We start from the raw sequence: 55,976 nt of genomic DNA, 5'->3' as shown, positions 1-55,976 counted from the left end.
ACGACCCATACCGGGCCGCCCAGTTGTTCAGCAGCCTTCAGGGCCTCTTCGACCGAGAACGCGGGGATGCCGCGCGGAACCGGCACATTGTATTTGCGCAGGATTTCCTTGCCTTGGTACTCATGGATATTCATGCGTGTTTCCTTTCGGGTAGGCGTAAAAGTGTGGAGATGGAATCTCGGCGGACTGCAGGCCGGCCTGGCTTAGCCAGAAGTGCCGGTTGACCTGCGCGACATGGCGCCGCCGGCGGGGGCGGCGAGCGCCTCCGCTGGCTGCGCCGCCGGGGTCGATGACCCTTCGGTCTTGATCCTCGGTTTTGGCTGGTGACCATACCAGCGGGGGTAAAACTGGCGTACGACCTCGCCTTCGAAATGCAGGGCATGGCAGCCGTGCAACTGGTAAGGCGGTTCGGTACTGGTGTCTTCGGCACCGCCGTCGCGAATGTTGAACACATCGCCGGCGAATGCCTGGATCGCGGTGGTCGGCAGTATGCCGGCCAGCTCGGTCAGATGGGTGCATCCGGCCACGCCCGACAGGCGCTCTTTCACCGACTTGCGGAAACCCTTCATCAGGTTCAGGCCGATCAGCTTGCGGTAGGCCGGGCCGATGGTGTCGCACTGGCCGGGATAAGGCACCCAGTCGGAACAGGCATCGGCGTCCACGACGTTCATGCGCAGGTCGATGGTGACGCGCAGCCACAGATCGTGCAGCGGCTCGCCCACCGGGCGTATGCCGCCGCCGGCCAGCGGAATCTCGCGCGGCTTGGTGTCGGTCAGGCGCGCCTCGATATCCCATAGGCCGTCGTCCCTAAGATAGGCCTCCGCCGTGATGGCACGACGGTGACGCAGGGCGCGATTGACGGGCGGGGAAAGCGGCATAACACCAGGCAGGAGCGGGAGAAATGGACGGCTGGGCCGGAAAACCGCAGGATTTTAACATGCCGGACAACGCTCGCCGGGAACAAACTGCGCGCGGCGCTGTTGTCGGGGATTGTCGAGCGACGGGCAAGTCCCGCGCATGCGGAAAAATCGCGGCATTGCGGGGGAAACGGCGTAAGGATCAAGGCGTGAGCAAGGCGCGAAGATTCGGAATACGCCTACTGGCAAAGCAGGTATGCGCCCGAAACCGGTGCAGGACATGGCAGTAACATCACCGCGGCATCACTGCGGCATCACTTGAACTTGAGGCGGCCACGTCGGCGGACGTCAGTCACTGCCATCCAGCCACGCATCCGCCCCTTTGATCACCTGGCTCACCACCGAGCGGGAAAAGCCGCGGGCGACCATGAAGCGGATCTGCCTGGCCTTGTCTTCGGGCGTGGCGGGCGGCGTGCCAAAACGCTTTTGCCAGACCGCGCGGCCGCGCTCCAGCTCCGACCCGCGCAGGCGATCCTGCAGGTCGGCGAGCTGATCGCCGCCGAGCTGATGGGTGCGGGCTTCCTGCATCACGCGGGCGGCGCCATAGCGGGCCGCGCGCCGGTGCACCAGGCTGTCGACAAAGCGCGCGTTGGACAGCCAGTTCTCGCGCTCCAGCGCATCCAGCAGTTGCTCGAGGGCCTCGGGAGACTCGGCGTGCGGGGCCAGCTTGCGCGCCAGCTCAGCCCGGCTGTGCTCGCGCCGCGACAGGTAGCCGACGGCGCGGGCTTTCAGGGAGAGAGGTGGACGGGTAGCCATGGGGAAGGCGCGCTTGAACACCGCGCTTTATCGATGCGTTATATAGACGCGTTTTATAGACGCGTTATATAGACGCGTTTATGGATGCACTTCAAAAATGCAAACCGGGGCGGCGCGCGTCGCTGCGCGTGCCGCCCCGGGGCAGGGATCGCGGCCGGGAATACCCCGGCCAGCGAAGCTCAGTCTTCGGCGGTGACCACGGCGCCGGCGGTGGCCGGCGTGGCGTTCATCAGGACCACGCCCAGCGACTCGCGCACCCTGTTCTCGATCTCGCCGGCGATGTCGGGATTTTCGCGCAGGTATTCACGCGCGTTGTCCTTCCCCTGGCCGATCTTCTCGCCCTTGTAGCTGTACCAAGCGCCCGACTTCTCGACGACCTTGGCGTCCACGCCGAGGTCGATGATTTCGCCCTGGCGCGAGATGCCCTGGCCGTAGAGGATGTCGAAGAAGGCTTCGCGGAACGGCGGCGATACCTTGTTCTTGACTACCTTGACCTTGGTTTCGTTGCCGATCACCTCATCGCCCTTCTTGATCGAGCCGATGCGGCGGATGTCCAGGCGCACCGAGGCGTAGAACTTCAGCGCATTGCCGCCGGTGGTGGTTTCGGGCGAACCGAACATCACGCCGATCTTCATGCGGATCTGGTTGATGAAGATCACCAGGCAGTTGGTGCGCTTGATGGTGCCGGTCAGCTTGCGCAGCGCCTGGCTCATCAGGCGGGCCTGCAGGCCCGGCAGCGAATCGCCCATCTCGCCTTCGATTTCGGCCTTGGGCACCAGGGCCGCCACCGAGTCGATCACGATCAGGTCGACCGAGCCCGAGCGCACCAGCGCGTCGGTGATTTCCAGTGCCTGCTCGCCGGTGTCGGGCTGGGAGATCAGCAGGTCGCCCACGGACACGCCGAGCTTGCCGGCATAGTTGACGTCGAGCGCGTGCTCGGCATCGATAAAGGCGCAGGTGCCGCCCAGTTTTTGCATTTCGGCCACGACCTGCAGCGTCAGCGTGGTCTTGCCCGAGGATTCCGGACCGTAGATTTCGACCACGCGGCCGCGCGGCAGGCCGCCGACGCCCAGCGCGATGTCCAGGCCCAGCGAGCCGGTGGACACGACCTGGATATCCTGGTCGATGTCGGCCTCGCCCAGTTTCATGATCGAGCCCTTGCCGAACTGCTTCTCGATCTGGGCCAGCGCGGCCGCCAGCGCCTTCTGCTTTTCGGCGCTTACGCCAGCACCCGCCTTCTTGCCGTCATCCATGGTCGTCCTTCCGTCAATGGTGTATAAATAGGCCGCATGTGGCGCGCTGCCTGCTTTTGCGGGTAACCGCCCGACCCGCGCCGCGCTGCGAACTCCTGATGACAATGAACCTGGCAGCAGGGGCAAGCATTGGGCAAACGTCGGTAATACGTGCGTTGCTAAAGTGCGTCGCTGAATTCAGTACGATCCGGCCCGCTCACTGCGCGACCGGATCAAGCGGGTACTGTATAAAAAAACAGTATGCTTGGCAAGTCCCGCACGCGTCATTTGATGTAAAGCGACGACTAAGCCGGCCAGGGTGGAGACAACCATGCGTATTCTGATCGCGGAAGATGACGACGTGCTGGCAGATGGCCTGACACGCTCATTACGTCACTCCGGCTATGCCGTCGACCATGTCGCCAGTGGGGTTGAAGCCGACTCGGCGCTCTCGACCCAGGCCTTCGACCTCCTGATCCTCGATCTCGGCCTGCCCCGCATGCCCGGGCTGGAGGTGCTCAAGCGCCTGCGCACGCGCGGCGCCATGCTGCCGGTGCTGATCCTGACCGCGGCCGACGGCGTCGATGAGCGCGTCAAGGGCTTGGACCTGGGCGCCGATGACTACATGGCCAAGCCCTTCGCCCTGTCCGAGCTGGAAGCCCGCGTGCGTGCGCTGGTGCGGCGCGGCGCCGGCGGTGGCGCCACGCTCACGCACCATGGCCCGCTGGCCTTCGACCAGGTTGGCCGCATCGCCTACCTGAACGAGCAGATGCTGGATCTCTCCGCGCGCGAAGTCGGGCTGCTGGAGATCCTGCTCACCCGCACCGGGCGGCTGGTATCGAAGGAGCAACTGGTCGACCACCTGTGCGAATGGGGCGAAGAGGTCAGCAACAATGCCATCGAAGTCTATGTACACCGGCTGCGCAAGAAGATCGAGGTGGGCGGGATCCGCATTGCCACGGTTCGCGGGCTGGGCTACTGCCTGGAGAAATTCCAGGCCGCCGTGGCGCACGACTAGAAAGCGCCATTAGAATCAGAACCGGCATCGGCGCCGCTTCCCTTTGACCGCATGCCGGCGACGCGCCAGGACCTGCCCCACCGCCACCTCCTCCTCCCCATGAGCCTGCTGCGACTGCCCCGGCGGCGCGCGCGGGCCGCACGGCCCGCGCGCGCGCCCTCCCCGCCCGATGAGATCGTCAGCGACGAAACGCTGGCCGAGGCCCTGCCGCACCTTGAAGACAGCGCGGGCCATCCATCGCCGCGCTCGCTGTTCGGCGAAATCCTGGACTGGATGCTGGCGCCGCTGCTGCTGCTGTGGCCAATGAGCATTGCCGTGACCTACCTGGTGGCAAAGTCTATTGCCAACGGGCCCTTCGACCGCTCGCTGGAGGCCAGCGCCATCGTGCTGTCGCAGCAGGTGCGCGAGGTCAACGGGCGCGTCACGCTGCAGTTGCCCCTGTCCGCGCGCGAAATCCTGCGGGCCGATGAAACCGACAACATCTACTACCAGGTGGTGGGCACGCACGGCGAGTTCGTCGCCGGGGACAACGACATGCCGCTGCCCGGCGAGGACGATCGCGGCCACGCCGGGCTGGTCTCGCTGCGCGACGACCGCATCGCGGGCAACGACGTGCGCGTGGCCTACACCTACGTCGATCTGAAGCAGGCGGGCGACGCGCAGCCGGTGCTGGTGCAGGTTGGCGAGACGCTCGACAAGCGCGCTCGGCTGGCCAATGAAATCATCAAGGGCGTGATCCTGCCGCAGTTCGTGATCCTGCCGCTGGCGGTGGTGCTGGTGTGGTTCGGCCTCACGCGCGGGCTGGCCCCGCTGACTTCGATCCAGCAGCGCATCCGCGCACGCAACCCCGGCGACACCAGCCCCATCGACGAGCGCGCCGCGCCGCAGGAAATCACGCCGCTGGTGGCCTCGTTCAACGACCTGCTGGCGCGGCTCGACGTGTCCGTGCAGACGCAGAAACGCTTTATCGCCGATGCCGCCCACCAGATGAAGACGCCGCTGGCCGGGCTGCGCATGCAGGCGGAACTGGCGCAGCGCGAGCAATCGCCCGAGGAGCTGCGCAAGTCGCTGGCGCAGATCGCCGGCAGCTCGGAGCGCGCGGCCCACCTGGTGACGCAGTTGCTGTCGCTGGCGCGCATGGAGAACCTGGCCGGCGCCGGCAGCATGGCGCCGCTGGACCTGGCCGCGCTCGCGCGCGAGGTGGTCAAGGACTGGCTGCCGCAGGCGTGGGCGCGCCGCATCGACCTCGGCGTGGATGCCGACGACCATCCGGTGATGGTGCAAGGCAATCGGTTGATGCTCACCGAGATGCTCAACAACCTGATCGACAACGCCATCCGCTACACGCCGGCCGATGGCCACGCCACCGTGCGCGTCAGCGCGGATGCCTTCGAGCCCTTCGCGTATCTCGAGGTGGAAGACACCGGCTGCGGCATCCCGGTGGCCGAGCGCGAGCGCGTGATGGAACGGTTCTACCGCGTGCTCGGCACCAAGACCCAGGGCAGCGGCCTGGGCCTGGCCATCGTGCGCGAGATCGTGCAGCAGCACGGCGGCGATGTCACCATTCTCGACCACGTCTACCAGACGGAGCCGCGCCTGGCCGGCGCGTGCTTTCGCATCACGCTGCGCCGGCCATCCCCACTGGAGCCTGCATGACCAACCCCAACCAGGCGCGCGGCGGGCGCGACCAGGCCGATCAGTCCGAGCGCCGCGCGTGGCATCGCAACCTGCGCTGGATTGCCGTGCTGCTATCGATCTGGTTCGTTGTCACCTTCGTGGTCGCCTGGTATGCCCGCGAGTTGCGCTTCGATTTCTTCGGCTGGCCCTTCTCGTTCTGGGTCGGTGCGCAGGGCGCGCTGATCGTCTACGTCCTGATGGCGGCAATCTATGCCTGGCGCATGAACCGCGATGAAGACGATGACGCCGGCGAGCTGCCCGCGCCCGCCCGCCAGCACGACGATGCTGCATAGCAAGAATCCCGGCGCCGCCACGCATCACAGGCTGACACAGGCCCGCCTGACGCCCTTCGCAGCGCGGCGCAGCACCGCCGGGCCTGCTTTTCGCCTAGCGTATACCCCGAGCGTTTAGTGGCGAACCCGGCCGAAATTGTCAGAACGCAGTAAGGTTCGCCTCCCACAATCCATTGCAACTTCGGAGGTTGTCGCGCGTCCGCCAGAGAGCGAGAGCGTGCCGGCCGCCAGCCCGAAAGATTCCGATCACAAACGGAGGAGACGATGGCCAACGCACAAAACGTGGCGATACCCGGGGGCAACGCCCAGAACTCGGCAATGACCGCCGAAGAGAGGAAGGTGATCTTTGCCTCCTCGCTCGGGACGGTGTTCGAGTGGTACGACTTTTATCTTTACGGTTCGCTGGCGGCCATCATCGCCAAGCAGTTCTTCTCCGGCCTCGATCCAACCGCCGCCTTCATTTTCGCCCTGCTGGCATTTGCCGCCGGCTTCATCGTGCGGCCGTTCGGCGCGCTGGTGTTCGGCCGCCTGGGCGACATGATCGGGCGCAAGTACACCTTCCTGGTGACCATCCTGATCATGGGGGCCTCGACCTTCATCGTGGGCCTGTTGCCGGGATTCGCCAGCATCGGCTGGGCCGCCCCGATCATCCTGATCGGGCTGCGCATGCTGCAGGGCCTGGCGCTCGGCGGCGAGTACGGCGGCGCCGCCACCTACGTGGCCGAGCACGCGCCGCACGGCAAGCGTGGTGCCTATACCGCCTGGATCCAGACCACCGCCACGCTCGGCCTGTTCCTGTCGCTGATCGTGATCCTGGTGTGCCGCAACATGACGGGCGCCAACTTTGAAGTCTGGGGCTGGCGCATTCCGTTCCTGGTCTCGATCCTGCTGCTGGGCGTGTCGGTCTACATCCGCCTGTCGATGAGCGAATCGCCCGCCTTCCAGAAGATGAAGGCCGAAGGCAAGACCTCCAAGGCCCCGCTGACCGAAGCGTTCGGCCAATGGCGCAACCTGAAGATCGTGATCCTGGCGCTGATCGGCCTGACCGCCGGCCAGGCCGTGGTCTGGTACACCGGCCAGTTCTACTCGCTGTTCTTCCTGACCCAGGTGCTCAAGGTCGACGCCACCACCGCCAACCTGCTGATCGCGGGCGCCCTGGTGGTCGGCACGCCCTTCTTCATCTTCTTTGGCTCGCTGTCGGACAAGGTCGGGCGCAAGTGGATCATCATGGCCGGCTGCGCGCTGGCGATGCTGACCTACTTCCCGCTGTTCAAGGCCCTGACCCACTACGCCAACCCGGCCCTGGAGCGCGCGCAGCAAAGCGCCCAGATCGTGGTGACCGCGGATCCGAAGCAATGCTCCTTCCAGGGCAGCCCGATCGCCCGCGAAATCGATTTCCGCAGCTCCTGCGACATCGTCAAGCGGACCCTGGCACAGGCTTCGGCCAGCTATGAAGTGGTGGAAGCTCCGGCCGGCACCGTGGCCTCGGTGAAGATCGGCGACAAGGAGATCGCTTCGTTCAACGCCTCGCTGGTACCGGCGGGCCACAGCTTCGACGATGCGAGCAAGAAGCAGATCGCTGCGTTCAAGAAGCAGGTGGGCGAGTCGATGGCCTCGGCCGGCTACCCGACCAAGGCGGACCCCGCGCAGATGAACACCATCATGGTGCTGGTGGTCCTCGTCATCCTGGTGATCTACGTGACCATGGTGTACGGCCCGATCGCGGCCATGCTGGTGGAGATGTTCCCGACCCGGATCCGCTACACGTCCATGTCGCTGCCGTATCACATCGGCAATGGCTGGTTCGGCGGCCTGCTGCCCACCATCTCCTTCGCGCTGGTGGCGCAGAACGGCAACATCTACTACGGCCTCTGGTACCCGATCATCATCGCGGGCGTCACCCTGGTTCTCGGCTCGCTGTTCATCCGCGAAACCAAGGACGTGGATATCTACGCCAACGACTGAAGGCGCGTGAGCCGGCCCGTGGTCCAGGGCAACAGTCTCATGCACGACTGATCCGGTAGTCAGTCGCTCCACCGGCGGGCCGCAAGGTCCGCCGTTTTTTTTGCAGGCTGCAGGGTGCATGCCGTGCCATTCGACGCCCTCAAAACTTTTTGAAGAAGTGGTGTTGACAGCCTCAAAATGCCATGTATAATCTCGGTCTTGTTCGGCGAATTAGCTCAGTTGGTTAGAGCGACGGAATCATAATCCGCAGGTCCGGGGTTCGAGTCCCTGATTCGCCACCATATTCGTTGAAGCCTGGAAACGGGCTACAACAAAAACCCCTCCCGATCGCAAGATCGGGAGGGGTTTTGCTTTTGGGGCTTCTGTTTCTCGCCAGATCCACGCTCCACCTTCAGGGCATCCCGCCGCAGAGAATCCCGCTTGCCTGCCGCGACGATGCCGACCTAAGCTGCATGCAGTGGATGCCATGCGCGGGGTCGCGCACAAAGCACCGCACCGGCTCCTTTCACTGAGATGTGAGAGTGATTCTGGAATGACACAGCACTGACTATGCATCGCCCGTCCGTGGCCTGCCGCACGTCATGATGACCATTGCCCATCCGTATCAACAGGTGCAGGAGCGAGGAACGCTGAAGTGTTTCCTGCTGGCTCTGTTCATGCATCTGCTGCTGGGCTTGATGCTTTACTACGGGGTGCATTGGCAGAGCCGCACGCCGGCCGGCGTGGAGGCGGAGTTGTGGGACACCGTGCCCGAGATTGCGCAGCCCCAGCCGGTGGTCCAGCCGACACCCGTGGAACCGCAGCCTGTCTTGAAGCCGGAGCCGGACGACAACGCCGACATCGCCCTGCAGACTCAAAAGCGCAAGCAGGCGGCCGAGCAAGCCAGGCAGGCCGACCAGCGCGAGCGCAATGCGCGGGAGGCGGAGCGCCAGGCGGCCTTGAAGCAGCAGCGCCAGAGCGAACTGGCACGCCTGCAGGCCATGGCCAACAGCGCGCCCACCACAGGTGGCGCAGGCAACCGCGCGGGCACCGGCGCCGGTGCTGGCGGCAACGCCTCGCCCGGCTACGCGGACCGCGTGCGGCGCCGCGTGAAGCCGAACATCATCTTTACCGAAGAGATCGCTGGCAACCCGGCCGCGGTGGTCGCGGTGCGCATGGCGCCGGATGGCTCGCTGCTGTCGGTGCGGCTGGCCAAGTCCAGCGGCAATGCCGGCTGGGACAACGCCGTGCTGCGCGCGGTGGAGCGATCCGACCCGCTGCCGCGCGACGAGAACGGCGTGGCGCCCCCCGGCGTCAACATCACGTTCATGCCACGGGAATAGCGGCCGGCCACAAACAAAAAGCCCCTTCGGACCTTGCGATCCGAAAGGGCTTGTCTGCCAGGCCTGCGCAACCGGGACGGCGCAATGTCCATGGCCACCTGCCCGATCAGAACGACGGCACCATGGCCCCCTTGAACTCGTTCTTCATGAACTGCCGTACCTCTTCCGACTGGTAAGCGGCAACCAGCTTCTTCACCCACGGCTTGTCCTTGTCCTGGGTGCGCACGGCGATGATGTTGGCGTACGGGCTGTGGATGTCTTCCAGCGCGATGGCGTTGCGGGTCGGCTGCAGGCCAGCGGCAAGCGCGTAGTTGGTGTTGATCACCGCCGCGGCCACGTCGGGCAGCGAGCGCGCCAGCTGCGCGGCGTCGAGCTCGACGAGCTTCAGCTTCTTCGGGTTGTCGCTCACATCCAGCGGCGTGGCGTTGACGCCGTTGGCACCAACGCCACGCTTGAGCTTGATCACGCCTTGCGCGGCCAGCAGGAGCAGCGCGCGGTTCTCGTTGGAGGGATCGTTGGGCACGGCGACCTTGGCGCCTTGCGGCAGGTCCTTGGGCGACTTCAGCTTCTGCGAGTAGATGCCCAGCGGAGAGATATACGTGTAGCCCGCGCTGACCATCTTGTAGCCGCGCTGCTTCACCTGGCTGTCCAGGTAAGGCTGATGCTGGAAGCTGTTGGCGTCGAGGTCGCCCGCGTCGAGCGCGGCGTTGGGCTGCACATAGTCGTTGAACTCGACGACCTTGATGTTGAGCCCTTCGCGCTTGGCGACCTTCTGCACGACCTGCCAGACTTGCGCGTCCGGGCCGCTGACGGTGCCGACGCGCAGGGTCTGCTCCTGCGCCATCGCGGCGCCCGATGCCACGATGCCCAGCGTGGCGACCGCGACGGACAGCGCTTGCCGGAGGGAGGGATAAGAGAAACCGGAAATCCCGGAAAAACCAGAGAAGTTGGACATGCTGCTTGTGCTCCTTTGCGCCATGCAAGCCAGCTTGCATGGCTTTAACCATGATGACAGCCGAGCGCGCGTCCGGTGCTCGTTCAGTGCGCCTGCTCGCTCATCGTGCGCGACTCGACCTTGGGCGCATTTTGCCATCCGCCGCCCAGCGCAAGGAAGAGATTGATCTGGTCCAGCGCGACCTGGCTTTCCGACGCCGCCAGTGACGCTTCGGTGCTGGCCAGCGTGCGGTCGGCATCCAGGCTGGACAGGTACGGCGAGCGGCCGGCCTGGTATAGCTGGCGGTTCTGCCGCGCGACTTCGTTGGCCTTGTCGCGGGCATCGCGCAGCGCCTGGGTGCGCTCCAGCTCCCGCGTGTAGCTGCTCAGCGCTGACTGCGTTTCGCGCAGCGCCTTGAGCACCACGCCGTCGAAGTGGGCGAGCGCCGCTTCGGCACCGGCTTCGGTGCCGTGGACGCGGGCGCGCGTGCCGCTGGTCGGGATGTTCCAGGTGATCAGCGGGCCATAGCCCCAGTGCGCGGTCGGTGCCTGGCCGAGGTGGTCGAGGATGCCGGTGAAGCCGGCGGAGGCGCCGATGCGGATGGACGGGTACAGATCCGCCGTGGCAACACCGATCTTGGCCGTGGCCGAGGCGAGTTCACGCTCGGCCTGGCGCACGTCGGGGCGGCGCTTGAGCAGTGCGGCGCCGTCGCCCACGGGCAGCGCCTGGCGCAGCCTGGGTTCTTCGTGGCAGGCGTACTCCGCCTGCGAGGTGGCGCTGGGCGGCTTGCCCAGCATCACCGCCAGCCGGTAGGCCGCGCCCTCTTGCTCGGCCTTGAAGCGCGGCAAGGCCGCGCGCAGTACGTCGGCCTGCGCCTGTGCGCGCAGCAGGTCCAGCGGCTGCCCGCGCCCGGCATCGACCATCTTGCGGGCCAGCTCGACGCCGCGGCTCTGCAACGCCAGCTGATGCTCGGCCACGGTCAGTTCATGCGTGGCAGCGCAGCCCTGCACGTAAGCGCGCACGGTCTCGGCCACCACGCCAATACGGGCCTGGTCGAGTGCCGCCTGGCTGGCTTGCGCGCCGGCCAGCGCCGCTTCATCCGCGCGCGCCAGCTTGCCGAAGAAGTCGATCAGGTAGGAAACCTTGAAGCCGACATCGCCAAAGTTCATCACCGGGATCTTCTCTTCCTTGAGCAGCGGCTCGCCGGCGATCTGCCCGCGCTCCGCGCCGGCGGAGAGCCTGGCTTCCGGCAGGTTCTCCGCCTCCACCTCGTGGTAGACCGCGATGGCGCGCTTCAGGTTGGCCGCGGCCACGCGCAGATCGGTATTGGCGACAAGCGCCTGCTGCACCAGCTGGTCGAGCTTCGGATCGTCGTACAGGCGCCACCAGCCATCGGGCACCTCGGCAATCGATACGGCGGGGTTGTTCGTGCCGAGCAGCGGGCCGTTGGCCGCTTGCGCCTTCACGGCGGCGTTGTCCGGCACATGGTAGTCGGGCCCGACCGTGGTGCAGGCGGCAAACAGCAGCGGCACCAGCGCCGGCAGCAGGGCTTTGCGCAACGTGTTCACTGCGCGCCTCCCTGGCTGGCGGCTCCCTTGGCGGCCAGCGCGAGCTTGTCCTTCTGATCCTTCTGGCCTTCAGGCCCGGCCTGCGCCTTGTCCCGGGCCGAGGGCTCGCGCACCGACACGGTGGCGGTACGGCCTGCGACCATGCGCAAGTCGGCGGGCGGTTCGTCCAGCGCGATGCGCACCGGGATGCGTTGCGCGAGGCGGACCCAGTTGAACGTCGGATTCACATTCGGCAGCAGGTTGGAGCCGTTGGTGCGGTCGCGGTCCTCGATGCCGGCGGCAATGCTCTGCACGTGGCCATGCAGCACGCGGGATTCGCCCATGATGCGGATGTCCACCGGATTGCCGATATGGATGCCGTGCAGCTTGGTTTCTTCGAAGTAGCCTTCCACGTGGAAGGAATTCGCATCCACCATCGACAGCACGGGGCGGCCGGTGTTGACGTAGTCGCCCAGGCGCGGCAGCCGGTCGTTCAGGTAGCCGTCGACCGGGCTGAGCACGCTGGTGCGCTCCAGGTTGAGCTTGGCGAGGTTGACCGCGGCCTGTGCCTGCGCCAGTGCGGCTTCGCCTTGCTGGACCTTGGCCAAGCCTTCTTCCACCACTTCCTTGGAGACGACCTCGGACAGGGTCTGGCTGCGGCGGGCTTCACGGCGCGCCTGCGCGAGCATGGCGCTTTGCGCCGCCACCGTGGCCTGCGCCTGCTGCAAGGCCAGCGCGAAGCGGTCGCGGTCGATCTCGAACAACGGCTGTCCGCGCTGCACGCGCTGGTTGTCCTTGACGAGGACCTTGGTCACCAGCCCGGACACGTCCGGCGCGATCTGCACCACGTCCGCGCGGATATGGCCGTCGCGGGTCCATGGCGCCACCGTGTAGTAATCCCACAGGTGCTTGACGACAACGACCGCGACCGCGGTGACGACAAGGGTAAGGACGATGGGTCCAAGCGTACGAAGATTCAGTTTCATGACTGCAGCCGATAGGCCAGGTAGACGATGCCACCCAGGACGATCACATATAACGCCAGATTGAACAGGGACCGGTGCCAGACCAGCCGATAAAAACCCACATGCGCCAGCACGGCACGCGCGCAGGCGGTGATCAGGAACGCCACCAGCATCCACGCCAGCAGGCTCGGGACAAACACACCATAGACGTCGACTTCACCGCTCATTGCTTGTTGCTCGCTTGCTTGCTCATTGGGTCTGCCGCCTGGCCCGCGGGCAAGGCACCGGCCGCGCTCATCGCCACCGGTGCCGCCGAAAACAGCGCGACATGCATTTCCACCAGCGCGGCAAAGGCCTCGCGCGAAGCCTGGTCGGCGCGCGAGGCAACCTTGCGGATCGCCTTGGCCAGCCGGTCGCGCAGCACTTGCGGCGGCGCCTCGGCACGGGCGTCCAGGCGCGCCTGGTAGTAGCTGGCAACGCCCTGCAGCACACGCCGTACCGAGTGCTGGTGCTCCGGCGCCAACGCGGACAGTTCGCGCTGCAGCGCCAGCGTGCTGAGCTCCACGCGCACTTCGGTAAAGCCGTCGCCGGTGGTTTCATCCTCGCTGGCCGCCAGCCGCGGCACCAGTTGCGCCAGGCGGTCCAGCATGCGGGCACGCAGATGCGCGTGTTCGCCCGGCTCGCGCCCGGTGGCGTTGCGGGCGATATCGCCCCAGCTGGCGCGCACCAGCCTGCGCACCGCGGCCCTGGTGCCGAAGGGGCGGGCCACCAGGGTCCACACCAGCGCGAACAGAATGCCCGCGATGCCGGCCACGTTGCCGTTGAAGAAGGCGTTGAAGTCGGCGTTGTAGGCGCCCTGGATACCGATATCGTTGGCCGTGACCACGGCCAGCGGCATGGCGATCAGCGCGAGCCTGGGCTGCGCCATCATCACGCCGATGATCAGGTAGGGCACCGCGAACATCAGTACCAGCATCTCGAAATCGTGCGCGTTCGGCAGAACCACGAACAGGTAGATGGTGGCGAGCACCAGGCAGACCACGTTCCAGCGGAAGAACGAGCGGATCATGGGCGCCGGCTCGTCCATCGCGGCAAAGAAGCAGCACGATACCGCGCCCAGCGCGACCGCGCCCGCGCCATCCGCCCAGCCTGTCCAGATCCACACCATGCCCATGCTGAAGATCGCCAGCGCGGTCGTGGCGGTGGAGAACAGCAGCATGCCGTGATCGTAGTGGCGCGCAGCGCCCACGCCCCAGCGCCGGAACACCGGCGCCCAGTCGCCCTGCGGTGCGGCCTCGCCGATACGGCGCTGCAGCGATACGCAGTCCTGCCACAACTCCATCAGCTCGCGCAGACGGCCTTCGGCCGTGGCGGCGAGCGCCGCGTGCCAGTCTGGCCCGGCACTGCCCGGCTCCAGGCCGGCGTCGTCGATCGGCGCGTCCTGGGAAAGCTGCAACGCCGGCAGCGGCGCCTGCGCGCCCGCGCTGATCCATGCCGACACCAGCGCCATGTTGTGAGACAGGCGTTGCGGAATGCCCGCAGCGTGCTGGTGCAAGGCGTCCACCACGCTAGCCAGCGACGACAGCACGGGCAGCAGCATGGTCATGCGGCCACGCAACTCCTGCGCGTGCTTCACGCGCGCGGCACTTTCGGCGTCGTAGGAGAGATGGCTGATCAACTGGTCGAGCGCGAGGATGTCGGCGGCCAGGCGATGGCGGCTGTGATGGCGCGACACCTTCGCGGCCGGATGCGCCGAGAGCATATCGGTGGCCCATAGCGCGGCGTCCGCCAGCCACTGGGCGGATTTCTGGCCGAGCACCGTGGCCACCTTGGCGGGGAAGATGGTCGAGCCGACGATGCTCGCGCACACGATGCCCAGGCAGATTTCCTCGGCCCGCGCCACGGCGATGTCGAACACGCCCGAGGGATCGCTCACCGAGGGTAAAGCCACCATCGGCAGCGTATAGGCAGCCAGCATGAACACATAGCTGCGCGGCGTGCGGTGCAGCAGCGCGACATAGAGCAGGATGCCGGTCCATAGCGCCACCGCTGCCATCAGCAGCACTGGCGCATTGACCAGCGGCGGCACGATGGCGACGGACGCTGCCGCGCCAAGCAGCGTGCCAAGCACGCGATACAGTGCCTTGGAGCGCGTCGCGCCGGTGAGCGGATGCGCCACGATATACACGGAGGCCATGGCCCAGTACGGGCGCGGCAAGCCGAGGTACAGGGCGATGAACAGCGCCAGCATGGCCGCTGCAAAGGCTTTGAGGGAGAAGATCCAGTCCCGTCCGGTGGGCCAGCTGACCATGTTCTTACGACCCGAAAGCAGTGGTGGGCGCGGACTCGGCCGCTTGGGCGAGCGCGTTGAGCACGCGCATGGCGCCCTCGAAGTCCTGCTCGCTGACGCCAGCGAAGACGCTGGCGCGGAGCTGCTTGAGCTCGACCTCGATTTTTTCGGCGAGCGCCTCGCCGGCGTCGGTGAGCCAGAGCGCGTTGGCCCGCCGATCGTTCGCATCCACTTCCCGGCGCACAAGGCCGGCGGCGGAGAGCTGGTCAACCAGACGGACCAGCGATGCCCCTTCCAGCCCGACATAGTCGGCCAGGGTGACCTGGCGCACGCCGCCGCCAAGGCGGCGGATAAACAGCAAGGGCCCCGCTGCGGCGGCGGAAATCCCGTAGGCGGTGACGGCGCCCTGCGAAATGTGGCGCCACTGGCGCCCGGCCAGCATGAGCTGGCCGGTAAAGGCGAAACGGAGGGCGTCGATGGAAGACATGGACGGAATGATAGCAGCCATATAGTTAGGATGCAAATTATCACACTACAAAGCAATCCCCGTTGATACGAGCCGATGCAGGGCGATGCGGGAAGCACATGAAAGTCGCATCGCCAGTTGAACCTGCCTTGCGCATCCAGGCTCGCGGCGACGCCAAACAGCGCTGGCGCCGATATATGCGGGATATCGGCATCGCCGAAATGAATATTGGACACCCGAGGGCACGGTCCCTTAGCCTTTTGGACAAGCGATTGTCGGCGGCGCCGCGCCGGCCGTCCCGAGCCAAGGCGACGACGACGACGACGACGACGACAACGACAACGACAACGACAACAACAACGACCGGAGACCGGCATGACAAGCTTCCTGCGCTACGAGCAGCAGGGCCACATCGTGACCTTGACCATGAACGAGCCGCAGCGGCGCAACCCCCTCACCGGCAACACCGCCGTGGCCGACTTCCTGGAGGCCATCGACCGCATCCACCGCGACGCCAGCGTGCGCGCGGTGATCATCACCGGCGCCGGCACCGCGTTCTCCTCAGGTGGCAATATCCGCGACATGGAACGCCAGGCTTCGGGCCAGGTCCCCGGCATGGAGATTCGCCAGGACTATCGCCTGGGCATCCAGCGCCTGCCGCTGGCGCTGTTCAACCTGGAGGTACCGGTGATTGCCGCCGTCAACGGCGCGGCCATGGGTGCGGGCCTAGACCTGGCCTGCATGTGCGACATGCGCATTGCGTCCGAGCAGGCGCAGTTTGCCGAGAGCTTCGTCAAGCTGGGGATCATTCCGGGCGATGGCGGCGCCTGGCTGCTGCCGCGCGTAATCGGCCTTGCGCGCGCCGCCGAGCTGACCTTCACCGGACAGGTCATCGATGCGCGCCAGGCGCTGGAGTGGAACCTGGTCTCGCGCGTGGTGCCGCCGGACCAGCTACTACCCACCGCCAATGAACTGGCCGAACGCATTGCCGCCAATCCGCCGCATGCGGTGCGGCTGGCCAAGCGCCTGCTGCGCGAGGCCTTGCATACCCGGCTGGATACGCTGCTGGAGTTGTCGGCCGGCTTCCAGGCGCTGTCGCACCAGACCTCGGATCACCGCGAGGCGGTGTCGGCCTTCCTGGACAAGCGCAAGCCCGAGTTCACCGGCAGCTGATCCAACGTCGTTCCCATTTCCATCAAGAGTCATTGGAGACCCGCCATGCAGCAAGCCGTCATCGTCGACGCCATCCGTTCGCCCATGGGCCGCGCCAAGCCCGGCTCGGCCTTCACCGAACTCCATCCCACGGAGCTGCTGGCGCAGGTGCTGGCGGGGCTGGTCGAGCGCAACCAGCTGGACCCCGGGCTGGTGGAAGACGTCATCACCGGATGCGTGAGCCAAGTGGGTGAGCAATCCGCCACGCCCGGCCGCGTGGCCTGGCTGGCGGCGGGATTCCCGGAGCATGTGCCCTCCACCACCATCGACCGCAAATGCGGCTCCAGCCAGCAGGCCGTGCACTTTGCCGCGCAAGGCATCATGGCGGGGGCCTACGACATCGTGATTGCCTGCGGCATCGAATCCATGAGCCGCGTGCCGATGGGCTCGGGGCGCATTGGGCAGAATCCGTACGGCCCGTCGTTCGAGGCGCGCTATGCGCCCGGGCTGGTGTCGCAAGGGGTCGCGGCGGAGCTGGTCGCGGCGCAGTGGGAACTGTCACGCGGCGATCTCGATCAGTACGCCGCGCAATCGCACCAGCGCGCGCACCAGGCGCGCGAGGCCGGCGCCTTCCACCGCGAGATCCTGCCGATCCGTACCGCCGCGGGTCTCGTCGCGCACGATGAGACCATCCGCCCCGCCACCACCGCCGAACGCCTGGCCACGCTGGCGCCGTCCTTCCGCGACGAGTCGCTCGGCCAGCGCTTCCCGCAGATCGGCTGGCATGTGACCGCCGGCAATGCCTCGCAGATCAGCGACGGCGCCGCCGCCATCTTGCTGATGAGCGAGCGCGCCGCCTCCCGCCTGGGCCTGAACGCCCGCGCGCGCTTCGTCGCCTTCGATGCCTGCGGCGACAGCCCTCTGACCATGCTGACCGCGCCGATCCCATCGAGCAGGCGCGCACTGGCGAAGAGCGGCCTTGCGCTCGATGCGATTGCACACTACGAGATCAACGAGGCCTTTGCCTGCGTGCCGCTCGCGTGGCAGCGCGCGCTGGGCGCCGACCCGGCACGCCTGAACCCGCGTGGCGGCGCGATCGCGCTCGGCCACCCGCTGGGCGCTTCGGGCGCGCGGCTGATGACCACCATGCTGCACGCGCTGGAAGACAGCGGCGGGCGCTACGGCCTGCAATCGATGTGCGAAGCCGGTGGCATGGCCAACGCCACCATCATCGAACGGCTCTGAGCCGGCACGCACCCATATCCAGAACGAGAACGAGGAGATACCAGATGAAGCTTGCCAACCTGTCCGCCGTCGTCACCGGGGGCGCCTCCGGGCTGGGCCTCGCCTGCGCGCGCCGCCTCGCTGAACGCGGCGTCGCCGTGGTGATCGCCGACCTGTCCGAAGAGAACGGTGCGGCCGCCGTGCAAGAGCTCGGCGCGCTCGCCCGCTTTGTCCAGGCCGATGTCTGCGACACCGCACAGATGACCCGCGTGTTCGACACGGCCGACACGCTCGGCACCATGCGCGCGCTGATCCATTGCGCTGGCGTGGGCGGCCCGGTGCGCCTGGTGGAGAAGGACGGCCAGCCCGGCTCGCTGGAAAAATACGAATCGATCGTGCGCATCAATCTCGTCGGCACCTTCAACACGCTGCGCCTGGCCGCCGCGCGCATGGCCCGCAACGAGCTGGTCGACGGCGAGCGCGGCGCGTGCGTGCTGACGGCGTCGGTGGCGGCCTATGAAGGGCAGATCGGGCAGATCCCCTATGCGTCCGCCAAGGCCGGCATCGTCGGCATGACGCTGGTAGCGGCGCGCGACCTGGCCCAGCGCATGATCCGCGTGTGCACCATTGCCCCGGGGCTGTTCGATACACCCCTGCTGGCACGCCTGCCGGAAAACGTGCGCGCCTCGCTGGGCGCCTCGGTGCCGCATCCGGCAAGGCTCGGCATGCCGGATGAATTCGCCTCGACAGCGCTGCATATCCTGGAGAACGCCATGCTCAACGGGGAGACCATCCGGCTCGACGGCGCGATCCGCATGGCGCCGCGCTAAAGGCACAGCCGTCGCAACGGGGATGCGGCGGCCGTTGCCGCATCCCCGCCATCACCTTCGAGCCGGACTGCCGGCCGCCACGCTCGCAGGTGGGCAATCATGCCTACCGGAGGAGACACCCCCATGCGCATCCAGCTGTTCGGCAGGTTTTCCGCCGTCGCCCTGCGCGCGGCCACTCTTACCCTGTATGCGGCCGCGATACTGCCAGCCGCCGGCACGGCCCTGGCCAAGCCGGCATGGCCCGAACGCCCTGTCACGATCATCGTGCCGGGCGCGCCGGGCGGCACCGCCGACATCCCGACCCGGCTGGTGGCGCAAAAGCTCAGCGCCATGCTGGGCCAGCCGGTCATCGTCGACAACCGCCCCGGCAGCGGCGGCATCATCGGCACGCAGGCCCTGCTGCGCGCACCGGAGGATGGCTACACCTTGCTGGTCGGCAACACCGGCTCCCACGCCATCAACTACAGTGCCTACAAGCACCTGAGCTACCGGCCTCAGGACTTCGTGCCGATCACCGACATGATCTCGTTTCCCAACGTGCTGGTGGTCAACGCGCAATCGCCCATCAAGACCGTGGCCGACCTGCGCGCGGAACTGAAGAAACAACCCGGCCAGCTCTCCTATGGCTCCGCCGGCATTGGGCAGACCACGCACCTCACCGCCGAGCTGTTCCGCATGCGTACCGCAACCGAGGTCATCCACGTGCCCTACCGTGGCTCGACCCCGGCCACCACCGCGCTGCTGTCCGGGGAAATCACCTTCATGTTCGACAACCTGACGCAGGCGCTGCCGCACGTCCGCGCGGGCAAGCTGCGCGCACTGGCGCTCACCAGCGCCGAGCGCCTGCCCGGCCTGCCGGACGTGCCAACCATGGCGCAGGCAGGCGTGAACGATTTCGTGGTGATGGGCTGGCTGGGCATATTCGCCGCGGCGCGCACGCCGCCCGCGGTGGTCGCCAAGCTCCAGGCCAGCCTCGCGAATGTCATGCGCGACCCCGAGGTGGCGGCCAGGTTCAAGGAGATGGGGGGACTGGCCGGCGGACAGCCGCAGGCGAGTTTCGCCATGTTCGTCGCCAGCGAGCAAAGACGTTGGGGGGAAACCATCCGCGCCTCGAACCTGAACCTGGACTGAAGAGCGCCCCCGAGCCATCCGGCATCGAATCTGGTTATCATGCTCCGGTCACCGCCACCGCACGCACGAACGCCGCCCCTCCCATGCGAAACCGGATCAACGAAGAAATCACCTTGCGCAAGCTCGAAGTCCTGCTCGCCTATATGGAGACCGGCAACCTCGCCAAGGCCGCCGAGGCGCTGGATGTGAGCACGGTCAGCGTGCACCGCGCACTGCACTCGCTGGAGGAAGGCATGCGCTGCGCGCTGTTCCGCCACGAAGGGCGCAACCTGCTGCCGACCGAAGCCGCGCACGTGCTGGCGGATGTGGCCACCGATGTCATCAAGGCCATGGCCGACGGCATCCGCGCCACGCGCCAGGCCGCCGGGTATTCGGCCGATCACATGAAGATCGGCTCGCTCTATTCGCTGACCATCCGCACGGTGCCCGACGTGGTGATCGGCATCAAGGTCAGGCGGCCCGAACTACAGGCCGAACTGGTGCTCGGCTCCAACGCCGACCTGCTCTTCAAGCTCAAGCAAGGCGCCATCGACGCCGCGTTGATGGCCATGCCCGAGCCGGACCCCGAGATCGAATCCATTGCGCTGTTCGAAGACGAAATCTACTTCGCCGCACCGGCGGATTCGCCTTATGCGCGGCAAGCCTCCATCGACCTGCGGCAATGCCGGGACGAGCCCTTCGTCACGCTCAGCGAAGGCTTCATCACCTACCAGGGCTTCATGGACGCCTTTCGCATCGCCGACTTCACCCCCAATGTGGTGATGAAGGTCGGCGACATCTTCTCGCTGATGAACCTGGTCAGCGGCGGCGTGGGCTACGCGCTGCTGCCCGGGCGCGTGCGCGACGTGTTTGCGCACAAGGTGACGCTGGTTCCGCTGTCCTCGCAGTACCGGCTGCGCCAGACCATTGGCCTGAGCTTCTTGCGGCGGCGCGAGCGGGATCCGAACTTGCTGGCGCTGGCGGCGGTTTGCCGGCTGGCGATGCGGGTGCCGAGCTAAGTAATTTCCGACAACGACATCTGCGCCAACGCTTGTGGGGTACGTGTTGGTGACACCTCCGGCGTCCCATAGGGCGCCGCACAGGCGCTTCCACCTGACAGCCATTCGAACGGGTTCTGCACTCGCACTCAGTGCGAACCCGTGGGCACGTTTATGCAATAGCCTCTCTGCACTTTGCCACGCACACCTGACGAAGAGCCGCAGTTGCACCGAATCCTCGGCCAAGCCCTTGTAGCGAACCCAATGTGGGCGTCAGGCACGCATCCGGAAATGACATGGCGGAAAGTAGAAATTTCCGCATGCAAATGCAGACCTTTCCACTCTCTTACTGCGTTACGCTGCCACAGCGGCACCAATTGGTGCACGTATTTGAATCAAAAATGGAGAAGCCATGGGAGCGCGCAAGCCATTCTTTGAAAAACGCACCGAGAGGCTGGGAAAGTGATCATCCTGATACGGTACTTTGTTCGACACGGCGACGTGACCACGACTGGAGGCCGGGTGGAGGGTGGCACACCCACAATATGCATGGGAAGCCCCTCTCTACCCGTCGCCTTTGAGGGCGATCCCGTCTGATGCCCGGTTTGCAACTCAATGGGCCATACCAAGTGCATGCCGCCATATCGACCATGGACGGGCCCGGACGGACGGCAGGCCAACCTGGACGGTGACTTATGCATTTGCAAATGCCCGACGCCACCACGGCTCATCGCGTCGACCAGGTCGCACTCAATGCGTTTCACCGCGCAGGCGGTATCCGGACCAGGCAGGTCACCGGCGAGCACAGCTTGGGGGAGCGAGGAATCCGCCGGTCAAAGCGAGCAACTCGATGAGATGGTGGTCGCGCAAAATCAGGACAAGGCGGTGGCCGACTATCCGTACTTTATCGAGACGACTGACGGACGTAGTCTCTTTGGCTACACGAATGAATCTGGACACCTGCCACGTGTCGCTACGCCAACAGGCAATACTTACATCGTTTATTGGGGAGACGAGGCTCCTGCGATGCACATCGGAGACGTAGATGCCTAACAAGGAAACGAGAGTCACAACCAATACGACAAGAAACTCCGAGTTGAAGGCGCAGGTAAAAGTTGTTACCTTTGCTGAGTTGTGGGCGGCCTTTCCGAATGGAACGCCGTATGTTGATGCCAAAACGGGGGAAGTACCTCCGGGCTTCGAGAATCAATGCGCGATACGCCTAAGCGTGACCCTTCACAAGATGGGCATCGAAATGAAGTCCTTCCGCGGCAAAGGGCAGATTCGCCTGGAAGGCAGGCGGACAGCAGTCCTTGCTTCGGAAATGTCGGACTGGCTTCGGCTAAAGCCGTTCGCCGGCATTGGTGTACCGGAAAATATCACCGGTGCTGAATGGCAGAGGAGAATCAAGGGTCGTACTGGCATCGTTGCATTCAGAGACTATTGGAGGCGCTCAGGCCAGTCCAACGCAACTGGCGGTCATATTGACCTCTGGAATGGCTCCAGGATGACGTCAAGCAGTGGTCGGGGCGCCGTAACCAACTTCCTGCGCTTTGCGGTAGGCGTCAATGCCACGCCCTTTTACTCTGATCTGGGCAACGCCAGCGAAATACTGTTTTGGGAGATCAAGTGAGACGCGTGACCTCCGTTGTCTTGTTAAGTACCGTCGGGACAGTCATTGGGTTCTTGGCGTCTTTGCCGCTCGCTCGATTTATCCCGATTTGCGGAGAAGATTGTTCTGGGCAGCGACTTGTGCAAATTGCGTCCTGGTCGCTTGGCGCAGCAGTCCTCTTCCTGCTTGCCGGCATTTTCTGGTTTCGGAGCCCTGCCTCCCATTGGACCAACTGGCTCCTCCGGCTCGTCGTACCTGCGCTGTTAGTAGGCGGCGCATCGGCGACAAGCTATGTCCACAAGCTCCAGGTCGAGAACGAATACCTGCACAGCATCCGCGAAGTACAGCGCAGCAGCGATTTCCCTACGCTAGTGATACTGAAGAAGGAAGTGTCCGTGCTTGCCAGTTCCGAGACTGACGACTTACCGATGCTGTTCCGTGCGCAGAGGTGGGAACGGTGCGCAATCGGGCGTCAAGAGAGCCTCCCACCGAGGCGGATCGAAATTCAGTGCCGCGCGGGGATGGGATGGCTAAGTGCGGAAGACGCGAGAAGTCTCATCCCCATCAAGCCGGGGGACAACCATCCGTGAACACTCCCAATTGCGCAGCACGACGAGATCCTAATCTGGGGGCACATCGACGCAGTCGCTGCAGCGGGCAAATCGCAAATCCGGCAAGCGAGCTTGTCAACCGCTGCAACGAGCGCCTCTCCTCTCAGGACACCGCCTAGCCCACCACCGCCTTGGTCGCCAAAAACAACAACGACGGCCCCAGCAGGCACCCCAGGCCGGTGTGGAACGTAGCCACCAGCGCACCATACGGCACCAGCCTGCGGTCCGTCGCGGCCAGCCCGGCGGAAACACCGCTGACGGTACCCGCCAACCCACCAAACACCATCGCGGCGCGCGGGTTGTTCAGCCCGAGGAAGCCTGCCGCCATGGGCGTGCCGACCATCACGATGATGGCCTTGATCAGCCCGGTGGCAATACTCAGCGCGATCACGTCGGAGCTGGCGCCCAGCGCCGCGCCGGTGACCGGTCCCACGATATACGTCACCGCGCCCGCGCCGATGGTGGTCATGCTGACCGCGTCGCTGTAGCCGAAGGCGCGCGCCACGGCAGCACCCACGATAAACGGCAGGATGGTGCCGAGCAGCAGCGACACCGCGCCGACCAGCCCGGCCTTGCGCGCCTCGGTCACCTGCACCTCGAAGGCGGTGGCGACGATGGCGAAGTCGCGCAGCATGGCGCCGCCCATCAGGCCGATGCCGGAGAACAGCGAGAGGTCGGCCAAGCCTTTTTCCTTGCCGGTGACGATGCCGCCATAGTAGGCCAGCAGCAGGCCGATCACGATGGCAATGGCGGAGGCGTGGACGCGTCCGACGGTCAGCCAGCGCGAGAGCCTTGACGACAGCCACATGATGATGCCAACCGCGGCAAACGCGGTGACCAGGGCGTTTTGCAGCAGGATGTTCTCGATGATGTGCGAAATGGAATGCGGCATGGCAGTGTCCTTAGCGCGATGCGTGGCTGGGGGTGGCTTCCGGCGAGGGCAGCGGCGGCAATGGCGCGTGGTCGCCGGTGCGGCTGAGCACCGCGATGCAGCAGGCCGAGACCAGCACCGCGCCGACTGCCGCGATCAGGGCTACCGGCCCGCCGCGCAACGCGGCGACCACGTTCTGCTGCGCCGCCATCGCTACCACCACCGGGATGTACATCGCGCCCCAGAAGCCAACGCCCGCTTCGGTCTCCTTGGGCAGGAGGCCGCGCCCGTGCAGCAAGAGCCGTATCGAGATCAGCAGCAGCATGGCAATGCCGACGCCGCCCACATTGGCCTTGACGCCGATCGCCATGCCAAGCAGTTCCCCAAGGAACAAGCCGATGAGGTGGCAGAGCGCCAGCAAGGCGGTTCCGTAGATGATCATGGTGCTGTCTCCTGTTGGCCCGTCGGCAGGGTTGCGCGCGGGCTGGTTCTAGGTTTGATGGATGCAATCTAGGCCAGCCATCGCGCTGCATCAATCAACCCGGCGGGAGAATCGTTAGCGTGGGATTAATGGCGGGACGCCGCCATCCGGCGCACTAGTGACCAGGCCGGCTCTTGCGTGCTTGGTGTGGCGGCGTACTGTGCGCCCCAGGCCGGGGCCAGACGCCTTGCATGTCGGGCCGCCGACACTTACACCTAGAGTAACGATGCCGCGCCGGGCGTCATTGCTTGCGCTGCGCGCGCTGCGTATCTTGGTGCCATTCCTTGCAGCAAGCACACCGGAGACGCGATGCCGAACCCAGCCACGGACCGACAGTGGGACACCCGCCGCAGCGAAAAGCGCCGACGCATGGCACGCGGCGCCGCCTTTGCCAGCGGCCGGGTCGTGCCCACCGCCGACATCGTCCCATTCCTCGAAGCCATCACCGCGCCGGGCGACCGCGTGGTGCTGGAGGGCAACAACCAGAAGCAGGCCGACTTCCTCTCGCGCTCGCTGGCCGAGGTGGACCCGGCCAAGGTCCACGGCCTGCACATGATCATCCCGAGCGTGAGCCGGGTGGAGCATCTCGACCTGTTCGAGCGCGGCATCGCCAGGAAACTGGACTTCGCTTTTGCCGGCGCGCAGAGCCTGCGCATCTCGCAGTTCCTGGAAGATGGCCAGCTTGAGGTCGGCGCCATCCACACCTACATCGAACTGTACGCGCGGCTCTATGTGGACCTGACGCCCAACATCGTGCTGATCGCCGGCTACAAGGCCGACCGCGACGGCAACCTCTACACCGGCGCCAGCACCGAGGACACGCCCGCGCTGGTGGAGGCCGCGACTTTCCGCGACGGCATCGTGGTGGCCCAGGTCAACGAGATCGTGGATGACCCCGCCGGGCTGCCGCGCGTGGATATCCCCGGCTCCTGGATCGACTACGTGGTGCAGGCCGACAAACCCTTCTTCTGCGAGCCGCTGTTCACGCGCGACCCGCGCCTGATCAAGCCGGTGCATGTGCTGATGGCCATGATGGCGATCCGCGGCGTGTACGAGCGCCACCAGGTGCAGTCGCTCAACCATGGCATCGGCTTTAACACCGCTGCCATCGAACTGATCCTGCCGACCTATGGCGAGTCGCTCGGCCTCAAGGGCAAGATCTGCAAGTACTGGACGCTCAACCCCCACCCCACGCTGATCCCTGCCATCGAGTCGGGCTGGGTACAGAGCGTGCACAGCTTTGGCAGCGAGCTCGGCATGGAGAACTATGTGGCCGCGCGCCCGGATGTGTTCTTCACCGGCGCGGATGGATCGATGCGCTCCAACCGCGCCTTCTGCCAGCTTGCCGGCCAGTACGCGGTGGACCTGTTCATCGGCTCCACGCTGCAGATCGACGGCGACGGCCACTCCTCCACGGTCACGCGCGGGCGCTTGTCCGGTTTTGGCGGCGCGCCCAACATGGGCCACAACCCGGGCGGCCGGCGTCATCCCACGCCGGCGTGGCTCGACCTGATCGAGACCGACGACCCGCTCGCGCGCGGCCGCAAGCTGGTGGTGCAGATGGTGGAGACCTTCCAGGCTGGCGGCAAGCCGACCTTTGTCGAATCGCTCGATGCGGTGCAGGTGGCCAAGGACAGCGGCATGCCGCTGGCGCCGGTGATGATCTACGGCGACGACGTAACGCACGTGCTGACCGAGGAAGGCATCGCCTATCTCTACAAGGCACGCTCGCTGGAGGAGCGCCGCGCCATGCTGGCGGCTGTGGCCGGGGTGACGCCGATCGGCCTGCGCCACGACACCAGCACCACGCGCCGCATGCGCAGCGATGGCCTGATCGCGCTGCCCGAAGACCTCGGCGTGCAGCGCAGCCAGGCTACGCGCTCGCTGCTGGCGGCCAAGAGCATGGCCGACCTGGTCGACTGGTCCGGCGGGCTGTACGAGCCGCCGGCACGCTTCCGGAGCTGGTGATGGCAAGCCTCGCGTTACCTGCCGGGCACCGTGACGATGCCTTCAACCCCGGCGCCATCGCGCTGGCCGATCTCGCCGTCAAGGCACTGATCGACGAGGCCGCGCTGTCGCCCAAGCCCGGGCTGGTGGATGGCCGCGGCAATGGCGCCCACGCCGACCTCAACCTGGACCTGATGCGCGCCTCGGCGCGCGCGCTGCATCCCGCCTTTGCCGAGATGGCGGCGGCGGGCATGTGCGCGGCGCAGCCCAGCGTGGCGTTGCGCGAGCGGCTCGGTGCGCTGGGCCGCGAAGCGGAGGCCGCGATGATGCGCGCCACCGGCGGCATCAACACGCATCGCGGCGCGATCTGGAGCCTGGGGCTGCTGGTCGGCGCGGCGGGCTTGCACCGGCATGGACATAGCGCGCATGGCATAGCCCGCACCGCGGGCGCCATCGCACGCTTGCCCGACCGGCACCGTCCCGCGCGCACGGGCAACAAGGGCGAACGCGCCTGCATCGACTATGGCGTCGCCGGCGCGCGCGGCCAGGCGCAGGCGGGCTTTCCGCATGTGCTGCGCGCTGGCCTGCCCGAGCTGATGCGCAGCCGGGCGCGCGGCGACGCCGAGCCCAGCGCGCGCGTGAATGCATTGCTGGCGATCATGCAGCGGCTCGACGACACCTGCGTGCTGGCCCGCGCCGGCCGCGAAGGGCTGGCGCTGATGCAGCAAGGCGCGAGCCGGGTGCTGGCAGCGGGCGGCATCGGCACGCTGGCCGGCCGCCGCCTGCTGCGCCAGCTCGAAGGCGGCATGCTGGCCTGCAACGCCTCTCCCGGCGGCGCTGCGGACCTGCTCGCCGCCACTTTCTTCCTGGACCGGCTGCCACCCGCAGCGCGGCCGGCCAATGCCCCCGTGCAAGGAGACAAATAATGGAACAGCTTCAGTTCGAATATCCCGCCGGCGCGCCGGCAAGCCAGCGCGTGCTGGTTGGCGTGGTCGGCTCCGGCGATCTCGAAGTCATGGTGGAGCCCGGCACGCCCGGCACCACGCTGGTTCATGTCACCACGTCGGTGGACGGCTACGGCAAGGTCTGGGACGCGCAGCTCTCGCGCGTGTTCAGCGCCGAGCCGCGCGCCGCGATGCGCATCCGCATCCATGATTTCGGCGCCACGCCGGGCGTGGTGGGCATGCGGCTGGCGCAAGCTTTCGAAGCGCTCGGCGGCGATGGCAAGGAGCAAGCATGAACCACGCATCGCTGCTGAACCGCGAGAGCTTCGTCGAGCTCGGCGCGCGCGCCCGCGTGCATGCGCTGCTCGATCCCGGCACCTTGCGCGAACTCGCCGGCCCCTTCGACCAGCTGGTCTCGCCGTGGCTCGAACGCCAGGGCGTGGTGCCGCAGGCGGATGACGGCGTGGTGGTGGCCAAGGGCCGCATCGACGGCCATCCTGCGGTGGTCCTCGCCATCGAAGGCGCGTTCCAGGGCGGCAGCCTGGGCGAAGTGGGCGGCGCCAAGATCGCCGGCGCGCTGGAGCTGGCGGCGCAGGACAACCGGCGCGGCGTGCCCACGCGCGCGGTGATCCTGTTCGAGACCGGCGGCGTGCGGCTGCAGGAGGCCAACCTGGGACTGGCAGCCATCGCTGAGATCCACGCGGGCATCGTCGACCTGCGCCGCTACCAGCCAGTGGTAGGCGTGATCGCCGGCACCGTGGGCTGCTTCGGCGGCATGTCGATCGCGGCCGGCCTGTGCAGCTGCCTGGTGGTGACGCGCGAGGCTCGCCTCGGCCTGAACGGGCCGGCGGTGATCGAGCAGGAAGCGGGCATTGCCGAATACGATTCGCGTGACCGGCCCTTTATCTGGAGCTTTACCGGGGGCGAGCAACGCATTGCCACGGGCCTGGCGGATCGCTACGTGGAGGATGACAGCGATGCCATTCGCACCACGGTGCGCGAGGTCCTGGCACAAGGCGTGCCGGCCGTGCACCGCAGCGAGCGCTACGCGCATTACCTGCAACGGCTGGCCGAATACGATCCGGCGCGCCAGCCGGAGCCGCAAACCGTCCGCACCATCTACACACACGGAGCAACGCCATGAGTTCAGCAAACACGCAGGGCCGCGGCGAGGCCTGGCTCGCCGCGCTGACGCGCAACGCTGCGCGCCGCCCCGGCTATCCCGCCACCGTGCAGGTAGCCGACGCCGAACTGGCCGGCCAGCCGGCACGCTTTATCGCCGTGGTGCCCGACCCCACCAACGCCTACCCGCGCGTGCGCGACGGCGAAGTCGGCCTGCTCGAAGGCTGGTCGCTGGCGCGCGCCGTGCACGAGATCGTGCAGGCCGACCGCGGTGCCGCCATCAAGCGGCCCATCGTGGCCATCGTCGATACGCCCAGCCAGGCTTATGGACGGCGCGAGGAAGCCTTCGGCATTCATCAGTCGCTGGCGGGCGCGGCCGATGCCTACGCCACGGCGCGGCTGCAAGGGCATCCGGTGATCGCGCTGCTGGTCGGGCGCGCCATGTCGGGGGCCTTCCTCGCGCACGGCTACCAGGCCAACCGCCTGATCGCGCTGAGTGATGCCGGCGTGCAGGTACACGCCATGGGCAAGCAGGCCGCCGCGCGCATCACCATGCGCAGCGTGGAGGACCTGGAGAGCTTCGCCGCCACCGTGCCGCCAATGGCGTATGACATTGGCAACTACGCCACGCTGGGCCTGCTGTGCAAGCGGGTCAGCGTCAACCACGCGGCGCTGCCCGACGAGGCCGATCTCGATACCGTGCATGGCGCGCTGCAAGCCGCGCTGACGGATATCCAGGCGGATCCGCAACGGGATCTGCGCAGCCGCCTGGGTGGAGAAAACCGCCAGGCTTCCAGCCGTGTGCGCGAAGTGCTCGCGCACCAGTGGCAGGACTGAGCCATTGCACGACCGGCGCATGAGATGACCACAAGCACGCTCCTGCCGCATGACCTGCTGTGGCTCGCGGACGCACCAGGCTTCGCCCGTGCCAATGCGCTGCCGCAGTGGGCCAGTGCCGACTGGCTCGCGCAAGCCCCGCTGGTGGTGCGGCGCGATGGCGCCATCGATGGCCGCATCCCGGTCGGGCTGCGCGGCACCACGCGCGCGCAGCGCCACGCAGCGTGGCTGCCCGCCGCGCAGGTAGCGCGCGTGGTCACGCCGGGCATGCTCGCGCGGCAGGCACGTTGGCGGGATCATCCGCGCCGCGCCGCATTGCCTGCGCTCGCCGCGCTGGCGCGCATCGCGCCAGCGCTGGATGCTGCGCAGGTGGACTGGGGCGTGACCGGCAGCGTCGGCTTTACGCTGGCCAGCAGCATCGACGTGCTGCACGCGGGCAGCGACCTGGACCTGCTGGTTACGGCGAGCGCGCCGCTTTCGGCCGAACTGGCCCACACCCTGGCTGCCTTGCTCGACGATGCGCAAGCGCGCATCGACATCCAGGTGGCCACGCCGTTTGGCGCGTTCGCACTGCGCGAGCGCGTGCGCACCGGCGGCCGCGTGTTGCTCAAAACGGCGACTGGCCCTGTCATGAGCCAGGACCCTTGGCAGCCGCAGCCATGAGCACACTATTCACCTTTCCGGGGCAAGGCGCCCAGCGCCCCGGCATGCTGCATGCGCTGCCCGACCACCCTGCCGTGCGCGCGACCGTAAGCGAGACCAGCGAAGTGCTCGGGCGCGATGTGCTGGCGCTGGACAGCGCGGCCGAGCTCGCGTCCACCGTGGCCGTGCAGTTGTGCCTGTTGACCGCTGGCGTGGCGATGGCGCGCTGCCTGCTTGCCGAAGGCGCCAAACCCGATGCCGTGGCCGGCCTGTCGATCGGCGCCTTCCCGGCGGCGGTCTGCGCAGGCGTGCTGGACCATGCCGATGCGGCGAGGCTGGTGGCGCTGCGCGCAAGGCTGATGGAGCAGGCATATCCGAGCGGCTATGGCATGACGGCGATCCTCGGCATGGAGCTGGGCCCGCTGGAGCGCATCATCGCGCAGGTGCACGGACCGGCGTCGCCGGTCTACCTGGCCAATCTCAACGCGCCCGCCCAGTTCGTGATTGCCGGCGCCGCGGCGGCCATGGCGCGCGTTGCGAAGCGGGCGCTGGACAGTGGCGCGCACGCGGCCAAACCCATTGCGATCAGCGTGCCCTCGCACTGCGCGCTGCTCGACGGCGCGGCAACCAGGCTCGCGCGCGCGTTCGAGGGTGTGCGCATCAACCGCCCGCGCCTGCGCTACTTCAGTGCTAGCGCGGCACGCGAGCTGCGCGATCCGGCGCGCATCGCCGCCGACCTGGCGCGCAACCTTGCCGTGCCGGTACGCTGGCACGAGGCCATGCTGCTGGCGCGCGAATGCGGCGTGCGCCTGGCGGTGGAATTGCCACCCGGCAACGTGCTGACGCGGCTGGCCGCGCCGCTGCTGCCGGACGGCATCGCCGTGGCCTGCGCCGACACGCGCATCGACAGCGTGGTGGCGCTCACGGCGCGCGAAGCGCTGCGGGCGTCGTCCTGAACCGGGCCATCAGCCCAGCGGCAACGCCGTGCTGTACAGGACCTGCTTGAGCGCAAAGCTGGAGCGGATGCTGGACACGCCGGGAATGCGCGTGATCTGGTCGATGATCAGCCGCTCCAGCGCTTCCACATCGGCCACCACCACGCGCAGCAGGTAGTCCGCATCGCCCGACATCAGGTAGCACTCCATCACCTGCGGCAGCGTGGTGATGCGCCGCTCGAAGGCATCCAGGGTTTCGCGGCGCTGCTTGTCCAGCGAGATCTGGATAAACACCACCACCTTCAGGCCGAGCCGGCGCGCGTCCAGCAGCGTGACACGGCGCGAGATCACGCCTTGCTTTTCCAGCTGCTTGACCCGCGCCAGGCAGGGCGAGGGCGACAGGCTGACGCGGCTGGCCAGTTCCACGTTGGTCAGGCTGGCGTCTCGCTGCAGCTCGTTGAGAATCCGGATATCCGTGGCGTCCAGGTCGATGTCCAGCACGTTGCGCTCCTGTTTATTCGTATAGCAGCATTCTATGCCGCAACGACACGCATTTGCAGCCGCCTTCGGTTTTTGCTGCGGCGCAATAAACCGTAGACTTTCCAGCCTCCCCCTTCCCAGCTCGTGGCGGCGGGACAAACTGTTCAAAGCGTCGAGTCGAAGCATGCAAGCACAACAAGGATGGCGCCGGTTTATTCCCCTCGCCTGCGCCGTGGCGATCTGGGGCGGCAACTGGCCGGTCATGAAGCTGGGCCTGACCCACGTCAGCCCACTCTGGTTTGCCGCAGCGCGCTTCGTCTCGGCCGCCGCCATCAGCTTCCTGGTGCTGGGCGCGTTTCGCCGGCTGCGCCTGCCCACGCGGCAGGAATGGCCGCTGGTGATCGGCGTGGGCCTGCTGCAGATGGCGGCCTTCACCGCGCTGGCGCTGTGGGCGCTGCAGTACGTGCCGCCGGGGCGGGCCTCGGTGATCGCCTATGCCACCTCGGTGTGGGTGATTCCGCTGTCGTCGCTGGTGCTCAAGGAGCGGCTGTCGCGCCCGCAGTGGATCGCCACCGGCCTGAGCTATGCCGGCATCGCGCTGATGATCGCCCCGGCCGTGCGGGACTGGCAGTTGCATACCGCCGTGGGCCTTGTGATGCTGCTCGGCGCGTCGCTGGCCTGGTCGCTCAGCATCATCCAGCTGCGCGCCAACCGCACGGTGCGCCTGGGCGCGGACATGATCCCGTGGGAAACCGCCGTGGCCTCGGTGCCGCTGGTGGTGCTGGCACTGCTGCGTGACGGCGCGCCCCACTTCCTCGAAGTGCCGCAGATCTGGCCGCTGCTGTTCTACACCGGACCGCTGGCCACCGCGCTGACCTTTATCGTGGTGCTCAACATGACGCAGGCCTTGCCGCCTGCAGCCACCTCGATCGCCATGCTGTGCGTGCCGCTGATCGGGCTGGTGGTCTCGGCGGTGGCGTTCCAGGAGCGGATCTCGGCGGATCTGTCGGCCGGGCTGGCGCTGATCGCGCTGGGGGTGGCAACGTCGGCGCTGGCGCCGTGGCTGGGACGGCGGCTGCAATGGCGCGGCGCCTGATGCTTGTCGCCATACCACACGCAAGGATGCTTTGGAAATTAAGCATCAAACGTTACAAGAAGACACAGTTGTATTACCCCGCTAATACCTGACATCGGCGCGCCGATCTACAGTGGAGCCAATCACTAACCGGAGCCACCCGTGCGGAAATTTGCCACCCTTTGCGCCATTGCTGCTGTTGCAGGCCTTGCTTCCGGCGCCGCATCTGCCCGCGTGGATGTGGACATCGGCATCGGCTTGCCCGGCCCGGTGTTTGTCGCGCCGGCTCCGGTCTACCAGCCAGCCCCCGTGTACCAGGCCGCGCCAGTCTATGAACCGGCCCCAGTGTATGTGCAACCGCAGCCGGTGGTAGTGGCGGGCCCTGGTTACTATGGCCCCGGCTACTACGGCCCCGGTGTGCGCGAGCGCGCCTGGCGCGAACGCGAATGGCGCGAGCGGCAGTGGCGTGAACGCGATCGGCGCGAGCGTGATTGGCACGAACATGACCATGACCGCGACCGCGAATGGCGCCGTTGATGGCGCGGACGTGGCTCCTCCTGCTGGCCGTGGTGCTGCTGCGGCCAGCGGCTACGAGATCGAGGCCAGAGGCAGGTTCAGCAGCAGATTCTGCGGCTTCACCTTGAGGATCCCGGCCTCGCTCATCGCCGCCGCCAGGTAGACGGGCCGGCCAGCCACATCCGGGCGCACCACGGATGGATCGGCAAAATCCAGCCGGAACAGCGACAAGATGCGCCGCTGCCGCACCGGCTCCAGTTCCACACCGCGATACAGGTCATTGAGCAACAGCGTGGCCTGCGCGTCCAGCCCGATATGCCAGGCCCATTGCCGGTCCTCGATCGCGGAGAGCGGCATCACCGTCACCTCCACCCCGAAGAAATGCCGCACCCAACGCGCGAGCACGCGGCTGAACGCCGCCAGCGCCGCACTGCCGCTGGCAAAGCGGATCACCGTGTCGTGGCGTTCGCTGCGTCCCCAGTAAGCCTGCGCGTTATCGCGATCCAGCACATCCAGTTCCACCTTGCGCGCCGGGACCTGCGCTTCGGCCAGCATGCGGCCTAGCTCGCCGTAGACACTGCCCGACGCGTGCAGCTCGACGGTGGCGGTATCGGCCAGCATCACCCCGCCTTCCTGCAGCGACACCTTCTGTGCGCGGGAGAACAACTCCGCGGCGCGCCACTCCATCGGATCCGGCTTGTCACTGTCATGCAGGATGCCGTGCACGATCAGGTGCGCGAGCTGGTCGATAAACACCGGTGGCACGCTGACGTTGCCCTCGCGGAAGATATCCAGATAGGCCGCCTCGATGGTCGGCGCGGCAAGCAGGCGCTCGCGCATGGCCAGCACCACGGCGTAGTTGTCGCGGGCATCGGGGTCTTGCAAGGCGGCGAGCTCGCTGGCTGGCACGGCCCGCCGTGGCTCGGCGATCAACGCCGCATGCAGCGCTCGCTCGGCGTCGCACGATTCGTCCACCGGCGCCACCTCCGGGCGGCGCCACCACATCCGCAGCAGGTGGTCGCCGGCCAGCAACTGGCCGTCGCCGTCGCGCGCGGCGGGGTCGAAGCCGGAATGGGGCCAGCGCTCGGGGGCGGAGTCAACCATGGTGGGGTAGCAGACAAGGGGGAGCCTCAGTATCCCATAGGGCGCGGTGCTCTCCGAGCGGGCGGTAGTTAGCCCAGCGATTCACGACGAGTTCGGCCGAGCCTGAAGTGCTGATCAATCGCTGTGAGATTCGCCGTGGAAATGCACCCGATGAACAGCTCGGCGCTGGCCATCCCGCGCGTGCAATACGGCAGGTTGCGCAACCATGCCATTGCCCGCGTCAGCCGGCTGTGGCCGCCTGCCCCGCGCCGCCCCGGCTGGCCACTACCGCCTGCCGCAAACGCGCTACGCCTTGCACGATCTGCGCATCGGACGCGGTGGCGAACGATAGCCGCAGCGCGGGCGAGCGCTGCCCGTCCACGCCAAAACTGGCGCCCGGCACATACATCACGCGCGCCGCGATGGCGTGCGGCAACAGGCTGGCCGCGTCGGCCACGCCGTCGATCTCGCACCACAGGAACATGCCGCCTTGCGGGATTTCGCAGCGCAGCGCAGGGCCGAAAGCATCGGCCAGGGCCCGCACCATCAGGTCGCGCTTGTGACGGTAGAGGTCGATGATGCGCGCGGTCTGGCGGGGCAGCAGCCCATCCTCCAGGCAGCTTGCCATGGCGAGCTGCAGCCACGGCGAGGTGCACAGATCGCAGACTTGCTTGGCGATCACCGCGCGCCGCAGGATTTCGGCGGGCCCGGCCATCCAGCCCAGGCGCAGCCCGGGCGCCATGGTCTTGGAGAAGCTGCCGAGGTAGATCACCCACGGTGTCAGCGCGGGATCCTGCGCGGCCAGCGACAGCAGCGAGGGCAGCGGCTCGCCGTCAAAGCGCAGGCTGCCGTAGGGATCGTCTTCCACCACCACGATGCGGTGCTGCGCGGCGAGCGCGAGCACGGCGCGGCGGCGCGCCAGCGCCAGCGTGCGCCCGCTCGGATTGGCGAAGGTAGGCACCAGGTAGAGCAGGCGCGGCCGTTCGGCGTCGGGGCAATCCGCCAGCATGGCGGCAAGGGCCTGCACGCACAGCCCGTCCTGATCGGAAGGGATGGCGCGCACGGCGGCGCCGGCCAGCCGCAGCGCCTGCACGGCGGCGGGATAGGTCGGCGTTTCCACCCACACCGGCGTGCCCGGCGCGACAAAGGCCCGCACCAGCAGGTCGAAGCCTTGCTGCGAGCCCGAAGTCACCACGACCTGCTCCGGCGGCAACGGCGCGCCGCGCTCCCCCATCAGCGCGGACAATGCCTGGCGCAGCGCCGGCATGCCCTCGGTCGGCCCGTACTGCAGGCATTGCGCGGAATTGGTGGCCATGGCCTTGGACGCGGCATCCTGCAGCGCGGCGGCATCGAAGCTGGCTGGCGAGGGGTAGCCGCCCGCGAACGAGATCATGTCCGGCAGGCTCATGTAGGGAAACAGCTCGCGAATGGGCGAGCCTTGCGGCTCCCGCATGGCCGGCGCGAACGCGTACGGATGGACTGGCGTGCTCATGAGAGGCTCGGTGTGGGATCAGTCGATCAATCGATCAGTCGACGGTGGCGCCAGAGAGCTTGACGATTTCGCCCCACTTGCGGCGATCGTTGCGCACCAGTTCGGCGAACGCTTCCGGCGAGTTCGGCGCCAGCTCGGCGCCCTGCTCGCGCAGCTTGGCCTGGATGGCGGGATCGCTGGTGGCGCGTGCCAGGTCGCGGCTGATCTTCTGTGCAATCGCGGCGGGCAGGCCCTTGGGCGCAAACAGGCCGAACCACGGGCTGGCATCGAAGCCTTCAACCGGCCCGGCCGCCGCCACCGTGGGCACATTGGGCAGCGCCGCCGAACGGACCGCGGAGGTAACCGCCAGCGCCTTGAGCTTGCCGGCACGGACGAACTGGATCGATGCGGGCAAGTTATCGAACATCACGTCGACGCTGCCGCCCATCAGGTCGGCCAGCGCCGGGCTGCTGCCCTTGTAGGCAACGTGGCTCATCTGCGTGCCGGTCATGCGCTGGAACAACTCGCCCGCCAGATGGGTCGACGTGCCGTTGCCGGCCGAGGCCATGTTGACCTTGGCGGGATTGGCCTTGAGGTAGGCGATGAACTCCGCCAGCGTGGTCACGCGGGCGCGCTCGGCAAATGCCGGCGAGATCACCACGACATTGGGCACCTTGGCCACGAGCGAAACGGGCACGAAGTCCGCCGCAGCGTCGTAGGGCAGCTTCTTGTACAGCGTGGGATTGATGCCAAACTCGCCGACCGAGCCCATCAGCAGCGTGTAGCCATCCGCCGGCGACTTGGCCGCCGCGCCGGTGCCAACGATGCCGCCGGCGCCAGGACGATTGTCCACCAGCACCGGCTGCTTCCACATCACGGTGAGCTGGTCACCAATCATGCGCGCGACCATGTCGGTGGTGCCGCCGGCCGGATACGGCACGATGATGCGGACCGGCTTGTTAGGGAAGTCGTCCGCACTGGCCGTGGCCGCGGTCACGGCCAGCAAACCCATTGAAATGCCGCAATGGCCGATGATGCGAAGCAGTCGATTCATGCCGGTCTCCTCGTTTCCTTATTGGTTGTGATGTCCCGTCTCTGGTCTCTTGGGGGGCGGGGAACGCCGGAAGGCCCATAGGCAACATCCGGGAGTTCGGCATTTTTAGTCATCAACTTTTTTACATCAAGCGAGATTTACGCATAGGATGATGACTTTCATGCATCAACCTGGGATGCCAGTGAGATGCCCAAGTCAACCGCCCCTTGCCACTCGCCCCATGAGCGCCTCCCGCATTCCCAGCCTCAGCAGCCTGCGCGCCTTCGAAGCCGCGGCCCGCCACCAGAACCTGCGCCGGGCCGCGGCGGAACTCTGCCTGAGCGAGAGCGCCGTCTCGCGCCAGATCGCCACACTGGAAAGCCAGCTCGGCGTGGCGCTGTTCCACCGCGCCAACCAGCGCGTCAGCCTGACGCCGGCCGGATCGCTCTACGGCTACCAGGTACGGGAAAGCCTGCAAAAGCTGCAGCGCGACACCCTGGACATCATGGCGCACGAGGGCGCGGGCGGTATCGTGGAACTGGCCTGCGTGCCGACCCTGGCGGTGGAATGGCTGATCCCCCGCTTGCCCGCGTTCTACGCGCAACATCCGCAGGTGGTGGTCAACTTCAGCGCACAAGCGGATGTGTTCCTGTTCGACGGCACACCATACGACGCTGCCATCCACTACGGCGAAGCCAACTATCCGGGCGGCCGCGCCGACCCGCTGTTCGATGAAGAATCGGTGCCGATCTGCCATCCGGAGCTGTTTGCCGGCGAGGGGCCGGTCAGCGCCCAGCGGATCGCGCGGGCGCCCTTGCTGCACCTGTCGACGCGCCGGCTGGACTGGAAGAACTGGATGGAGGCGGCCGGCGTGGGCGACGTCAACGCCATGCGCGGCACGCGCTACGACCACCACAGCATGGTGATAAGCGCCGCCCGCGCCAAGCTGGGCGTGGGCCTGGTGCCGCGCTTCCTGGTGGAGGAGTACCTGGCGCTGGGCCTGCTGGCGATGCCGGTGGCGCAGGCCATGCGCTCGCAGCGCGCCTACTACCTGGTGGCGCCGGACTCGCGGCCAATGAGCGATGCGATGTCGCGCCTGCGGACCTGGCTGCTGGCGGCGGCGCAGGATTTTGCTGCGCGGCAGGCCTCCGGGCGGGCCCCGGGGCTTGCACGGGACATTTAATCAGAAAATTTGAACATCGAATACGATACAAGGGCCCTTATCGATCTCGCGCCGGATCTATCCTTTGTCACATGGAGACGGAACATGTTCTCCCAATTTCAACAAGGCAGATAGATCATGAGAATTACCACCGCCCGCCTGTTCTTCGCTGCCGCCATCGCTGGCACCGCCCTGCTCTCCCTGAACTCCGCCTTTGCCGCGGACGCCCGCGGCACCCATGCCGGCGACAACTACGGCTACGTGCACCGCTCGGCCGACGCCTACACCGATGGCGCGCGCAAGGTCGACGCGCTCAGCGACGGCGCCCGCACGGTCAAGCACGACTATCCGTTCGGTTTCTCCGTGTGAGCATCCAGCAAGCGCCGCGCAGACAGCACGGGAAGCACAGACAGCACGGATAGCAGGAACACATCATGACCATCAAAGACACCGCCCTGATCCTCGCCGGATGGATCGCCGCCTGCCTGGGCAGCGGCTACCTCGTGACTTTCGCCGCGCAGGCGCTGCAGCGCTAGAGGCCATTTCAAGGAAATTCTGGCGTCGTTGCACGGCATTGCCGTACCACTTGTACTGCCTGCGGCCGCGCGCCTATCTCAGGGATGGCACGAATGCCAGCCTGGGGGAACGCCCCTATCTCTCTGCCCCAAGCCTGTCCCCCCGCCTGCTACCGCCGGCTCAGCCCTTCACGTTGGCGGCCTCCAGCACGTCGGCCAGCTTGCGCCCCGCGTCCAGCGCCGCCGGAAAGCCACAGTACACCGCGCTGTGCACCACCAGTTCACGCAATTCCTGCGGCGTCACGCCGTTGGCCAGGGCGCCGCGCAGATGGCCGGTCAGTTCCTGCGGCCGGTTGAGCGCGATCAGCATCGATACCGTGGCCAGGCTGCGCTGCTTGCGATCCAGGCCGTCACGCGTCCACACCGTGCCCCAGGCGAACTCCGTCACCAGTTGCTGCAGGCCAACGTCGCCCTGCTGTTGCGCGGCGTCGAACGCGCGCTGCACGTATTGTTCGCCCATGACTTCCGAACGTACCTGCCGACCGGCTTCGAAGGCCGGCGTTTGCGCGTAAGCGGCGGGATCTTGCCTGGCTTGCGTCATCTTGCTATCTCCTGTGATGGCATGGGTCGGGCAGGCGCGGCGCGCCTGCGGCGTTGCGCCTTACTTGAACGGTGTCTGCAGAATGCCCATCACGGTACGGATGCCATCGCGGTAGTTGCCCAGCCGCATGTTCTCGTCGTAGCTGTGCTGGTTGTTGTCCGCATTGACCAGCGGCACGATCACGAACGGCGCCTGCAGCGCCTGCACCGCCGCGCCGGTCGGCACGGTGCCGCCCATCATGCGGATCTGCACCGGCGCCTTGCCGTAGGACTGCTGCATGGCCTGTGTGAGCCACTGGCTGATCGGCGCCGACAGGTCCGTGCGCGCGGCGGAGCTGGAGGCCGAGACCTCGCCCGCGGTGACCGCGGCAAGCTTGGGATAGCGCGCGCGTTCCTCGTCGGTGGGCTCACCCTTGACCAGGTGGTAGCCCTGTTTTTCCACGTGCTGCCTGACGAGGGCGAACAGGGATTGCGGGCTGGTCTCCGGCACGGTGCGGATATCGATATCGGCCACCGCCACTTCCGGAATGATGGTGCGGGCCTTCTCGCCCACGTCGCCGGCGGCCATGCCGCGCACGTTCAGCGTGGGGTACTGCATGGCCTCCTGGTAGTTGGCCCCAACCCGCTCGGCGCGCGCGATGCCCAGGCGGCGGCGCAGCGCGGCCTCGTCGTCGGGCACGGCGGCCATGATGCGGCGCGCGCGTTCATCGATCTTCACCGGCTTGTAGTAGCCGGCAATGGTGACGCGGCCGTCGTCGTCCTTCATGGTGGCAAGCAGGTTCGCCAGCCGCTGCGCGGGGTTGGCGGCATAGTTGCCATAGTGGCCGCTGTGCAGGCCCTGGCTGGCGCCGAACACCTTGAGCTGTACCAGCAGCACGCCGCGGTTGCCGAAGATCAGCGTGGGCTGGTTGCTCTGGTGCATGGGGCCATCGAAGATCACCATGCCGTCATTGCGCAGCAGCGCCAGGTTGTCCGCGATCACCTTGCCCAGCGACGGCGAGCCCTTCTCTTCCTCGGAATCCAGCAGCACCTTGATATCGACCGCAGGCTCCACCCCGGCGGCCTTGAGCGCATCCATGGCGGCCAGGAACATCACGATGGGGCCCTTGTCGTCCGACGACGAACGCCCGAACACGCGCCACTCGGGATCGACCTGGCCGGCATAGAGTTTGTCCAGCGGCAGCGTTTCCCACTTGCCATCGGCGCTGCGCGCCTTGAGCGTAGCCCCCCACGGGCTGGGCTGCGCCCATTGCGACGGCGTCACCGACTGGCCGTCGAAATGCATGTAGAACAGCACGGTCTTGCGCGGGCCAGCGCTTTGCTGCGTGCTGGCGGGATACTCGGCGTAGACCATCGGCTTGCCGTTATTGGGCAGCTCGCGCGCCTGGAAGCCACGCCGGGCGAAAGCCTTGACCAGCCAGTCCGCGTTCTTCTGGATATCCGCCGGCACGGTGGCGTCGTTGGGCAGCGCCAGCAATTCGACCCATTCGCGGTAACTGCGCGCCGCGGCCTGGTCGGCCTGCTGCTGTAGCTGCACGCGGTCGAGCGTGGCGGCATGCGCGCCAGCGGCCAGCAGCACGGCGCCGAGGGTGCCGCACACGGTCGCGCGGACAGCGCTGCGCAAGGGGAACTTGAAGATGCAGGAATGGGTATGCAGGGGGGCGCGATGCGGCGCGCTGGCTGGCGCGCGGGCGCGGGAACGTAGTCTCATGGCTCTTGTTGGATAGGAAAGTGCATGTCGACGGATACGACGGGCGGGCCGCAAGACAGCCGCGCGGCCCGGCACCCGGCAGTCTGAACCGCTACATGCAACTTGTCCACGCACGGCGCCCCTGGCGGCGCGCAGGCCCCTTCAGGGACCCTGCTCGTCGGGCGACTGGGAAAAGCCCTCCTCGCGGCGCGCAATGGCACTGGCCAGCCCGAATTCCATGGCAAAAAGCAGGATCAGCGCGAGCATGGCCAGCGCGCCGATCGCCAACCGATAGTAGATCCACATGACGGCAAGCCGGAACATCCGACAGAGTTGTCCTATCTGCAGCGTAGATTTCCCCGCATCAAAAAGGCGCCGAGATGCCACGGCACGGTGCAAAGAAACCGTCAAAACGGGAAATTGGAAGGCTCGTGGAAGGCTCGTGGAAGGCGCCGGCGATTGCGCCCGACTTGATCTGGATCCAGGCAAGGTTGCCCGCAGGATGCCATGATCACTGTAGTGGCCGCCCCCGAGCCACCCCGGCGGGGGGTTGCCATGCCGACAACGATCACAGCCAATACAGGAGATAGCCGCCATGACCAACATCGTGCTCGCCACCGACGGTTCGCCCTTTTCCGACGCAGCCGCCAGCTTCATCGCCGAAGGCAAACTGCTGCAAAGCGGCTTTACCGTGCATGTGGTCCATGTGACGCCCGATGTCACCGGACAGGTACGCGCCTTCGTCAGCAAGGAAACCATCGATGCCTGGCATCAGGAAGAAAGCGGTAAGGCCATGCAGTCCGTGGCCGACATCCTCGGCGCCGCGGGCGTCGCCTTCGAGCAACACGCGCTGCACGGCTTTGCGCCGGAACGCATCGTCGCCTACGCCGCCAGCGTGGATGCGCGCGGCATCGTCATGGGCACGCACGGCCGCGGCTCGTTCTTCGATGCGGTGATTGGTTCGGTGGCGGGACGGGTGCTGGCGCACGCCCCGTGCCCGGTAGTCCTGGTCAAGGCCCCGGGCAAGAAGTAAGGCAGCCGGCCTGGGCTGGCCGGTGCCAGGTCAGACCGGCCAGAGCGGCGGCTCGTCCATCAGCGCGACCTGCTCGCGCAGTTCGAGAATGCGGTCCTGCCAGTAGCGGGCAGTCCCAAACCACGGGAATGCCGCCGGAAAGGCCGGATCGCGCCAGCGGCTGGCCAGCCAGGCGCTGTAATGCAGCAGGCGCAGCGTGCGCAGCGCCTCGATCAGGTAAAGCTCACGCGGCTGGAATTCCGCGAAATCCTCATAGCCGGCCAGGATGTCGGCCATCTGGCCCTGCTGGGCGGCGCGGTCGCCTTCCAGCAGCATCCACAGATCCTGCACCGCCGGCCCCATGCGGCTATCGTCGAAATCGACAAAGTGTGGCCCGGGCGGGCGCGAACCCGCATGTGACTCCTCGATCCACAGCACATTGCCGCGATGACAATCGCCATGCAGGCGCAGCTGCGCGACGTCGCCCGCGCGCTCGAAGCAGCGGCGAGCGCCATCCACGGCGAGATCGGCAACCGCCTGCCAGGCCGGGCGCAGTTCGGGGGGAATACAGTCTTGCGCCAGCAGCCAGTCGCGCGGGGCCACCCCGAAGGTGTCCACGTCGATGGCAGGTCGCGCCTGGTAAGGATGCGTGGCGCCGAGCGCATGGATGCGGCCGATGAAACGGCCAAGCCAGGTCAGCGTATCGGCACGATCCAGCTCCGGCTCGCGCCCCCCGCAGCGGGGAAACACCGCGAAGCGAAAACCCGCATGCGCCAGCAGCGTGGCGCCGTCGCGCGCGATGGCCGGCACCGCCGGAATCTCGGCGTCGGCCAGTTGCCGCACGAAAGCATGCTCTTCCAGGATGGCGGCGTCGCTCCAGCGCCCCGGGCGGTAGAACTTGACCACCACCGGCGCGCTGCCTTCGATCCCCACCTGCCAGACCCGGTTCTCATAGCTATTGAGCGCCAGCAGGCGGCCATCCGGCTCGAAACCGGCGGCCTCCATCGCATCCAGCATCAGGTCCGGCGTGAGGCGGGCGTAGGGCACGCCATCGCCGTCGGTGGACGTGCCACCGTCGCCGGGCACCTGAAGGTCAAACCCTGAACTGGACATTACGCGTGGCAGCCGTTGGGGAGGGTTGTGGAGTTAGCGCGTGGGCTTGGCGCGCTGGCCGCCCAGCAGCGCGGCTTGCGGCGCCGGACGGCGGCCGCGTGCCGGATCCTGTCCGGTGCGCGGCTGCGCGGCATGGGTGTTGACACCGGCGCGGTTGCCGTTGACATCGCCATTGCGATCGCGGTTGCCATTGCCATTGCCATTGCCATTGCCATTGCCATTGCCAGCGGCACGGTTGCCATTGGCCTCGCCGGTGCGGTTGCCATTGGCCTGACCGTTGCGCGGGTTGCCTTGCCCGGCCGAAGCCGGCCGGCCGCTGCCCTGCGCAGGGCGCTGGCCCGGTGCCTGTGGCGCGCGGCGCTGGCCTTGCCCATCGGCCGCGGCCGGAGCCTGGCCGCGGCCTTGCGGCGCGCGTGCCGGACGTTGCTGGCGCTCGCCGGCGTCCGCTGCCGGTGCGCGGCCGCGCGGCTGGCCGCCGGCGGGAGCCTGGCCGCGGCCACGGCCACCACCATTGCCCTGGCCCTGGCCACGTGCCTGCCGACCCTTCTGGATCGGCTCGGCCGGAATGCTCGGATCGACCTCGAAGCCCGGCAAGATGGTTTGCTCGATCTGGCGCTTGATCAGCCGCTCGATATCGCGCATCAGCGAGATTTCATCCACGCAGACCAGCGAGATCGCCTCACCCTCGGCACCGGCGCGGCCGGTACGGCCGATACGGTGCACGTAGTCTTCGGGCACGTTGGGCAGGTCGTAGTTGACCACGTGGGGCAGTTGGTCGATGTCGATGCCGCGCGCGGCGATATCGGTCGCCACCAGCAGGCGCAGCGTGCCGGCCTTGAACTCGGTCAGCGCGCGCGTGCGGGCCGACTGGCTCTTGTTGCCGTGGATCGCCAATGCCGACAGGCCGTCCTTGTCGAGCTGCTCAGCCAGGCGGTTGGCGCCATGCTTGGTGCGGGTGAACACCAGCACCTGGTGCCAGTCGTTCTCGCGCACCAGGTGGGCCAGCAGTTCGCGCTTGCGCTCGCGGTCCACCGGGTAGACGCGCTGTGCCACGGTTTCGGCCGTGGTATTGCGGCGCGCCACTTCGATGGAGGCGGGGTTGTCCAGCAGGCGGTCGGCCAGGCCACGGATCTCGTCGGAGAAGGTGGCCGAGAACAGCAGGTTCTGGCGCTTCGGCGGCAAGACGTTGAGGATCTTGCGGATGTCGTGGATGAAGCCCATGTCGAGCATGCGGTCGGCTTCGTCCAGCACCAGCATTTCCACGTGCGCCAGGTCGATGGTGCGCTGGGACAGGTGATCGAGCAGGCGGCCGGGCGTGGCCACCACGATATCGACACCGCGCTTGAGCTGTTCGATCTGCGGGTTGATGCCCACGCCGCCGAACATCACCATGGAGCGCAGCTTGAGGTACTTGCCGTAGTTACGGACGCTTTCTTCCACCTGCGCCGCCAGTTCGCGGGTCGGGGTCAGGACCAGTGCGCGCACCGGCAGGCGCTGTCCACGCGCGGGTTCGCGGCCGGCCGAGGACTCGGACAGCAGTTGCAGCAGCGGCAGCGTGAAGCCGGCCGTCTTGCCGGTGCCGGTCTGCGCGCCGGCAAGCAGGTCGCCCCCTTTCAGGATGGCGGGAATCGCCTGCGCTTGAATCGGAGTCGGCGTGGTATAGCCCTGTTCGGCCACGGCACGCATAAGCTTGTCGGACAAGCCAAGTTCGGAAAAAGACATGAATTGACGCTTCGGCCGCCCTTTGCGCATGTGGTGCGCCAATCGCGGGGGCGACGTGAGTGAGAAAACCGAAAACCGGAAATACCGACCGGCGAAGCGAGGCGACTGCCCCCGCTTCTTTAGGAGGAAAGACCGCTAGTGTACCAGCCTGGCGCTTTCACGCGCGCGCTGCGCCCCGAGGGACGCGCGCGCCGCTGCGCTATGATGGCGGCCATCCCCCGCCTGGCCCCTGCCTGGGTGAGCCCACGCACCGCGCGGGCGCGCGCCAGCCCGGCCCAGCCCATCCCAGCCCCCGGATGCCGACACGATGCGGTTCAGGTTTATCGAAGACCAGGAAGTCACCCTCTTTACTGCCATCCCGGTAGGGATTGCCGCGGCCATCGTCACCACCCTGTTCAAGGAGGCGCTGGACGCCAGCGGCTATGTGATGTTTGGCACGCATGCCGATATCGTCATGGTATTCGCAGGCCTCGCCTTGATCTGGCGGGTGGCGATCCCGACGCTTGGCGGCGTGATCGCGGGCTTGCTGCTGACGGCGGCAGCCAAGCTCAACGCCGCGCAGCCAGGCGTCTCCGACTATATGGAAGCGGTTGCCAGCGGCACCGGGCGCCTGCCGGTGCGCATCACCTTGCTGCGCGCGCTGTCTTCGTTTTGCTCCATCGTCACCGGCAGCTCGGTGGGCAAGGAAGGCGCGATGATCCAGCTCGCGGCCCTGTGCGGATCGGTGTTTCCGTCCGCGCGCGGTGGCTGCGGGCCGGACGGCGACACCAACCTGCGGCGCATGCTCACGGCTTGCGCGGCCGCCGCCGGGCTGGCCTCGGTGTACCACACGCCGCTATCGGCGGCGGTCTTCGTGGCCGAGGTGGTCTTCGGCGCAGTGGCAGTGCAGCGCCTGATGCCGCTGTTCCTGGCTTCCGTGGCGGGCACGGTGGTCAGCCAGTTACATGGTGGCCTGCAGCCGCTCTATCCCGGCCTGAGCGTGCCCGCCGACCTGCTGCATCCGCCCATGCTGCTGGCGGCGGTCTTGCTCGGCGTGCTCGCCGGCGTGTCCGGCGCCCTTTTCATGCGCGCCTCCAGCCTGGCCAAGGGTGCCTTTGCCCGGGTGCCGGGCGGCCTGGTGCCGCGCCTGGCGCTGGGCGGTGCGATGGTGGGCGTGTTGGCGATCTGGGTGCCCGAGGTGGTCGGCAACGGCTATTACACCATCCAGTCGATCCTGCAGGCGCACCCCTTGAGCGTATCGCTGGCGGCGGTGTTGCTGGCCAAGCTTCTGGCCACCGTGCTCAGCATGGGCTCGGGCGCGGTGGGCGGCGTGTTCACGCCTTCGCTGTTCGTCGGCGCGGCGCTCGGGCAGCTGCTGGCTCCCGCCGTGCCGGGCGGCAGCGGCGCGCCGCTGCTGCCGCTGGTGGGCATGGCAGCCTTCCTGGCCGCCACCAGCCAGGCGCCGCTGATGTCGGTGCTGATGGTGTTCGAGATGACGCTGGCCCCGGCGCTGCTGCTGCCGGGCATGATCGGCGCGGCTGCGGCCTACTACACCGCATCGCGCTGCCAGACCTTGTCCTTGTACAGCGTGGTGGCAGAGCGCTCCCAGGCATCCGCCGCAGCGGAACGCGCGCGGGCGCGGACGCTGGCCGGGCTGTGCGACGCCACCGACACCGTCATCGGCCCCGAGGCCACGCTGGAGCAGGCCAGCGACAAGTTCGCCGAGACCGGCACGCGCTATCTTTATGTGGTTGGCCCGGATGGCTGCCTGCTGGGCGCGCTGTCGATCCATGCGGTGCATCGCGCACTGCGCGAGCGGCCGCACGTGGGCCTGCTGACACTGTGCGAACGCGATTTCCCCACCCTGACGCCGGAGTCGCGGCTGCCCGACGCGCTGCGGCTGTTTACCCATCACGCGCTCAACCGGATCCCGCTGATCCGCGACACGGCCGGGCGCGAGCTGATGGGCACGGTCTCCAAGCAGCGTGTGCTGCAGGAAGCATCCGGGCTGTTCTAGCGCCGCGCGGCCGGCAGGCGACCGGGTAGAATACTAGGTTGCCCGGCCCGCGCCACCGGGGAGAAGACCCGAATCGCTTTCGTTTTCCGAACCGTTTTCCGAACCGTTTCTGCCGGAGCCTCCATGCCAGCCAACCGTGCCGCGCGCCCTGCCCTTTTCGCTTTGGTCCGGGCCACCTTGCTAGCTGCATCGCTTGTTTTGCCTGCCGCGCTGCTGCCGGCAACGGCGTATGCGCAGCAGGCGTTGCGCGTGATCCCCGCGGACGCCGCCAGGGCCAAGCTGGTGCTCGCCGCGCAGTCGCCCAGCGCGCCGCAGTCGGCCACGCTGGACGGCAAGACCGTTGGCGTGGCGCCGGGCCTGCGGCTGTTTGGCACGGATAACCAGCTGCTGCCCATCGGGGCGGTGGCCGGCCAGAAGCTGCCGGTGCGGTTCAAGCTCGACCTCTACGGCCAGTTGCTGACGGCCTGGGTGCTGACCGAGCAGGAACAAAAAGCAGCGCAATAGTCGTAGTCCGGGGCGCGGCGGCACGCCGAGGCCCGGATGTCTTTCGTCCCCATGAAACCCTGATGCCCCCAGGTCAACCACTGAGATCGGCACCATGAAAAAAGTCTTCGTCAAAACCTACGGCTGTCAGATGAACGAGTACGACTCGGACAAGATGGTCGATATGCTCCATGCCACCCAGGGCATGGAGAAGACAGACACGCTGGAAGAAGCGGACGTCGTCCTCTTCAACACCTGCTCCGTGCGCGAGAAGGCGCAAGAGAAGGTGTTCTCCGAACTGGGCCGCCTGAAGGCGCTCAAGGCCGTCAAGCCGGACCTGGTGATCGGCGTGGGCGGCTGCGTGGCGAGCCAGGAAGGCGCCGCCATCGTCAAGCGCGCGCCCTATGTCGACGTGGTGTTCGGCCCGCAGACGCTGCACCGCCTGCCTGACATGATCACCCGCCGCCAGCAGACCGGCCACTCGCAGGTGGACATTTCCTTTCCCGAAATCGAGAAATTCGACCACCTGCCGCCGGCACGTGTGGATGGCCCGAGCGCCTTTGTCTCCATCATGGAAGGCTGCTCCAAGTACTGCAGCTACTGCGTGGTGCCCTATACCCGTGGCGAGGAAGTCTCCCGCCCGTTCGAGGACGTACTGGCGGAAGTCGCCGGGCTGGCCGGGCAAGGCGTGCGCGAAGTCACGTTGCTGGGCCAGAACGTCAACGCGTATCGCGGCGCCATGGGCGGCACCAGCGAGATCGCCGACTTCGCGCTGCTGATCGAATACGTGGCCGAGATCCCCGGCATCGAGCGCATCCGCTACACCACCAGCCACCCGAAGGAATTCACGCCGCGCCTGATCGAGATGTACGAGCGCTGCCCGAAGCTGGTCAACCACCTGCACCTGCCGGTGCAGCACGCTTCAGACCGCATCCTGATGGCGATGAAGCGCGGCTACAGCGTGCTGGAATACAAGAGCATCATCCGCAAGTTGCGCGCGCTGCGCCCGGACATGTCGCTGTCATCCGACTTCATCATCGGCTTCCCCGGCGAGACCGAGGCGGACTTCGACAAGCTGATGGCGATGATCGAGGAGATCGGCTACGACACTTCGTTCTCGTTTATCTTCAGCCCGCGCCCCGGCACGCCGGCGGCCAACCTGGCCGACGACACGCCGCACGAGGTCAAGCTACGGCGCCTGCAGCATCTGCAGGCCACCATCGAGGAAAACGTGCAGCGCATCAGCAAAGGCATGGTCGGCTCGGTGCAGCGCATCCTGGTGGAAGGCCCGGCACGCAAGGATCCGACCGAGCTGCACGGCCGCACCGAGAACAACCGCGTGGTGAACTTCGCGCTGCCCGGCGTGCCCCAGGCCAGGCGCGACCGTATGGTCGGCGAAATGGTGGACGTGGCCATTACCGAAGCCTTCCCGCATTCGCTGCGCGGCGAAATCATCGTGCGCCAGTAACCCACGCCCGATGCAGCCTGATGCAGCCACTCGTACCCAGATGAAAATCCCTTCAGCCGAATTCGTCGCCCCCAAGGACGACAACGCCCGCCTGCAGAACCTGTGCGGGCCGCTTGACGAGAACCTGCGCCAGATCGAGCAAGCGCTCGACGTCACCATCCAGCGCCGCGGCCATCGCATGACCGTGCGCGGCGCCTACGCCCGCGACGCCGCGGCGGCCCTTGAGCGCTTCTACAACAACGCCCGCACCGCGCTGTCGATCGACGACGTGCAGCTCGGCCTGGTCGAGGCGCGCCAGGTCGCCGCGCACGGCGGCTATGTGCCCGACGGCGCAAGCGCGGATACCGGAAGCGACGATGACGAATCCCCCGTGCTGCATACGCGCCGCGCGGGCCTGCACGGGCGCACGCCCATGCAGCGCGACTACCTGCGCAACGTGCTGGCGCACGACCTGACTCTGGGCATCGGCCCGGCCGGCACCGGCAAGACCTACCTGGCGGTGGCCTGCGCCGTGGACGCGCTCGAGCGCGACTCGGTCAAGCGCATCGTGCTGACGCGACCGGCGGTGGAAGCCGGCGAGCGCCTGGGCTTCCTGCCCGGCGACCTGGCGCAGAAGATCGATCCTTACCTGCGGCCGCTGTACGACGCGCTCTACGACCTGCTCGGCTTCGACCGCACGCAGAAAATGTTCGAGCGCCAGATGATCGAGGTCGCGCCGCTGGCCTACATGCGCGGGCGCACGCTGAACCACGCCTTCATCATCCTGGACGAGGCGCAGAACACCACGCCCGAGCAGATGAAGATGTTCCTGACCCGGATCGGCTTTGGCTCCAAGGCGGTCATCACCGGCGACACCACCCAGATCGACCTGCCACGCGGGCAGAAGAGCGGGCTGGTGGAAGCCCAGCACGTGCTGCGTGAAGTGCGCGGCGTGGCCATGACCCGCTTTACCAGCACCGACGTAGTGCGACACCCGCTGGTGGCGCGCATCGTCGATGCCTATGACGAATATCACGCTCAACATCGAGACGCTTGATCAACCGCCCAATCGTGAACACAAAATCCTCCTCCCCCGCCAGCCTGATCCTGTTCGACGCCGAAGGCCGTGCGCGCAAGACCCAGGCACACGCCCTGCGCGTGCAGCTGCCTGACGGCCGCAGCATCACCGTGGACCTGTCACAAGCCGCCGACGGCGTAGTCGCGCTGCTGGCCGAGCACACCGACGACCGCCAGCAGGCCGGCCTGCTGGTACGCCCGGACAACCACGACGCCTTGTCGGTCGCCGTTACCGCCACGCCTACGGTCACCACCACCGGCACCCCCGCCACGCCGCCATCCCTGGAACTGGCACTGCAATATGGCGAAGGCATCAAGGGACAGCGCGGCCTGCCGACCCAGCGCAAGGTCCAGACCTGGGCCAAGTCAGCGCTGTACGCCGATGCGACGCTGACCATCCGCTTCGTCGGCGAGGAAGAAGGCCGCAGCCTGAACCGCAGCTACCGCGGCAAGGACTACGCGACCAATGTGCTGACCTTCGCCTATGCCGAGCACGAGTCCGACCCGGTCAGCGGCGACATCGTCCTGTGCTGCCCGGTCGTGGAGCAGGAAGCCCGCGAGCAGAAAAAGTCGCTTGAAGCGCACTACGCACACCTGATCGTGCACGGCGTCCTGCATGCGCAAGGCTACGAGCACGAGGAAGATGGCGAAGCGGAAGAGATGGAAGCCATCGAGGCGGAAACGCTGCAAGCGCTGGGCTTCCCGGATCCTTATCTGGTGGACGGCAACGTCAAGATCAAAGACTAGGTGTAGCTGTGTGACCTGCCGCCGGGTGGAGCCATACTGACTTCTAACCTGCGACTTCAAGGTCAGAAGCTGAAAGTCAAAGGCAGTTTCACCTCCCCTGCGGGGAGGCGACCTACTTTCTTGTCTCGCCAAGAAAGTAGGCAAAGAAGCGACCCGGATGGGGCGAAAGACTCCTCGTCGTCGGGCGAAAAGAGCGGCCGGAGGCCAAACTCGCATCGCCTTAAGGCGATACTCAGACATGGCCTCCTCGTTTCCGCTCTTTTCGCCCGACGACGAGGCGCCCCATAACGGGAGATGAAAACCCAGACGGCTCGCTGCGCATCGCGCTCGGGTGATTGCCGCCTGGGGGCGGCAATCACGGCTACACCGAATGGTGATTTGATCCCACTGGGTCGGCCGTGTTTCCCGCCCCCAGGCGGGAAACACCCGTGTGCGATGCGAAGCGAGCCGTGAAGGTTCACCCAGGCCGTATGGGGCGCCTTTTTTGCCTACTTTTTTGGCGAGACAAAAAAGTAGGTCGCCGCCCCGCAGGGGTGGTGAAACTGCCGTTGAAGTTGACGTTAAGCAGTTGCAGTTGCCCTTGTCACTAAGCAACGGAAGCCAACTTGTTGTCATTTCAATCCCCGCCAAACCTCCCCTATCCCAGCCCCCAAACCCTTTTAGTGTATCCTTCAACCGATATCCACCCCGCGCTCGTCGCGCCATGAACGACCCTTATCCCAGTTCGAAGTCAGCCGACCGTCCCCGATCCCTGCTCGAACGGCTCTCGGATTTCATCTCTCCGGAGCCCGACTCCCGTGCCGAATTGCTTGAGGTGCTCCAGGATGCGCATGCGCGCAACCTGATCGACGCCGACTCGCTTTCCATGATCGAAGGCGTGTTCCAGGTATCCGAGCTCACCGCGCGCGACATCATGGTCCCCCGTGGCCAGATGGACACCGTCAATATCGCCGATGCGCCGGAGAGCTTCATTCCCTTCATGCGGCAGACAGCGCACTCACGCTTTCCGGTCTATGAAGGCAGCCGCGACAACATCATCGGCATCCTGCTCGCCAAGGACCTCTTGCGGTATTACACCGATGAGGAGTTCGACCTGCGCGAGACCTTGCGCCCGGCGGTGTTCATTCCCGAGTCCAAGCGCCTCAATATCCTGTTGCGCGACTTCCGCATCAACCGCAACCACATCGCCATGGTGGTGGACGAGTACGGCGGCGTCGCCGGGCTGGTCACCATTGAAGACGTGCTGGAGCAGATCGTGGGCGACATCGAGGATGAATTCGACCTCGACGAAGACCACGACAACATCGTGCAGTTGCCCGATGGCAGCTGGCGCGTGCATGGACTGACCGAAATCGAGCAGTTCAACGAAACCTTCGGCACGCAATTCTCGGATCACGACGTCGATACCGTGGGCGGCTTGCTGAGCAACCACCTGGGTCACGTGCCGCATCGCGGCGAAGTGGTGGTGTTGCCGCCGATGCGCTTCGAAGTCCTGCGTGCCGACGCCCGCCAGGCGCACCTGATGCTGGTGCGCCGCGAGGCCCCGCTCACCCCGCCCGACGTGGACGGCGTATGAAGCGCGTTGTCCAGGCATGGTCCGGCGCCGCCAGCGCCGGACGCGACGACGCGCGCGGCGCGAGCCTGCCCCGCCTGCTGCTGGCTGCCGTGCTGGGTGTGGCCCATACCCAGGCCTACGCGCCGCACACCTGGTGGTGGCTGCAACTGCTGGCGCTGGCGGGGCTGGTGGCACTGGTCGCCGATGCGCCGCGCGCCCGTGACGCGGCCGCCACCGGCTACGCCTTCGGCCTCGGCTGGTTCCTCTCCGGCATCTGGTGGCTCTATATCAGCATGCACGTCTATGGCGAGATGCCGGCGTGGATGGCGATGCTAGCCGTGCTGCTGTTCGGCGCCTTCCTCTCGCTCTACCCGGCACTGGCCGCCGCCACGTGGCACTGGCTGACCGCCCGCCGTACGCGGACAACCGCATTGGCGCTGCTCGCGCCACTCGCCTTTGGGGCGGCCTGGGGGCTGTCGGAGTGGCTGCGCGGCGTGGTCTTCACCGGCTTTCCGTGGCTGTCGAGCGGCTACGCTCATACCGATGGCCCGCTGGCCGGTTTCGCGCCGCTGGTGGGCGTCTATGGCATCGGCGCGCTGGCCGCGACCGTGGCCGCCTTGCTGGTGGCCGCCGCGCGTGGCTTTGGCCGTGGTCGCGATGAGCGCGCCAACCCGCATGGCATGCGTGCCGGCGCAATCGCCCTGGCGGCCGCCGTGGCACTGCCGCTGGCAGGCACCGCGCTGGTGCCGATCGCCTGGACCACGCCTGCCGGCAAGCCCATTTCGGTGCGGCTGCTGCAAGGCAACGTGGCGCAGGACATCAAGTTCGAGCCGGTCGGCGTGCAGCGCTCGCTCGAGCTTTATCGTGACCTGATCACCGCCGCCCCGGCCGATCTGGTCGTGACGCCGGAGACGGCGTTCCCGGTGATCTTGCAGGACCTGCCGGTGGACATCGCCATCGCGGTGCGCGACTTCACCGTGGCTAGCGGCACCACCGTGCTGTTCGGCGCCGCCGGCGCGGATTCGCCGGTCGATTTCACCAACAGCGTCTTTGGCCTGGGCCCGCTGACCGAGCGGCTGTACCGCTACAACAAGCACCACCTGGTGCCGTTCGGCGAGTTCATCCCCTTCGGCTTTCATTGGTTCGTCAACATGATGAAGATGCCGCTGGGGGATTTCCGCCGCGGCGGGCTGGACCAGACGCCGCTGCCGGTGCGCGGCATCCTGGTGGCACCCAACATCTGCTACGAGGATCTGTTCGGCGAGGAAATCGCCGAGACCCTGCGCAGCCAGAAGGTGCCGGCCAATATCCTGGCCAACGTGACCAACCTGGCGTGGTTTGGCGACACCATCGCGCTGGACCAGCATCTGCAGATCTCGCGCATGCGCGCGCTGGAAACGCGCAGGCCGATGCTGCGCTCGACCAATACCGGCATGACGGCCGTGGTGACGCCGGACGGGGTGGTGGCGGAACAACTGCCGACCTTCACCGTCGGCACGCTCACCGCCAATGTGCAGGGCACGCAGGGTTTCACCCCCTACGTGCGTTGGGGCAATGTACCGGCGCTGGCGGCATGCCTGCTGGTGCTGGCACTGGCGGCCTGGCGCCGCCGCCGGCAAGGCTGACGATAGTCCGGGCCGGCCTGCGCCGGCCCCATCGCCAGGCCTGTCGTCAGGCCGACGCCGCTACGGCCGAGAGCAGGGCGGCGGCAATCATCACGGCAATGGCGACGAGATAAGGCTTGCGAGAAAGTAGCGACATGACCGGTGTCCCCGTAACTGGATTGATTCAAACGGTTGCGGCTGTTATGCACAGCTCTGCCTAATACTGTATACAAAAACACTAACGGCCAGTATCCGGCAGGCCTTTAGCACCCTTCGGTGTTTACCCGATTCGTTGCAAAACGCCGACACCACATGCCAGCCCCGCGGGCGGGATTGGACGCCCTGACGTATGCAAGGGCCGTGCCGATGGCTGGCGGCGGCAAAAAAACCGATAGAATTCAGGGTTTGGCACGATCTTCGTGAGGCGCCGCGGCAACTTTGCCGCCACGCCGTCCGCCCTTGCTTGCTGGCCTGCGTGCAGGCCCTTACTAGTCTTCGCCTATGCTGACCTTCCAACAAATGATCCTCACCTTGCAGGCCTACTGGGACCGGCAGGGTTGTGCACTCTTGCAACCTATCGATCTGGAGGTCGGCGCTGGCACCTCGCACGTGCACACCTTCCTGCGCGCGATCGGCCCGGAACCGTGGCGAGCCGCCTATGTGCAGCCGTCGCGCCGCCCCAAGGACGGGCGCTATGGCGAGAACCCCAACCGCCTGCAGCACTACTACCAGTACCAGGTGGTGCTCAAGCCAGCACCCGAGAACATCCTGGAGCTGTACCTCGGCTCGCTGGAAGCGCTGGGCCTGGACCTTAAGCAAAACGACATCCGCTTCGTCGAGGACGACTGGGAGAACCCCACCCTCGGCGCCTGGGGCCTGGGCTGGGAAGTCTGGCTCAACGGCATGGAAGTCACTCAATTCACGTACTTCCAGCAGGTTGGCGGCATCGACTGCAAGCCCATTACCGGCGAGATCACCTACGGCATCGAGCGCCTGGCGATGTACCTGCAGAAGGTCGAGAACATCTATGACCTGGTGTGGACCGAGTGGGAAGAAAACGGCAAGACGCGCCGCCTGACCTATGGCGACGTCTATCACCAGAACGAAGTGGAGCAATCCACCTACAACTTCGAGCAGAGCAACACCGAGATCCTGTTCCGCCACTTCGCTGAGTACGAGTCCGAGGCCAAGCGCCTGATGGGTGGCGCCGAAGCCACGCAGCAGGGTGCACCGACCGAAGTCGCCAAGCGCCTGGCGCTGCCGGCCTACGAGCAACTGCTCAAGGCCGCACACACGTTCAACCTGCTGGATGCGCGCGGCGCGATCTCGGTCACCGAGCGCGCGGCCTACATCGGCCGCATCCGCAACCTGTCGCGGCTGGTGGCCCAGGCCTACTACGACTCGCGCGAGTCGCTCGGCTTCCCGATGTGCGACCGCGAGGCCACCGCATGACCCGCGCAGCGCGCAGCGCGCTATGCCGAGGCGCTGCCCTGGCACTGCTGGCCTTGGGGGCGCATGGCGCCGCCCAGGCCACCGCGCCGATGCCGAGCCCACAGGTGCTGTACCTGCCGGCCGACCTGTCCAATGTGTGCGAGGCCAATCCGCAGGCCCTGCAGCAGGCGATCGACCGGCACTGGCATGGCGCTTTCGGCCCGAACAACTCGCTGGACCAATGGACCCAGCTGGTGCGCACGTTCTCGTGCGATCTCTCGGGCTCCAAGGACCTGGGCTGGCACCGCGTGCCGCTGCGCGCCTATGAAAGCGCGATCCGCTACCCGCTCTCGTGGGTTGAGACCGAGACGGTCAACGGGCGGGTGCGCAGGCAGATCAAGACGTACTACTCGGCCGCGCAGCTGCCGCCCAGGATCGACTTCTGGGTGAGCGGGCGCATCGACGAGATCCGCTACGACAAGCGGCTGCGCCGCCTCGATGCCCGCTTCTTCGCGCCCCGTCCCGCCCCCGGTGGCCGTGGCGGCAGCGCAAGCGGCGGCACCAATGGCACCAGCGCAGACACGCAGTGCGTAGCAACCACGCTGCAATTTCGCCAGCAAAACGGCCTGTGGCTGTTGTCCGGCGTAGAACCTACTATTGCACCGCGCTGCTAAAACGCAGCGCGTGCCACAACTTGTTGGAAACGATTCATGTCGCAACTCCTGACCGATTCGAACGATACGCTGCTGATCGAACTGCTCACCGAAGAGCTGCCGCCCAAGGCGCTGGCACGCTTGGGCGACGCCTTCGCGCAGGGCCTCTTCGCCGGCCTCTCCGAGCGTGGCTTGGTAGGTGACGGTGCCGCCGTGACCGCGTTCGCCACGCCGCGCCGGCTGGCTGCGCTGGTCACCAAAGTGCGCCGTAACGCGCCAGACCGCGAGCAGCGCGAGAAAGTGCTGCCGCTGACCGTGGCGCTGGACGCCAGCGGCCAGCCCACCGCCCCGCTGGCCAAGAAACTGGCCGCCCTGGCCAAATCGGTGGGCGTCGAGGCAATCGACTGGCAAACCCTGGAACGCGCCTCCGATGGCAAGGCCGAGGCCTTCTTCTACCGCTACACCGCGCGCGGCGCCGAACTGGGCGCGGGGCTGCAGGCAGCGCTGGACGACACCATCGCCAAGCTGCCCATCCCCAAGGTGATGAGCTACCAGCGCCCGGACGGCAGCACGGTGCATTTCGTGCGTCCCGCGCACGGTTTGATCGCACTGCTTGGCACCGAGGTGGTGCCGCTCAGCGTGCTGGGGCTGCAAGCGGGCCGGACCACGCGCGGCCACCGCTTCCTCTCCAGCGGTGAGATCGAGATCGCGCATGCAGGCGAATACGCCGCCGTGCTGGCGTCGCAAGGCCACGTGCTGGCCAGCTACGCGGATCGCCGCGAACGCATCCGCACCGCGCTGCTGGAGCAAGCG

The 55,976-nt window shown here is 66.8% G+C and carries 55 protein-coding genes and 1 tRNA gene (2 of these 56 cut by a window edge); 35 read left to right on the top strand and 21 right to left on the bottom strand.

The window, feature by feature from the left end; translation table 11 throughout:
* The 4 genes from sucC to recA all read right to left on the bottom strand — a co-directional run.
* Positions 1–134: the 5' end (the start) of an ADP-forming succinate--CoA ligase subunit beta gene (gene sucC, locus RR42_RS03095; RefSeq protein WP_043343899.1), read on the bottom strand. 1,033 nt of this gene lie to the left of the window's left edge; only the first 134 of its 1,167 coding nucleotides appear in the window; the start codon lies at positions 132–134; its stop codon lies off the left edge, out of view.
* A 69-nt stretch (positions 135–203) separates the two neighbouring features.
* Positions 204–878, bottom strand: a complete 675-nt coding sequence (locus RR42_RS03090; RefSeq protein ID WP_043343897.1) for a DUF2889 domain-containing protein — start codon at positions 876–878, stop codon at positions 204–206.
* 327 nt (positions 879–1,205) lie between these two features.
* Positions 1,206–1,673 (bottom strand): recombination regulator RecX, encoded by a 468-nt coding sequence (gene recX, locus RR42_RS03085; RefSeq protein ID WP_043351263.1) that lies wholly within the window; start codon positions 1,671–1,673, stop codon positions 1,206–1,208.
* A 179-nt stretch (positions 1,674–1,852) separates the two neighbouring features.
* Positions 1,853–2,926: a recombinase RecA gene (gene recA, locus RR42_RS03080; RefSeq protein ID WP_043343894.1), complete on the bottom strand. Its 1,074-nt coding sequence runs from the start codon at positions 2,924–2,926 to the stop codon at positions 1,853–1,855.
* Between the two features lie 310 nt (positions 2,927–3,236).
* Between recA and RR42_RS03075 the strand changes: the two genes are divergently transcribed.
* The 6 genes from RR42_RS03075 (at position 3,237) to tolA (ending at position 9,180) form a co-directional block, all read left to right on the top strand.
* Positions 3,237–3,923 carry a response regulator transcription factor gene (locus RR42_RS03075; RefSeq protein ID WP_043343892.1) on the top strand — a complete coding sequence of 229 codons (687 nt, stop codon included), beginning with the start codon at positions 3,237–3,239 and terminating at the stop codon, positions 3,921–3,923.
* Between the two features lie 99 nt (positions 3,924–4,022).
* Positions 4,023–5,579 (top strand): sensor histidine kinase, encoded by a 1,557-nt coding sequence (locus tag RR42_RS03070; RefSeq protein ID WP_043351261.1) that lies wholly within the window; start codon positions 4,023–4,025, stop codon positions 5,577–5,579.
* Positions 5,576–5,893 (top strand): DUF4212 domain-containing protein, encoded by a 318-nt coding sequence (locus RR42_RS03065; protein WP_043343890.1) that lies wholly within the window; start codon positions 5,576–5,578, stop codon positions 5,891–5,893. The genes RR42_RS03070 and RR42_RS03065 overlap by 4 nt, the downstream gene beginning before the upstream one ends.
* A 264-nt stretch (positions 5,894–6,157) precedes the next feature.
* The gene (locus RR42_RS03060) at positions 6,158–7,858 is read left to right on the top strand and encodes an MFS transporter (RefSeq protein ID WP_043343887.1); all 1,701 of its coding nucleotides are present in this window, start codon (positions 6,158–6,160) and stop codon (positions 7,856–7,858) included.
* A 204-nt stretch (positions 7,859–8,062) separates the two neighbouring features.
* Positions 8,063–8,139 (top strand) — tRNA-Met (locus RR42_RS03055).
* A gap of 300 nt (positions 8,140–8,439) precedes the next feature.
* On the top strand, positions 8,440–9,180 hold the full coding sequence (tolA, locus tag RR42_RS03050) for a cell envelope integrity protein TolA (protein ID WP_043343883.1): 741 nt from the start codon (positions 8,440–8,442) through the stop codon (positions 9,178–9,180).
* 106 nt (positions 9,181–9,286) lie between these two features.
* Here tolA and RR42_RS03045 read toward each other — a convergent pair whose 3' ends face one another.
* The 6 genes from RR42_RS03045 to RR42_RS03020 form a co-directional block, all read right to left on the bottom strand.
* Positions 9,287–10,135 carry a MetQ/NlpA family ABC transporter substrate-binding protein gene (locus RR42_RS03045; protein ID WP_052494420.1) on the bottom strand — a complete coding sequence of 283 codons (849 nt, stop codon included), beginning with the start codon at positions 10,133–10,135 and terminating at the stop codon, positions 9,287–9,289.
* An 83-nt stretch (positions 10,136–10,218) separates the two neighbouring features.
* Positions 10,219–11,682: an efflux transporter outer membrane subunit gene (locus tag RR42_RS03040; protein ID WP_043343879.1), complete on the bottom strand. Its 1,464-nt coding sequence runs from the start codon at positions 11,680–11,682 to the stop codon at positions 10,219–10,221.
* Positions 11,679–12,647: an HlyD family secretion protein gene (locus RR42_RS03035; RefSeq protein WP_043343874.1), complete on the bottom strand. Its 969-nt coding sequence runs from the start codon at positions 12,645–12,647 to the stop codon at positions 11,679–11,681. The genes RR42_RS03040 and RR42_RS03035 overlap by 4 nt, the downstream gene beginning before the upstream one ends.
* Positions 12,644–12,853, bottom strand: coding sequence for a DUF1656 domain-containing protein (locus tag RR42_RS03030; RefSeq protein ID WP_043343871.1), 210 nt, complete (start codon positions 12,851–12,853; stop codon positions 12,644–12,646). Before RR42_RS03030 ends, RR42_RS03035 begins: the two co-directional genes overlap by 4 nt.
* Positions 12,850–14,937 carry an FUSC family protein gene (locus RR42_RS03025; RefSeq protein ID WP_052494419.1) on the bottom strand — a complete coding sequence of 696 codons (2,088 nt, stop codon included), beginning with the start codon at positions 14,935–14,937 and terminating at the stop codon, positions 12,850–12,852. The genes RR42_RS03030 and RR42_RS03025 overlap by 4 nt, the downstream gene beginning before the upstream one ends.
* Positions 14,938–14,941: 4 nt before the next feature.
* The gene (locus RR42_RS03020) at positions 14,942–15,403 is read right to left on the bottom strand and encodes a MarR family winged helix-turn-helix transcriptional regulator (RefSeq protein WP_043351256.1); all 462 of its coding nucleotides are present in this window, start codon (positions 15,401–15,403) and stop codon (positions 14,942–14,944) included.
* Positions 15,404–15,757: 354 nt separating this feature from the next.
* Between RR42_RS03020 and RR42_RS03015 the strand changes: the two genes are divergently transcribed.
* The 7 genes from RR42_RS03015 (at position 15,758) to RR42_RS02985 (ending at position 22,329) form a co-directional block, all read left to right on the top strand.
* Positions 15,758–16,555 (top strand): crotonase/enoyl-CoA hydratase family protein, encoded by a 798-nt coding sequence (locus RR42_RS03015; RefSeq protein WP_043343868.1) that lies wholly within the window; start codon positions 15,758–15,760, stop codon positions 16,553–16,555.
* Between the two features lie 45 nt (positions 16,556–16,600).
* Complete coding sequence (locus RR42_RS03010) at positions 16,601–17,779, top strand: thiolase family protein (RefSeq protein ID WP_043343866.1); 1,179 nt, start codon at positions 16,601–16,603, stop codon at positions 17,777–17,779.
* A gap of 44 nt (positions 17,780–17,823) precedes the next feature.
* Positions 17,824–18,588 (top strand): SDR family NAD(P)-dependent oxidoreductase, encoded by a 765-nt coding sequence (locus RR42_RS03005; RefSeq protein WP_043343863.1) that lies wholly within the window; start codon positions 17,824–17,826, stop codon positions 18,586–18,588.
* Positions 18,589–18,711: 123 nt separating this feature from the next.
* Positions 18,712–19,719 carry a Bug family tripartite tricarboxylate transporter substrate binding protein gene (locus RR42_RS03000; protein WP_052494418.1) on the top strand — a complete coding sequence of 336 codons (1,008 nt, stop codon included), beginning with the start codon at positions 18,712–18,714 and terminating at the stop codon, positions 19,717–19,719.
* A gap of 83 nt (positions 19,720–19,802) precedes the next feature.
* A complete protein-coding gene (locus RR42_RS02995) occupies positions 19,803–20,717 on the top strand; it encodes a LysR family transcriptional regulator (protein ID WP_043343861.1) in 915 nt (304 codons plus the stop codon).
* Positions 20,718–21,449: 732 nt separating this feature from the next.
* A complete protein-coding gene (locus RR42_RS02990; protein WP_144409730.1) occupies positions 21,450–21,749 on the top strand; it encodes a hypothetical protein in 300 nt (99 codons plus the stop codon).
* Positions 21,742–22,329 (top strand): type VI secretion system amidase effector protein Tae4, encoded by a 588-nt coding sequence (locus RR42_RS02985; protein WP_043343858.1) that lies wholly within the window; start codon positions 21,742–21,744, stop codon positions 22,327–22,329. The genes RR42_RS02990 and RR42_RS02985 overlap by 8 nt, the downstream gene beginning before the upstream one ends.
* 705 nt (positions 22,330–23,034) lie before the next feature.
* Here the strand turns inward: RR42_RS02985 and madM are convergent.
* Entirely contained in the window at positions 23,035–23,811 is a 777-nt protein-coding gene (gene madM / locus RR42_RS02975; protein ID WP_043343851.1) for a malonate transporter subunit MadM, read from the bottom strand.
* A 10-nt stretch (positions 23,812–23,821) separates the two neighbouring features.
* On the bottom strand, positions 23,822–24,232 hold the full coding sequence (madL, locus tag RR42_RS02970; RefSeq protein WP_043343848.1) for a malonate transporter subunit MadL: 411 nt from the start codon (positions 24,230–24,232) through the stop codon (positions 23,822–23,824).
* A gap of 348 nt (positions 24,233–24,580) precedes the next feature.
* Between madL and mdcA the strand changes: the two genes are divergently transcribed.
* Genes mdcA through mdcH form a run of 7 tightly spaced genes read left to right on the top strand, consistent with a single transcriptional unit; the run spans position 24,581 to position 30,719 of the window.
* The gene (mdcA, locus tag RR42_RS02965) at positions 24,581–26,239 is read left to right on the top strand and encodes a malonate decarboxylase subunit alpha (protein WP_043343845.1); all 1,659 of its coding nucleotides are present in this window, start codon (positions 24,581–24,583) and stop codon (positions 26,237–26,239) included.
* Entirely contained in the window at positions 26,239–27,144 is a 906-nt protein-coding gene (locus RR42_RS02960; RefSeq protein ID WP_043343842.1) for a triphosphoribosyl-dephospho-CoA synthase, read from the top strand. Before mdcA ends, RR42_RS02960 begins: the two co-directional genes overlap by 1 nt.
* Entirely contained in the window at positions 27,144–27,458 is a 315-nt protein-coding gene (locus RR42_RS02955; protein WP_043343838.1) for a malonate decarboxylase subunit delta, read from the top strand. Before RR42_RS02960 ends, RR42_RS02955 begins: the two co-directional genes overlap by 1 nt.
* Positions 27,455–28,306: a biotin-independent malonate decarboxylase subunit beta gene (locus tag RR42_RS02950; protein ID WP_043343835.1), complete on the top strand. Its 852-nt coding sequence runs from the start codon at positions 27,455–27,457 to the stop codon at positions 28,304–28,306. The genes RR42_RS02955 and RR42_RS02950 overlap by 4 nt, the downstream gene beginning before the upstream one ends.
* Positions 28,303–29,121: a biotin-independent malonate decarboxylase subunit gamma gene (gene mdcE, locus RR42_RS02945; protein WP_043343831.1), complete on the top strand. Its 819-nt coding sequence runs from the start codon at positions 28,303–28,305 to the stop codon at positions 29,119–29,121. The genes RR42_RS02950 and mdcE overlap by 4 nt, the downstream gene beginning before the upstream one ends.
* A gap of 24 nt (positions 29,122–29,145) precedes the next feature.
* Positions 29,146–29,784, top strand: coding sequence for a malonate decarboxylase holo-ACP synthase (locus RR42_RS02940; protein ID WP_043343827.1), 639 nt, complete (start codon positions 29,146–29,148; stop codon positions 29,782–29,784).
* The gene (mdcH, locus tag RR42_RS02935; RefSeq protein ID WP_043343823.1) at positions 29,781–30,719 is read left to right on the top strand and encodes a malonate decarboxylase subunit epsilon; all 939 of its coding nucleotides are present in this window, start codon (positions 29,781–29,783) and stop codon (positions 30,717–30,719) included. The genes RR42_RS02940 and mdcH overlap by 4 nt, the downstream gene beginning before the upstream one ends.
* A gap of 9 nt (positions 30,720–30,728) precedes the next feature.
* Here mdcH and RR42_RS02930 read toward each other — a convergent pair whose 3' ends face one another.
* Positions 30,729–31,199 (bottom strand): Lrp/AsnC family transcriptional regulator, encoded by a 471-nt coding sequence (locus tag RR42_RS02930; RefSeq protein ID WP_006158020.1) that lies wholly within the window; start codon positions 31,197–31,199, stop codon positions 30,729–30,731.
* Positions 31,200–31,362: 163 nt separating this feature from the next.
* On the opposite strand from RR42_RS02930, the gene RR42_RS02925 reads away from it, so the two are divergent.
* Both RR42_RS02925 and RR42_RS02920 read left to right on the top strand, forming a co-directional pair.
* The gene (locus RR42_RS02925) at positions 31,363–32,274 is read left to right on the top strand and encodes a DMT family transporter (protein ID WP_043343818.1); all 912 of its coding nucleotides are present in this window, start codon (positions 31,363–31,365) and stop codon (positions 32,272–32,274) included.
* Positions 32,275–32,415: 141 nt separating this feature from the next.
* The gene (locus RR42_RS02920) at positions 32,416–32,790 is read left to right on the top strand and encodes a hypothetical protein (protein WP_043343814.1); all 375 of its coding nucleotides are present in this window, start codon (positions 32,416–32,418) and stop codon (positions 32,788–32,790) included.
* A gap of 51 nt (positions 32,791–32,841) precedes the next feature.
* Here RR42_RS02920 and RR42_RS02915 read toward each other — a convergent pair whose 3' ends face one another.
* From RR42_RS02915 to RR42_RS02905, 3 genes are all read right to left on the bottom strand, one after another.
* Positions 32,842–33,873, bottom strand: coding sequence for a DUF6352 family protein (locus tag RR42_RS02915; RefSeq protein ID WP_043343812.1), 1,032 nt, complete (start codon positions 33,871–33,873; stop codon positions 32,842–32,844).
* A gap of 220 nt (positions 33,874–34,093) precedes the next feature.
* Positions 34,094–35,344: a PLP-dependent aminotransferase family protein gene (locus RR42_RS02910; RefSeq protein ID WP_043343809.1), complete on the bottom strand. Its 1,251-nt coding sequence runs from the start codon at positions 35,342–35,344 to the stop codon at positions 34,094–34,096.
* A 34-nt stretch (positions 35,345–35,378) separates the two neighbouring features.
* Positions 35,379–36,335 (bottom strand): Bug family tripartite tricarboxylate transporter substrate binding protein, encoded by a 957-nt coding sequence (locus tag RR42_RS02905; protein WP_052494740.1) that lies wholly within the window; start codon positions 36,333–36,335, stop codon positions 35,379–35,381.
* 262 nt (positions 36,336–36,597) lie between these two features.
* On the opposite strand from RR42_RS02905, the gene RR42_RS02900 reads away from it, so the two are divergent.
* Together RR42_RS02900 and RR42_RS02895 are read left to right on the top strand one after the other, a co-directional pair.
* Positions 36,598–37,539: a LysR substrate-binding domain-containing protein gene (locus RR42_RS02900; RefSeq protein ID WP_043343807.1), complete on the top strand. Its 942-nt coding sequence runs from the start codon at positions 36,598–36,600 to the stop codon at positions 37,537–37,539.
* A gap of 117 nt (positions 37,540–37,656) precedes the next feature.
* Complete coding sequence (locus RR42_RS02895; protein WP_043343805.1) at positions 37,657–37,887, top strand: hypothetical protein; 231 nt, start codon at positions 37,657–37,659, stop codon at positions 37,885–37,887.
* Between the two features lie 327 nt (positions 37,888–38,214).
* Here the strand turns inward: RR42_RS02895 and RR42_RS02890 are convergent, their stop codons facing one another.
* The 3 genes from RR42_RS02890 to RR42_RS40365 all read right to left on the bottom strand — a co-directional run bounded on the left by RR42_RS02890 (position 38,215) and on the right by RR42_RS40365 (position 40,647).
* Positions 38,215–38,634, bottom strand: coding sequence for a carboxymuconolactone decarboxylase family protein (locus RR42_RS02890; RefSeq protein ID WP_043343802.1), 420 nt, complete (start codon positions 38,632–38,634; stop codon positions 38,215–38,217).
* Positions 38,635–38,694: 60 nt separating this feature from the next.
* Complete coding sequence (locus RR42_RS02885) at positions 38,695–40,344, bottom strand: M20/M25/M40 family metallo-hydrolase (protein ID WP_236701966.1); 1,650 nt, start codon at positions 40,342–40,344, stop codon at positions 38,695–38,697.
* 141 nt (positions 40,345–40,485) lie between these two features.
* On the bottom strand, positions 40,486–40,647 hold the full coding sequence (locus RR42_RS40365) for a hypothetical protein (RefSeq protein ID WP_158408260.1): 162 nt from the start codon (positions 40,645–40,647) through the stop codon (positions 40,486–40,488).
* 271 nt (positions 40,648–40,918) lie between these two features.
* Here RR42_RS40365 and RR42_RS02880 point away from each other — a divergent pair, with 271 nt between their 5' ends.
* Positions 40,919–41,356: a universal stress protein gene (locus RR42_RS02880; RefSeq protein ID WP_043343800.1), complete on the top strand. Its 438-nt coding sequence runs from the start codon at positions 40,919–40,921 to the stop codon at positions 41,354–41,356.
* A 30-nt stretch (positions 41,357–41,386) separates the two neighbouring features.
* On the opposite strand, the gene RR42_RS02875 is transcribed toward RR42_RS02880, so the two are convergent.
* Both RR42_RS02875 and RR42_RS02870 read right to left on the bottom strand, forming a co-directional pair.
* Complete coding sequence (locus RR42_RS02875; protein WP_043343798.1) at positions 41,387–42,448, bottom strand: serine/threonine protein kinase; 1,062 nt, start codon at positions 42,446–42,448, stop codon at positions 41,387–41,389.
* Positions 42,449–42,481: 33 nt separating this feature from the next.
* Complete coding sequence (locus RR42_RS02870; protein WP_043351247.1) at positions 42,482–44,170, bottom strand: DEAD/DEAH box helicase; 1,689 nt, start codon at positions 44,168–44,170, stop codon at positions 42,482–42,484.
* 307 nt (positions 44,171–44,477) lie between these two features.
* Here RR42_RS02870 and RR42_RS02865 point away from each other — a divergent pair, with 307 nt between their 5' ends.
* The 10 genes from RR42_RS02865 to glyS all read left to right on the top strand — a co-directional run.
* Positions 44,478–46,166, top strand: a complete 1,689-nt coding sequence (locus RR42_RS02865) for a ClcB-like voltage-gated chloride channel protein (RefSeq protein WP_043343796.1) — start codon at positions 44,478–44,480, stop codon at positions 46,164–46,166.
* Positions 46,167–46,289: 123 nt separating this feature from the next.
* Positions 46,290–46,670 carry a hypothetical protein gene (locus RR42_RS02860; RefSeq protein ID WP_043343793.1) on the top strand — a complete coding sequence of 127 codons (381 nt, stop codon included), beginning with the start codon at positions 46,290–46,292 and terminating at the stop codon, positions 46,668–46,670.
* Between the two features lie 94 nt (positions 46,671–46,764).
* Positions 46,765–48,117 carry a tRNA (N6-isopentenyl adenosine(37)-C2)-methylthiotransferase MiaB gene (gene miaB / locus RR42_RS02855; protein ID WP_043343790.1) on the top strand — a complete coding sequence of 451 codons (1,353 nt, stop codon included), beginning with the start codon at positions 46,765–46,767 and terminating at the stop codon, positions 48,115–48,117.
* A 40-nt stretch (positions 48,118–48,157) separates the two neighbouring features.
* Complete coding sequence (locus RR42_RS02850) at positions 48,158–49,153, top strand: PhoH family protein (RefSeq protein WP_043343789.1); 996 nt, start codon at positions 48,158–48,160, stop codon at positions 49,151–49,153.
* Between the two features lie 14 nt (positions 49,154–49,167).
* A complete protein-coding gene (ybeY, locus tag RR42_RS02845; protein WP_419188870.1) occupies positions 49,168–49,920 on the top strand; it encodes an rRNA maturation RNase YbeY in 753 nt (250 codons plus the stop codon).
* A gap of 703 nt (positions 49,921–50,623) precedes the next feature.
* Positions 50,624–51,496 (top strand): HlyC/CorC family transporter, encoded by an 873-nt coding sequence (locus tag RR42_RS02840; protein WP_043343787.1) that lies wholly within the window; start codon positions 50,624–50,626, stop codon positions 51,494–51,496.
* Positions 51,493–53,100, top strand: coding sequence for an apolipoprotein N-acyltransferase (gene lnt / locus RR42_RS02835; protein WP_043343784.1), 1,608 nt, complete (start codon positions 51,493–51,495; stop codon positions 53,098–53,100). Before RR42_RS02840 ends, lnt begins: the two co-directional genes overlap by 4 nt.
* 480 nt (positions 53,101–53,580) lie before the next feature.
* On the top strand, positions 53,581–54,531 hold the full coding sequence (gene glyQ, locus RR42_RS02830) for a glycine--tRNA ligase subunit alpha (RefSeq protein WP_043343780.1): 951 nt from the start codon (positions 53,581–53,583) through the stop codon (positions 54,529–54,531).
* Positions 54,528–55,184: a hypothetical protein gene (locus RR42_RS02825; protein WP_043343775.1), complete on the top strand. Its 657-nt coding sequence runs from the start codon at positions 54,528–54,530 to the stop codon at positions 55,182–55,184. Before glyQ ends, RR42_RS02825 begins: the two co-directional genes overlap by 4 nt.
* 36 nt (positions 55,185–55,220) lie before the next feature.
* Positions 55,221–55,976, top strand: partial view of a glycine--tRNA ligase subunit beta gene (gene glyS, locus RR42_RS02820; protein WP_043343773.1) — the 5' portion only. The gene runs 1,377 nt beyond the window's last position; the window shows 756 of its 2,133 coding nt (coding positions 1–756); its start codon is at positions 55,221–55,223; the stop codon falls past the right edge of the window.

Source organism: Cupriavidus basilensis, from assembly GCF_000832305.1.
GTDB lineage: Bacteria > Pseudomonadota > Gammaproteobacteria > Burkholderiales > Burkholderiaceae > Cupriavidus > Cupriavidus basilensis_F.
Note: the sequence above shows the minus strand (reverse complement) of the source record. Positions and strands in the feature narration are given on the sequence as shown.

Coding starts and splice junctions, on each gene's coding strand:
- RR42_RS02995 (WP_043343861.1), top strand. CDS start 19,803: ATGCGAAACCGGATCAACGAAGAAATCACCTTGCGCAAGCTCGAAGTC.
- RR42_RS02990 (WP_144409730.1), top strand. CDS start 21,450: ATGCGTTTCACCGCGCAGGCGGTATCCGGACCAGGCAGGTCACCGGCG.
- RR42_RS02950 (WP_043343835.1), top strand. CDS start 27,455: ATGAACCACGCATCGCTGCTGAACCGCGAGAGCTTCGTCGAGCTCGGC.
- tolA (WP_043343883.1), top strand. CDS start 8,440: ATGATGACCATTGCCCATCCGTATCAACAGGTGCAGGAGCGAGGAACG.
- RR42_RS02825 (WP_043343775.1), top strand. CDS start 54,528: ATGACCCGCGCAGCGCGCAGCGCGCTATGCCGAGGCGCTGCCCTGGCA.
- RR42_RS03075 (WP_043343892.1), top strand. CDS start 3,237: ATGCGTATTCTGATCGCGGAAGATGACGACGTGCTGGCAGATGGCCTG.
- RR42_RS02880 (WP_043343800.1), top strand. CDS start 40,919: ATGACCAACATCGTGCTCGCCACCGACGGTTCGCCCTTTTCCGACGCA.
- RR42_RS03015 (WP_043343868.1), top strand. CDS start 15,758: ATGACAAGCTTCCTGCGCTACGAGCAGCAGGGCCACATCGTGACCTTG.
- RR42_RS02925 (WP_043343818.1), top strand. CDS start 31,363: ATGCAAGCACAACAAGGATGGCGCCGGTTTATTCCCCTCGCCTGCGCC.
- RR42_RS03030 (WP_043343871.1), bottom strand. CDS start 12,853: ATGAGCGGTGAAGTCGACGTCTATGGTGTGTTTGTCCCGAGCCTGCTG.
- mdcA (WP_043343845.1), top strand. CDS start 24,581: ATGCCGAACCCAGCCACGGACCGACAGTGGGACACCCGCCGCAGCGAA.
- RR42_RS03090 (WP_043343897.1), bottom strand. CDS start 878: ATGCCGCTTTCCCCGCCCGTCAATCGCGCCCTGCGTCACCGTCGTGCC.
- RR42_RS02885 (WP_236701966.1), bottom strand. CDS start 40,344: ATGAGACTACGTTCCCGCGCCCGCGCGCCAGCCAGCGCGCCGCATCGC.
- RR42_RS02940 (WP_043343827.1), top strand. CDS start 29,146: ATGACCACAAGCACGCTCCTGCCGCATGACCTGCTGTGGCTCGCGGAC.
- RR42_RS03025 (WP_052494419.1), bottom strand. CDS start 14,937: ATGGTCAGCTGGCCCACCGGACGGGACTGGATCTTCTCCCTCAAAGCC.
- RR42_RS02840 (WP_043343787.1), top strand. CDS start 50,624: ATGAACGACCCTTATCCCAGTTCGAAGTCAGCCGACCGTCCCCGATCC.
- RR42_RS02860 (WP_043343793.1), top strand. CDS start 46,290: ATGCCAGCCAACCGTGCCGCGCGCCCTGCCCTTTTCGCTTTGGTCCGG.
- RR42_RS02865 (WP_043343796.1), top strand. CDS start 44,478: ATGCGGTTCAGGTTTATCGAAGACCAGGAAGTCACCCTCTTTACTGCC.
- RR42_RS02900 (WP_043343807.1), top strand. CDS start 36,598: ATGAGCGCCTCCCGCATTCCCAGCCTCAGCAGCCTGCGCGCCTTCGAA.
- RR42_RS03000 (WP_052494418.1), top strand. CDS start 18,712: ATGCGCATCCAGCTGTTCGGCAGGTTTTCCGCCGTCGCCCTGCGCGCG.
- lnt (WP_043343784.1), top strand. CDS start 51,493: ATGAAGCGCGTTGTCCAGGCATGGTCCGGCGCCGCCAGCGCCGGACGC.
- RR42_RS02985 (WP_043343858.1), top strand. CDS start 21,742: ATGCCTAACAAGGAAACGAGAGTCACAACCAATACGACAAGAAACTCC.
- RR42_RS03020 (WP_043351256.1), bottom strand. CDS start 15,403: ATGTCTTCCATCGACGCCCTCCGTTTCGCCTTTACCGGCCAGCTCATG.
- RR42_RS03035 (WP_043343874.1), bottom strand. CDS start 12,647: ATGAAACTGAATCTTCGTACGCTTGGACCCATCGTCCTTACCCTTGTC.
- RR42_RS03070 (WP_043351261.1), top strand. CDS start 4,023: ATGAGCCTGCTGCGACTGCCCCGGCGGCGCGCGCGGGCCGCACGGCCC.
- RR42_RS03045 (WP_052494420.1), bottom strand. CDS start 10,135: ATGTCCAACTTCTCTGGTTTTTCCGGGATTTCCGGTTTCTCTTATCCC.
- miaB (WP_043343790.1), top strand. CDS start 46,765: ATGAAAAAAGTCTTCGTCAAAACCTACGGCTGTCAGATGAACGAGTAC.
- RR42_RS02875 (WP_043343798.1), bottom strand. CDS start 42,448: ATGTCCAGTTCAGGGTTTGACCTTCAGGTGCCCGGCGACGGTGGCACG.
- RR42_RS03065 (WP_043343890.1), top strand. CDS start 5,576: ATGACCAACCCCAACCAGGCGCGCGGCGGGCGCGACCAGGCCGATCAG.
- RR42_RS02890 (WP_043343802.1), bottom strand. CDS start 38,634: ATGACGCAAGCCAGGCAAGATCCCGCCGCTTACGCGCAAACGCCGGCC.
- RR42_RS03010 (WP_043343866.1), top strand. CDS start 16,601: ATGCAGCAAGCCGTCATCGTCGACGCCATCCGTTCGCCCATGGGCCGC.
- glyQ (WP_043343780.1), top strand. CDS start 53,581: ATGCTGACCTTCCAACAAATGATCCTCACCTTGCAGGCCTACTGGGAC.
- recA (WP_043343894.1), bottom strand. CDS start 2,926: ATGGATGACGGCAAGAAGGCGGGTGCTGGCGTAAGCGCCGAAAAGCAG.
- RR42_RS02915 (WP_043343812.1), bottom strand. CDS start 33,873: ATGGTTGACTCCGCCCCCGAGCGCTGGCCCCATTCCGGCTTCGACCCC.
- RR42_RS03060 (WP_043343887.1), top strand. CDS start 6,158: ATGGCCAACGCACAAAACGTGGCGATACCCGGGGGCAACGCCCAGAAC.
- RR42_RS02910 (WP_043343809.1), bottom strand. CDS start 35,344: ATGAGCACGCCAGTCCATCCGTACGCGTTCGCGCCGGCCATGCGGGAG.
- mdcE (WP_043343831.1), top strand. CDS start 28,303: ATGAGTTCAGCAAACACGCAGGGCCGCGGCGAGGCCTGGCTCGCCGCG.
- RR42_RS40365 (WP_158408260.1), bottom strand. CDS start 40,647: ATGTTCCGGCTTGCCGTCATGTGGATCTACTATCGGTTGGCGATCGGC.
- RR42_RS02870 (WP_043351247.1), bottom strand. CDS start 44,170: ATGTCTTTTTCCGAACTTGGCTTGTCCGACAAGCTTATGCGTGCCGTG.
- mdcH (WP_043343823.1), top strand. CDS start 29,781: ATGAGCACACTATTCACCTTTCCGGGGCAAGGCGCCCAGCGCCCCGGC.
- madL (WP_043343848.1), bottom strand. CDS start 24,232: ATGATCATCTACGGAACCGCCTTGCTGGCGCTCTGCCACCTCATCGGC.
- RR42_RS02895 (WP_043343805.1), top strand. CDS start 37,657: ATGAGAATTACCACCGCCCGCCTGTTCTTCGCTGCCGCCATCGCTGGC.
- RR42_RS02955 (WP_043343838.1), top strand. CDS start 27,144: ATGGAACAGCTTCAGTTCGAATATCCCGCCGGCGCGCCGGCAAGCCAG.
- RR42_RS03005 (WP_043343863.1), top strand. CDS start 17,824: ATGAAGCTTGCCAACCTGTCCGCCGTCGTCACCGGGGGCGCCTCCGGG.
- RR42_RS02850 (WP_043343789.1), top strand. CDS start 48,158: ATGAAAATCCCTTCAGCCGAATTCGTCGCCCCCAAGGACGACAACGCC.
- madM (WP_043343851.1), bottom strand. CDS start 23,811: ATGCCGCATTCCATTTCGCACATCATCGAGAACATCCTGCTGCAAAAC.
- RR42_RS02905 (WP_052494740.1), bottom strand. CDS start 36,335: ATGGGTTTGCTGGCCGTGACCGCGGCCACGGCCAGTGCGGACGACTTC.
- recX (WP_043351263.1), bottom strand. CDS start 1,673: ATGGCTACCCGTCCACCTCTCTCCCTGAAAGCCCGCGCCGTCGGCTAC.
- RR42_RS02960 (WP_043343842.1), top strand. CDS start 26,239: ATGGCAAGCCTCGCGTTACCTGCCGGGCACCGTGACGATGCCTTCAAC.